Raw genomic sequence first — 55,781 nt, forward strand, 5'->3', positions numbered from 1 at the left:
ATGCGCAGTGGCTCAGTCATGGGTGACGTCTCTTGAAAAGAAAAAGGCTTGCCGCAGCAAGCCTTTGAAGATGGGCATCAGGCGTTCTGGCGATGGAGCTTTTCCAGTTTCTTCTTGATGCGGTCGCGTTTGAGCGTGGACAGGTAATCAACGAACAATTTGCCGTTGAGGTGGTCGCATTCGTGCTGGATGCACACGGCGAGCAAATCTTCGGCGATCAGTTCGTAAGGCTGGCCGTCGCGGTCCAGTGCCTTGACCTTGACCCGTTGTGGGCGATCGACGTTTTCGTAGAAACCCGGCACCGACAGGCAGCCTTCCTGATACTGGCCCATCTCGTCGGTCAGGGGTTCGAACTCAGGGTTGATGAACACTCGCGGTTCGGTGCGGTCTTCGGAGAGGTCCATCACGACGATACGTTTGTGCACGTTGACCTGGGTAGCGGCGAGGCCGATGCCAGGCGCTTCATACATTGTTTCAAACATGTCGTCGACCAACTGACGCACTTCGGCGTCCACTACAGCCACTGGCTTGGCGATAGTGCGCAGGCGCGGATCAGGGAATTCGAGGATGTTCAAAATGGCCATAAGCTTGATCAGTGCACGTGTGAAGTAAGGTCGGGTCAATGGCCTGGCGAATCCGAAGAAATGCAGGCTACCGTTGTAAAACGTAGCTCCCTTCTGTTGACAAGCAAGTTTTGACAAGCATGCCGGGAGCGAGCCACTGAGGGCTCTGGCGTTTCACGCGAACGTACATAATAAAGGGATTCACCGCATGAGGAAATCACTACTCGCCCTGCTGCTCCTGGTCTCGGCAGGTTGGGCGCATGGGCAAATGCAACTTCGGGAAGACATTCCCACCATTAAGCTCTCGCCTCAGGTGCGCAGCAGCCCGGTGAGCGAGGTTATCCCCAGCATTGCGCTGAAATCGATCAACAGCTTTCTGCTGAACAACCGCATCGTCGACAAGGTCGAGGATTTCGACCAGGCGCCCTACATCGTTGCCGGCGATGCCGAGCGCGTACTCAGCGGCGCGGGTGACCGCATCTTTGCCCGCGGCCATTTCGATCCGACGCAACCGGCGTACGGCATCTTCCGCCAGGGCAAGGTCTACACCGATCCGCAGAGCAAGGAAATCCTGGGGATCAACGCCGACGACATCGGCGGCGGTGAAGTCGTGGCCATCGAAGGAGACGTCGCTACCCTGGCGTTGCAACGTACGACCCAGGAAGTGCGCATCGGCGATCGCTTGTTCAGCGGTGAAGGGCGCGCGATCGACTCGACCTTCACGCCCAGCGCACCGAGCCTCGAAATCAACGGTTTGATCATCGATGTGCCGCGCGGGGTCACGCAGATCGGCGAATTGGACGTGGTTACGCTGAACAAGGGGCAGCGCGACGGTCTGGCCGAAGGCAATCTTCTTGCGGTGATGAAGACCGGCGAAACCGTGCGCGACCGGATCACCGGCCAGCCGTTGAAAATTCCCGATGAGCGCGCTGGTCTGCTGATGGTTTTCCGTACCTACGACAAACTCAGTTATGGGCTGGTGCTCAGCGCATCGCGCTCGTTGTCGGTGATGGACAAGGTGCGAAATCCGTAAGAGTGCTTCACAAGTTACCAACAGAGTTATCCACAGCTTATTCCCGTTTGTACGGGGGCTTATTACGATCAAGGATGATCCATGTCGCTGTCTACTGTTACACCGGTTTCCCCCGCGGAACTGGAAGCCCGATTACGTCTGCATCGTTTGCCGGAACTCGGTCCTGCGCGTTTCAAGAAATTGCTCGAAGCCTTCGGTTCGGCATCCAAAGCCCTCAGCGCACCAGCCAGTGCCTGGCGTTCGCTGGGGTTGCCACTGGCCTGCTCCGAGGCCAGGCGTAGCACCGGGATTCGTGACGGCGCCAGCCACGCATTGGCCTGGTTAGAGCGTCCGGCCCAGCATTTACTGATGTGGGACCAGCCGGACTACCCGGCACTGCTGGCACAAATCAGCGATGCACCACCACTGTTATTTGTCGCGGGCAATCCGGGCATTCTGGAAAAACCACAGCTGGCGATGGTCGGCAGCCGGCGCGCGTCTCGGCCGGGGATGGACACCGCTGCGGCGTTTTCCCGCAGCCTGGCCGGTGCCGGTTTTGTCATCACCAGCGGCCTGGCCCTGGGTATTGACGCTGCCGCGCACCAGGCCGCGCTCGACGTCGGCGGGCAAACGGTCGGTGTGCTCGGTACGGGGCTCGAGAAGTTTTATCCACAGCGAAATAGACGCCTGGCGGACGCCATGGTCGCTTCTGGCAGCGCAGTGCTTTCGGAGTTCCCGCTGGATGCAGGCCCCAGCGCCGGCAACTTCCCTCGACGCAACCGGATCATCAGTGGTTTGTCGCTCGGGGTGCTGGTGGTCGAAGCCAGTGTCGCCAGCGGTTCACTGATCACCGCGAGGCTGGCGGCGGAACAGGGGCGCGAGGTGTTTGCGATGCCCGGGTCGATCCATCACCCCGGCGCCCGCGGGTGTCACCAGTTGATCCGTGACGGTGCGGTGCTGGTGGAAACTATCGAACATATCCTCGAAGCCTTGCGCGGCTGGCAACGGCTGTCGTTATCCACGCAAACCTGCACCCCTGCAACGACTCATCCACTGCTGAAACTGCTGCATGCCGCCCCTCACACCAGTGAAGCGCTGGCCGACGCAAGTGGCTGGACCTTGCCGAAAGTGCTGGCGGCGTTGACGGAACTGGAAATGGATGGCCGCGCCGTGTGCGAAAGCGGGCGCTGGTTTGCGCGGGTGAGCTAGGTTTTATAAACAAGATCGGTAAACTGCGCAGAGCCTTATTCTGGAGAGTTTTTCATGGTCAACAGTTGGCGTGTGCAACAAGCCGCGCAAGCAATTCGCGCCGGGGCGGTGATTGCCTACCCAACCGAAGCAGTCTGGGGCCTGGGGTGCGACCCGTGGGACGAGGAAGCGGTGGAACGTTTGCTGCTGATCAAGGGCCGGCCTGTGGATAAGGGGCTGATTCTGGTCGCCGACAACATCCGTCAGTTCGATTTCCTCTTCGAGGACTTCCCGGAATTGTGGATGGACCGCATGGCCAGTACCTGGCCGGGACCGAACACCTGGCTGGTGCCGCACCAGAACCTGCTGCCGCAGTGGATTACCGGGGTGCATGAGACGGTAGCGCTACGCGTCAGCGATCACCCGCTGGTGCGGGATTTGTGCGCACTGGTCGGGCCGCTGGTGTCGACATCGGCCAACCCGCAGGGGCGCCCGGCGGCGCGTACGCGGCTTCGAGTCGAACAGTATTTCCGTGGCCAGGTGGATCTGGTGCTGGGCGGAAATCTGGGGGGGCGCAAGAACCCGAGCGTGATTCGCGATCTGGCGACCGGCAAGGTTGTGCGTCCGGGCTGATATCGCGTCATCGTTCTTCGCTGGCAAGCCAGCTCCTACAGGTTCATTGCGAAACTTGTAGGAGCTGGCTTGCCAGCGAAGGCGTCCTCAAGGCAACAAAACAACCGAACCGGTCGTGCGCCGCGCCGACAATTCGGTCTGCGCCTTCGCCGCTTCAGCCAGTGGATAACGCTGGCTGATGTTCACGGTCAGCTTGCCGCTGCTGATCATCTCGAACAGTTCGTCGGCCATGCGTTGCAGGTTTTCGGCGTTGTTCGCATAAGTGCCAAGCGTTGGCCGGGTCACGTACAGCGAGCCTTTGCCTGCCAGGATCCCCAGGTTCACGCCGTCGACCGCGCCGGACGCATTGCCGAAGCTCACCACCAGTCCACGCGGCGCGGCGCAGTCGAGTGAAGTCAGCCAGGTGTCCTTGCCGACGCCGTCGTACACCACCGGGACTTTTTTGCCGTCAGTCAATTCCAGCACGCGTTGGGCGACGTTTTCATGGCTGTAGTCGATGGTCGCCCAGGCTCCGTTGGCCTTGGCCAGTGCGGCTTTCTCTGCCGAGCTGACCGTGCCGATCAGCTTCACGCCCAAGGCCCGGGCCCATTGGCAAGCCAGGGAGCCGACACCACCGGCCGCGGCGTGGAACAGGATGGTTTCGCCACCCTTGAGTTCATAAGTCTGACGCAGCAGGTACTGCACGGTCAGGCCCTTGAGCATCACCCCGGCGGCTTGTTCGAAGCTGATGGCATCCGGCAGTTTCACCAGATTGGCCTCGGGCAAGACGTGAACTTCGCTGTAGGCGCCCAAAGGGCCGCTGCCATAGGCCACTCGATCGCCGATCTTGAAGCGGGTCACTTCGCTGCCCACCGCCTCGACCACGCCCGCCCCTTCAGAGCCGACTCCCGATGGCAGGGATGGCGGCGGATACAGACCGCTGCGGTAATAGGTGTCGATAAAGTTCAGGCCGATGGCCTTGTTGGTCACGCGCACTTCCTTCGGACCTGGCTCGGCGGGTTGGTAATCCACATACTCGAGTACCTCAGGGCCGCCGTGGGCGCGGAATTGGATACGCTTTGCCATCTGAACTCTCCATAGGTCGTTTTACCAAGCTCCCTATCGGACTCCTAAGCTTGATCTTCGTCAACTGCGAAGGGCTAACGTGCGATGTTATGCTACGGACCCATTTGCGCAGGCTGAGCTCCAATGGAGCACCGCGTAGTTTTGCCCGATTCAAGGTGATGACATGACGACCCGCACCGAGGCCGTAAAAGCCTACCTGCTCGACCTGCAAGAGCGCATTTGCGCTGCCCTGGAAGCCGAAGACGGCGGCACGCAATTCGTCGAAGACGCCTGGACCCGGCCTGCCGGCGGTGGTGGTCGCACCCGCGTGATCGAAAACGGCGCGGTGATTGAAAAGGGCGGCGTCAACTTTTCCCATGTCTTCGGCAGCGGTCTTCCACCGTCTGCCAGCGCTCATCGACCGGAACTGGCGGGCCGTGGTTTTGAAGCCCTGGGCGTGTCGCTGGTGATTCACCCGCACAACCCCCATGTGCCGACTTCCCACGCCAACGTGCGCTTTTTCATCGCTGAAAAAGAAGGTGAAGAACCGGTCTGGTGGTTTGGCGGCGGCTTCGACCTGACCCCGTATTACGGCAACGAAGAAGACTGCATTCACTGGCACCGCGTCGCCGAGCAGGCCTGTGCGCCGTTCGGCCCGGACGTTTACCCGCGCTACAAGGCCTGGTGCGACAGCTACTTCCACATCAAGCATCGTCACGAGCCGCGTGGCATCGGCGGGCTGTTTTTCGACGACCTGAACGAGTGGGACTTCGACACCAGCTTCGCCTTCATGCGTGCCATCGGCGATGCGTACATCGACGCCTATCTGCCGATCGTGCAGCGCCGCAAGAACGATGCGTTCACAGCCAAGCAGCGCGAGTTCCAGGAATTCCGCCGTGGCCGCTACGTTGAATTCAATCTGGTCTACGACCGTGGCACGTTGTTCGGCCTGCAATCGGGTGGGCGGACCGAGTCGATTTTGATGTCGCTGCCACCGCAAGTACGTTGGGGTTACGACTGGAAGGCCGAGCCTGGCAGCGAAGAAGCGCGCCTGACCGAGTATTTCCTGCAAGACCGCGATTGGTTGGCCGACGCCTGAACGAGGAAACCTGATGGACCGTTATGTCGTATTCGGAAACCCGATTGGCCACAGCAAGTCGCCGTTGATCCATCGCCTGTTCGCCGAACAGACCGGGCAAAAGCTCGACTACAACTCGCTGCTGGCGCCACTCGACGACTTTTCCACCTGTGCCCGGACGTTTTTCCTCGAAGGTCGCGGTGCCAATGTGACAGTGCCGTTCAAGGAAGAGGCCTATCGATTGGCCAATAGTCTGACGGCGCGGGCGCAGCGGGCGGGTGCGGTCAATACCTTGAGCAAACTGGCCGATGGCAGTCTGCTGGGCGACAACACCGACGGCGCCGGGCTGGTGCGAGACCTGACGGTCAACGCCGGTTTCAGCCTCAAGGGAAAACGCATCCTGTTGCTCGGTGCCGGCGGTGCGGTGCGCGGTGCTCTGGAGCCGCTACTGGCCGAGCAACCGGCATCGGTGATCATCGCCAACCGCACGGTGGAAAAGGCCGAGCTTCTGGCGGAACTGTTCTGTGATCTGGGCCCGGTCTCGGCCAGTGGCTACGACTGGTTGCAGGAGTCGGTGGACCTGATCATCAATGCGACCTCCGCGAGCCTGACGGGCGATGTGCCGCCGATTGCGCCCAGCCTGGTCGAACCGGGCAGAACGGTGTGCTACGACATGATGTACGGCAAGGAACCGACCTCATTCTGCCGCTGGGCCAGTGAACACGGTGCGGCGGTGGCGATGGATGGCTTGGGGATGCTGGCCGAACAAGCGGCGGAAGCGTTTTTCCTGTGGCGCGGAGTGCGGCCGGATACGGCGCCGGTATTGGCTGAGCTGCGTAGACAGCTGGCCCTATAAACTACTGTAGGAGCGAGCTTGCTCGCGAAAAACCCAAGGGCGCCGCGGGGCATCTGGTTTAGTGCGGTATCGTTCACGACCTTCGAGAGCAAGCTCGCTCCTACAGAGGGCGGTGTTTCAATCCTCAAACCGGATCGGGCATTTCTCCGCTCCTTCCAGCTTTCTCAGTTCTTCCACCACCTGCGGCCGGGCCCGACGCAGGGTCAGGCTGCGATCCTGGCGTAGCAGGCGCCGCGCCTCCTGATGCAGCATTTCCACCCCTGAATAGTCGATGAAGTTGATCTGCTGAGCCTCGATCACCACGCGTGCGCCGTGCATGCGTTGCAGGCGCACTTGCAGGTAATGGCTGGCACCGAAAAAGATCGAACCGCCGACCCGCAGAATGTCTTCCTCGCCATCTCGCACATGCTGCACCCGTGGCTGCGAGGTGCGCTTGAGGTAGAAAAAAAGCGAGGCCAGCACGCCGGCGTAGATCGCCGTTTGCAATTCCAGCAGCAGCGTGGCGACGCAGGTCAGCGCCATGACCACGAACTCAGCGCGGCTGACCCGCAACAACGCGCGAATGCCGCGGTGGTCCACCAGCCCCCAGGCGATCAACAGAATGCTCCCGGCCATCGCCGGGATCGGGATGTGCGCGATCAGGCTCGCACCGAAGATCGCGAACAGCGCTACCCACAACGCCGAAAAAATCCCCGCCAGTGGCGAACAGGCCCCTGCTTCATAGCTCAGGCCTGAGCGAGTGAATGAACCGGCCGACAGCGATCCGGAAAAAAACGCCCCGATGATGTTCGACAGGCCTTGGGCACGGACTTCCTGATTGGCATCGAGCAGTTGCTGTGAACGCGCCGAGATCGAGCGGGCAATCGACAGGCTGGTGACCAGCCCGAGCATACCGACTGCTACTGCGCTGGGCAGCAGGCGCAGGATCAGATCGAGATCCAGCGGTAGCGGACTGAAAGGTGGCAGCTTGCCGGTAAACGCGCTGACCAGGTGCACATGGCCGAACATTGATGGCCAAAGCCAAACCACCAAGCCGCCGAGAATAAGGGTGATCAGCAACGTCGGCCAGCGTGGCAGCCACAGCTTGAGGATCACGCCCAGCACCACCGTCGCCAGCCCCAGCGCCAGCGAAGGCTTGTCCATTTCGCCGAGATGGCGCAACAAGGTGATGAAACTATCCAGCGCGGTGGCCTGGCTGGGTAAGTCCAGCCCCAGCAGGTTAGGCAATTGACCGATGGCAATCACCACGGCGGCACCCAGAGTGAAGCCGAGCACCACCGAGTGCGAGACGAAATTCACCAGTGCGCCAAACCGCAACAAACCCAGCAGCCATTGAAAGAGGCCGGCAAGAAACGTCAGCAACAGGATCAACATGACGTAGTCCTGCGACGCTGGAACGGCCAGAGGGCTGACGCTGGCGTACAGGACGATCGAGATGGCCGCCGTAGGGCCGCAGATCAAATGCCACGACGAACCCCAGAGACAAGCGATCAATACCGGGATGATTGCCGCGTAGAGGCCGTATTCCGGTGGGAGGCCGGCAATCAGTGCGTAGGCAATGGATTGCGGCAACGCGAGAATCGCGCCGCTGAGGCCGACGATCAGGTCGCGCCCGACGCTGGCGCGGGTTTGCCGGGGTAGCCAGGAGAGGAAGGGGAAGAGTGAATGGCGGCTTGGCAGGGCCATGGGGCCTCTCGAGTGGGATTTTGCGCAAGGGTATCAGGACGAGATGACGATGTGCCCATGTGGGAGCGAGCTTGCTCGCGATGACGTATTCACATTCAGCAAATTTGCCGACTGTCCCATTGCCATCGCGAGCAAGCTCGCTCCCACAGATATTGGTTACAACTTGGCTTTGACCGCCGGCAAAGCATCCTTGCCATCCACGGTCTTCACCCCATCGAGCCATTTATCCAGCACCGCCGGATTGGCCTTGATCCACGCCTTCACCGCATCAGCATTGCTGATCTTCTTGTTCACCACCTCGGCCATGATGCTGTTTTCCATGTCCTGGGTGAAACTCAGGTTGGTCAGCAGTTTGCCGACGTTCGGGCAGGCCTGTGCATAACCTTTGCGGGTCAGGGTGTGCACGCTGCCGGTGTCACCGAAGTATTTCTCGCCGCCCTTGAGGTAATGCATTTTCAGCTGCACGTTCATCGGGTGCGGGGTCCAGCCGAGGAAGGTCACGAACTTCTGTTTTTTCACCGCACGGGACACTTCCGCCAGCATTGCCTGCTCGCTGGACTCGATCAGTTTCCACTGGCCCATGTCGAAATCGTTTTTCTTGATGATCTCTTGCAGCGATATGTTCGCCGGCGCGCCGGAGCCAATGCCGTAGATCTTGCGGTCGAACTTGTCGGCGTATTTGTTCAGGTCGGCAAAGTCATGCACACCCGCGTCCCACACGTAGTCCGGAACGGCGAGGGTGAATTCGGTGCCGTCGAGGTTCTTCGCCAGTTGCGTGACATCGCCGTTGGCGACGAATTTGTCATAGAAGCCCTGTTGCGCCGGCATCCAGTTACCCAGGAACACATCGACCTGGCCATCCTTGAGCCCGCCAAAGGTGATCGGCACCGCGAGGGTGTCGACCTTGGCCTTGTAGCCCATGCCGTCCAGCAGAAACCCGGCGATGGCATTGGTCGCGGCGATGTCGCTCCAGCCGGGGTCAGCCATTTTCACGGTCTCGCAACTCTGATCGGCAAACGCCGATGCACTGCCCAGAGCCAGGAGCCCGACCGTCAGTACTGTGGATAACCTTTGCATGGACTTCCCCTTGAGATTATTGGTTTTGGCAGGGTTGTGGATAACGTGCTTTACGCTCCAGATCGTCGAGGTCGATGTGGTTGCGCATGTATTGCTGACTGGCGTCCACCAGTGGCTGGTGATCCCAGCTCTTCAGCTTGCCGAGGGTCAGTGCCTCGGCCACGAACCGCCGGCGCCGCTGGCTGGCGAGCACCTGCTGGTGAATCGCCGGAATGTTCCATTTGGCCCGCGCTTCGACGAGAAAATCGTCGAACAGTTGGCGATGTTGCGGCGAATGACTGAGTTCTTCCAGTTCACACGGGTCATTGTGTAGGTCGAAGAGCAGGCAAGGGTCGTCTTCGCTGTAGATGAATTTGTAGGCGCCGCGGCGGATCATCATCAATGGGCTGATGGTGCCTTCGGCCATGTATTCGCCGAACACCTCGTCGTGACCACCCTGCCCTTGCAGGTGTGGGACCAGTGAGCGGCCGTCCAGCGGCAAGCCCGGTTCCAGCGAGCCACCAGCCAGTTCAACGAAGGTCGGCAGCAGATCGGCCGTGGAAACACTGGCGCTGACCCGACCGGTACCGAATTGCCCTGGCGCGCTGATCAGCAGCGGCACCCGTGCGGCCATCTCGAACCAATGCATTTTGTACCAGAGCCCGCGTTCGCCGAGCATGTCGCCGTGGTCACCGGAGAACACGATGATGGTGTCGTCGATCAGCCCGGTATCCTCGAGAGTTTGCAGGAGTTTGCCGACGTTGCTGTCGATATAGCTGCAGGCGCCGAAATAGGCCCGGCGAGCGTCGCGGATCTTATCCACAGGCAGTGGCTTGTCCCACAGATCGTAAACCTTGAGCAAACGCTGCGAGTGTGGATCGAGGTCATGCGGGTCCGGAGTCGTGGGCAACGGGATATCGGCGTCGTCGTACAGATCCCAGAAAGCCTTGGGAATCGTGTACGGGTCGTGTGGGTGAGTCATGGAAACGGTCAGGCAGAACGGCTGCTCGCCGTCCTCGCGAATATGGTCGAACAGGTACTGCTGGGCCTTGAACACCACCTCTTCGTCGAAATCCAGCTGATTGGTGCGCACGCACGGGCCGGCTTGCAGTACCGACGACATGTTGTGGTACCAGGTCGGGCGCACGTCCGGCTCATCCCAGTTCACCGCCCAGCCGTAGTCGGCCGGGTAAATGTCACTGGTCAGGCGTTCTTCGTAGCCATGCAACTGGTCCGGTCCACAGAAATGCATCTTGCCCGACAGGGCGGTGCGGTAGCCGAGGCGGCGCAGATAGTGGGCGTAGGTCGGTACGTCGGCGGGGAAATCGGCGGCGTTGTCATAGGCGCCGATCTTGCTCGGCAACTGGCCGCTGACCAGGGTGAACCGCGACGGCGCGCACAGGGGGCTGTTGCAATAAGCGGAGTCGAACACCACGCCTTGTGCGGCGAGGCGGCTGAGATTGGGCAGCTTGATGGGCGATGGGCCGTAGAACGGCAACATTGGCGCGGCCATTTGATCGGCCATGATGAAAAGAATGTTCTTGCGCTTCATGTGATCGCGGCATTCCATAGTGGATGTTTATGCGAGAGTGCTGGCTTCGAGAATGAAACCCTCGCATCTTGCGGTAAAGCCCATGCGCGGCAATGACTAGGATAAGCACAGCTTATGTATGACGCCCTTGGTGACCTGTCATTGGATCTGCTTCGCGCCTTCGAAGCGGCGGCCCGCCAACGCAGCTTCACCGCCGCGGCGGTTGAGCTGGGCACCACGCAACCGGCCATCAGCCAGCAGATCAAGCGCCTGGAAGAACAACTGGCGACACGCCTGTTCGACCGCATTTATCGCGGCATCGAACTGACCGAGGCCGGGCAGATTCTTTTCGAGCAGGTTCAGCTAGGATTGCAGAATATCGACGCAGGATTGAGCGCAATCAGCGCACAACAACAGCATGAGGTACTGCAGGTCGCCACGGATTTTGCCTTCGCCGCTTATTGGTTGATGCCGCGACTGCACCGCTTTCATGCGGCCAATCCACAGGTGGATGTCAGCCTGGTCACCAGTGAACGCAGCCATAACATGCTACGTACCGATATCGATGTGGCGGTGCTGTTCGGCGATGGCCGCTTCAAGCAGGGTGAAAGCCATTGGCTGTTCAGCGAGGAAGTGTTTCCGGTATGCAGTCCGCAGTTGTTGGGTGAGCGTCCCCTGCCCTTGCCGGCCCAGGCATTGCTGGAGTTTCCGTTGCTGCACCTGCGTGGGGAACACAGCAGCAACTGGTTCGACTGGAGTGGTGTGTTCCGCGAGCTGGGCATCACCTCGCCCCCGGCGCCCGGGCAATTGCGCTTCGACAACTACACGCTGCTGATTCAGGCGGCTATTGGTGGTCAGGGCGTGGCCATCGGCTGGCGCCACCTTGTGGATAACCTGCTGGCCCAGGGATTGTTGTGCCGACCGATTGCCGAAACGGCGATGTCGAGGCTGGGTTATTACGTGGTTCTGCCCCAGCGCAAACGACGCGGAGCGTTAATTCGACAGTTTGTGGATTGGTTGATGGCCGAACAGTCCGGCAGTGCGCAGTCGTTGTCGGGGTTGTCATTGCCTTCGATTGCAGTGTGAAACGTGAAAAGATCGCAACCTGTGCCCCGTGATCTGCTCGACCGGATTTAGAGGATTTCAAATGCAACGCATAACGGGCTACCACGCCCATGTCTATTTCGACGCCAATACCATCGATCAGGCGCGGGCCTTGTGTGAGCAGGCAGCGCAACTGTTCCCACTGAAAATGGGCCGCGTGCACGAGCGCCCGGTCGGTCCGCACCCGGACTGGAGCTGTCAGTTGGCGTTCGAGCCGCAGGTGTTGGGCGACGTGCTGCCGTGGCTGGCGCTCAACCGCAAGGGCCTGGTGGTGTTTCTGCACCCTGATACCGGTGACGATCTGCGTGACCACACCGAGCATGCGATCTGGATGGGTGCAATACGGCCGCTGGATCTGTCTGTTTTTTGATCAGAGTGTTTCTTCAGCCTCGCCGGGCAAGTGTTCGTCCATGTTCAACCTCCTGCCCTGTGTGCAGGGATTGAAACCCAATCCGACGATCGGTTGCACATCCGGTCCTTGCTTTCATTGGCGAAAGCTGGCTGAAAGCTTCCCCGATTAGGATCGCCCCCACTACCGGCAACAGACCGGTTGGCCAATGCCAGCGTTTTATCGCTCGCACAGCCCATTTAACAACAACAATGGTGATTCTGATGTCCTCTGCTACCCGCCGCTTCGCTGCAACTCCGCCCGTACGTCTCGTGCTTCCCGTTCTGCGCTGATCCCGCCCGGTCCGCTCATTCCCCTAGCCGCGCTACGCCTGGAGTATTCCCATGCTGACTTTCCTTGGCTTCGCCATGGTCATCACGTTCATGTTCCTGATCATGACCAAGCGCCTGTCCGCGCTGATCGCCCTGATCCTCATTCCAATCATCTTCGCCCTGTTTGGCGGATTTTCGCCGAAGATCGGCCCGATGATGCTCGAAGGCATCACCAAGCTTGCGCCAACTGGCGTGATGCTGATGTTCGCTATCTTGTACTTCGCCCTGATGATCGACTCCGGCCTGTTCGACCCGGCCGTGCGCAAGATCCTCAAACTGGTCAAGGGCGACCCGTTGAAAGTTTCGGTCGGCACCGCCGTACTGGCGCTCGTCGTTTCCCTCGATGGTGACGGCGCGACCACTTATATGATCTGCGTGGCCGCCATGCTGCCGCTCTACAGCCGTATCGGCATGAGCCCGCGGATCATGGCCGGCCTGATCATCCTCGCCGGTGGCGTGATGAACATGACGCCATGGGGTGGCCCCACCGCTCGCGCTGCCAGTGCGTTGCATGTGGACCCGTCCGACATCTTTGTACCGATGATTCCTGCGATGCTGGCCGGTGTGGTGGCAATCCTGGTCATTGCCTACGTCTACGGCAAGCGTGAGCGTGCACGCCTGGGTGAACTGCACCTGGTGGGCGATGAAATCGACCACAGTGAAATCAGCGTTTCGCAGTTCCCGGATGCCCGTCGTCCGAAGCTGATCTGGTTCAACGGCGCCCTGACCCTGGCCCTGATGGGCACCCTGATCGCCGGCCTGCTGCCGTTGCCGGTACTGTTCATGGTGGCGTTCAGTATCGCCATGATCGTCAACTATCCTTGCCTGCAACAGCAGAAGGATCGCGTTGCGGCTCACGCCGGTAGCGTGCTGGCGGTAGTCGGGTTGATCTTTGCGGCCGGTATCTTCACCGGTATCCTGACCGGCACCGGGATGGTCGACGCCATGTCGAAAAGCCTGCTGGCGGTGATTCCGGATTTCCTCGGCCCGTACCTGGCGGTGATCACGGCGCTGGTGAGCATGCCGTTCACCTTCTTCATGTCGAACGATGCATTTTATTACGGCGTGTTACCGGTACTTGCCGAAGCCGCGAGCCATTACGGTATAACCGCGGTGGAAATGGCACGTGCCTCGATCGTCGGTCAGCCCGTCCACCTGTTGAGCCCGCTGGTTCCATCGACCTATCTGTTGGTGGCCCTGGCCGGTATCGATTTCGGTGACCACCAGCGCTTCACTCTCAAGTGGGCGGTGCTGGTTTGTATCTGCATACTGATTGCTGCAATGCTGTTGGGGACTTTCCCGGTGTTCAGCACTCTATAAGCCCAAGACTCACTACTTCGGGTCCAGGCTTCGCTGTTTGAAGCCCGGGCCCGTTGTGGTTTAACAATCGCTCAAAGGAATACACATGGAATGGCTGACCAACCCTGAAATCTGGGTTGCCTTCTTCACCCTGACCGCCCTGGAAATCGTCCTGGGCATCGATAACATCATCATGATTTCGATCCTGGTCAGCCGCATGCCCAAGCACATGCAGGCGCGCACCCGGATTTTCGGTCTTGGGCTGGCCATGATCACGCGGATCCTCTTGCTGCTGTCGATCACCTGGGTCATGCGCCTGACCGCCGATCTGTTCGAAGTGTTCGGCCAGGGTATTTCCGGACGTGACCTGATCCTGTTCTTCGGTGGTCTGTTCCTGCTGTGGAAAAGCTCGCAAGAGATGTACCACGCGCTGGAAGGTGAAGATGAAAGCAACGACGAGCCTTCGGGCAAGGGCGGCAACTTCCTCTACACCATCATCCAGATCGCGATCATCGACATCGTGTTCTCCCTGGACTCGGTGATCACCGCAGTCGGCATGGTCTCCCACGTTCCTGTCATGATCGCAGCGATCATCGTGGCCGTGCTGGTGATGATGTGGGCATCTGGCACCATCAGTGAGTTCATCGACAAGCACCCATCGCTGAAGATGCTGGCGCTGTCGTTCCTGTTGATCGTCGGTACGGTGCTCATTGCCGAATCCTTCGACGTGCACGTGCCAAAAGGCTACGTCTACTTCGCCATGGCGTTCTCGCTGGCAGTGGAAGCGATCAACATCAGGATGCGCACCGCCATCGCGAAAAAGAAGAAGCAGCAGGAGCCGGAGCCGGTAAAGCTGCGCAAGGATATTCCGGGCCAGTAACCCGAAAGCGCTAAATACGCAAAGCCTGTGGGAGCGGACTTGCTCACGAAGAGGGTGTGTCAGTCGACATTAATGTTGCTAGATACACCGCCTTCGCGAGCAAGCTCGTTCCCACAGTGTTTTGTGTGACTGGAAGATCGCTGTTTTCATGACGGTTTTATTTCAATCCCTTCTTTGGCTATGCGATGCTGGCGCGCAGGCCGTTAGCCAACTACAGCTTAAGTACAGAACGTAGAAAATCGCGCGGCATCGTCAACTTGCTCCTTTGGGGCGCTACACCACAGGGGGCCGGTATGCTTACCCTGCTCAATTTGCTTTCTGCAGTGGCCCTGTTGATCTGGGGCACGCATATCGTCCGAACCGGCATCCTGCGGGTCTACGGCACCAATCTGCGCCATGTCATTGGCCATAACATGGCCAACCGCTGGTTGGCTTTCCTCTCCGGGATCGCCGTCACGGCGATGGTCCAGAGCAGCAACGCTACCGCCATGCTGGTTACGTCCTTTGTCGGCCAGGGCCTGATGGCCCTTACACCGGCGCTGGTCACCATGCTCGGCGCCGATGTCGGTACGGCGCTGATGGCGCGGGTGCTGACGTTCGATCTGTCGTGGCTGTCGCCGCTGCTGATTTTTGCCGGGGTGATTTTCTTTCTGTCACGCAAGCAGACCCGACTCGGGCAGATGGGCCGTGTCGCCATCGGCTTGGGCTTGATTATTCTGGCGCTGCAACTGATTGTCGAAGCTGCGCACCCGATTACCCATGCCAAAGGAGTGAAGGTGATTTTCGCCTCACTCACTGGCGACCTCCTGCTCGACGCCTTGGTCGGCGCGTTGTTCGCGATGGTTTCCTATTCCAGCCTGGCCGCTGTGCTGCTCACCGCGACCCTGGCGGGTGCCAACGTGATCAGCCTGCCGGTGGCTATCGGGCTGGTGATCGGCGCCAATATCGGCAGCGGCGTACTCGCCTTCCTCAGCACCAGCATGCAGAACCCCGCCGGGCGCCAAGTGGCGCTGGGCAGCCTGCTGTACAAACTGATTGGTCTTTTATTGATCATTCCGGTACTCGATCCGCTGGTGCACTGGCTCGATAGCCTCGATTTCAGCCCTCAGGAAATGGTCATTGGCTTTCATTTGCTCTACAACACCGCGCGCTGTCTGATCCTGCTGCCCAGTGTCGGGCCGATGGCCAGGTTTTGTGCCTGGGTGCTGCCTGAACGCCAGCAGGCAAATGGCACGGCCAAGCCCCGGCACCTTGACCCCACGGCGTTGGTCACCCCCGGTTTGGCGCTGGCCAACGCAGCCCGGGAAACGCTGCGCATGGGCGACCTGATCGACAACATGCTCGAAGCCATGCTCGATGTTTTACGCGGCAAGCAAACCGCCGTCACCCAGGAAATACGGCGCCTGACCGACGATGTCGAAGCGCTCTACAGCGCGATCAAATTGTATCTGGCGCAAATGCCCCGGGAAGATCTCAGCGATCAGGACAGCCGGCGCTGGGCGGAAATCATCGAGCTGGCGATCAACCTGAAACTCGCCAGCGACTTGATCGAACGCATGCTGCGCAAAGTGCAGCAGCAGAAAACCTCGCAGCGCCGGTCGTTTTCCGAAGTCGGGCTGGGCGAATTGACCGGGCTGCATACTCAATTGATTTCCAGCCTGCGGCTCGGGATGTCGGTGTTTCTCAGTGGCGACCCGGAAAGCGCTCGTCAGCTGGTGCGTGAAAAACGTCGTTTCCGCGCACAGGAGCGGCGCCTGGCCCATGCTCATGTCAGTCGCTTGCATCGTAAAATCGTGCAGAGTATCGAAACCAGTTCGTTGCACCTGGAGCTGATCGCCGACATGAAGCGTCTGAATTCGCTGTTTTGCAGCAGTGCCTACGTGGTGCTGGAAACATCCGACACCGGCGCATTGGTCGTCGATGATTTGACTGACATTACTCATTCACCCTGAACGTCCACAGTTGCCTGAAGTCTGTTGAACTTACGCCAGTCGTACGGAAGCTCGTTATGCGTTGTCTGTTGTTCGCCTGTCTGTTGCTTGGTTCTTTTCCGTCGCTGGCCCTGGATCGCTTCCAGGTCGAGGGCTACACCCTGCGCAACGGTTTGCAGATGCTGCTCAAACCCGGCACTGACCGCGGGCATGTGGCGATCCGGCTGGTGGTCGGCGTTGGCCTGGACGATTTCAATTGCGCAGAAAAGGAACTGCCGCATCTGCTGGAACATCTGCTGTTCAGCGGCATCGACGCCAGTGGCGAAGGTGGCCTGGAAGAACGCATGCAAGCCCTGGGGGGTGAGTGGAACGCCTTCACCAGCAATGCCGATACGACTTTCGTCATCGAAGCCCCGGCCCAAAACCAGCGCAAGGTGCTCGACCTGTTGTTGGCGCTGCTGACCCAGACCCGTTTCGACGACAACGCCATCAACGCCGCCAAGCAAGTGGTCGAGCGTGAAGACGGCGGTCACTACTCGCACCTGCAGCGCTGGCTCGATCGGCAGGACCTGGGCCACACGGCCAGCAACCAGCTGGCCGTGGAGCTGGGCCTCAAATGCCCGGAGCGTGCGCAAGTCGATGACCTGACCCGTAAGCAACTGGAGCGGGTGCGCAAGGACTGGTATGCGCCGAACAACATGACCCTGATCGTGGTCGGCGATCTCGACAAGTTGCTGCCGGCCTATCTGGAGCGGGCGTATGGCGCGCTGGAAGCGATTACTCCTGGCGAGCATCCGCCGCTGCCGCAAATCCAGGCCAGCGCCGCCCACGAGCGCACGCTGCCCCACGGTCTGGTCGGTAACGGCGCCAAATTGCACTGGCTGGTGCCGGAGCCGGTGCTGGACGACGGGCACGACCAAACCTTCGATTTGCTCAAGGATTATCTGGATTGGGCGCTCTATCGCCAGATGCGCCTGGCTCACGGTTTGTCCTACGGCCCGTGGGCGGAGCGTGAGGTGTTCGGCGGCGTGGGTTTCATGAGCCTCAATGCCGACCTTGAACGCGACGACGTGCTTGCGGCCGAACAAGTGCTCGACGACTTGAAGGCCGGACTGCTCAAGGACGGCCTCAATGCCGACACGTTCAACCGGCTCAAGCAGGCCGCGATTGCCCGTCAGGCCTGGGCCGTGCAAGGCAACAGCGCGTTGGCCGACTACTACTGGAGCGCCATCGGTGATTACGAGGACGGCCGCTTCACCAACCCGGCCCGGGAGCTGCAAGGGGTGACGCTGGAGGAGGCAAACAAGGCCGTGCGTGAACTGTTGTTGCAGCCGGGGTATTTGCGAATCGAGAAGCCGCTGTTCAGTTATGACCAGTTGATGTGGTTGGTGGTCGGGGGGGCGGGCTTGATCGTGTTGATGTTGGTGGGCTGGCGTTTGCACCGCAGGAAGTGACCATTCCATGTGACAACGGACTGAGAGACCCTGCCGGTTCCCTGTGGGAGCGAGCTTGCTCGCGATAGCGGATTGTCAGCCGACAAAAATGTTGGATGTGCCGGCCTCATCGTCGGATCGCCGCCCGGAGCAAGCTTGCTCCCACAGGTTGCGCGGCGTAACTGACCGCAAATTCTCGCCATAGCGCCGCGGCAACAGGTACCCTGTCGAGGTTTTTTCCTACGACTACTGTGAACCTGCCGAATGCAAAACCTGACCCTTTTCGTACAGCGCATCCTCGAATTGATGAAGCGCTACCCTGGGGTTATTGCACTCTGTGGTTTCATCTCCGGGGTGGGCAGTTTCATTCTGGTCGATCGCCAGCAAGGCCTGGCGAGCTGGATCACCACTATCATGCTGATCAGCTGGATCTGGCTGATGCTGGAAAACAGCCTGACCAAGCTGTTCACGCGCATTTTCAAGCGCGAAATTCCGGAACCGTTGCTGCGTTACGCAACGCAGATGATCCATCAGGAAAGCCTGTTTTTTGTCCTGCCGTTCTTCTTCATCACCACGACGTGGAACAGCGGCCAGTTGGTTTTCACCGGGCTGCTGGGCGTCGCGGCGCTGATTTCGATCGTCGACCCGCTCTACTACAAATGGTTGGCGCCACGGCGCTGGGCGTTTCTGGCCCTGCACACCCTGACTCTGTTCGCCGCCCTGCTCACCGCATTGCCGGTGATCATGCATCTGACCACCGCGCAAAGTTTCAAATGGGCGCTGGGCATCTCGGTGCTGTTGTCGTTCCCGAGCCTGGCGTCGATCTTCCCGATTCGAACCGTACGCAGTGCGTTGGCGATTTTGAGTATCACCCTGGGCATTGGCGTCGTCGGTTGGGAGCTGCGCTCGTGGGTGCCGCCGGCGACGCTGTGGATGACTGACGTGGCCATCAGCACGCAAATGCAGGACCGCACGCCTGGCGCCAGCCTCGACGAAGTCAGCGCCGAGCAGATTCGCAATGGCGGGCTCTACGCGTACACCGCGATCAACGCCCCGCGTGGCCTGGACGAGCGGATTTATCACGTCTGGCAGTTCAACGGCAAAGAGGTCGACCGCATTCCTCTGGATATTCGCGGCGGGCGCAAGGAAGGTTACCGGGCCTGGACCCACAAGCAGAACTTCCCGGGCAACCCGGCCGGCAAATGGCAGGTTCGGGTGCTGACCGAAGATGGCCAGGTCATCGGCGTGCTGCGCTTCAAAGTCACAGACAGCACAGCGATCAAAGAAAAGTAGTGAGGTTCGTGCTATTACGTAAAGCTGCGTAATCACTGAACAAGCTCGGAGCTTATGATCAGCAGCACGATGGCCGGCAACGCCCGATTAGACACGTCGATAAGCCCTGCGCGGTTGCGGGTGACGGGCGACTGGACGCTTGCCCATTACGCGGACCTCAAGCTGTTGAGCGAAAAACTCCACGGCCAGTACGACGCCAACACCCCCATCGATCTCAACGGTCTGGGCGCCCTCGACACCGCCGGTGCCTCGCTATTGGTAGAGCTGCTCGGCTCCGAGCGCCTCGGCCGCTCCGCCGAGCATCCTGATTGCACACTCAGCGCCGCCGATCGGGCATTGCTGCAAACCGTCTACTGCTCGTTGACCGATTTCTGCGTACCGATCAAGGAACCGGAGGTCAGCGTTTCCATTCAGTTGCTGACCCGTATTGGCCGTGCGGTGGACGCTGTCTGGCAGGACACCTTGCAGCTGCTGGGTTTCGTTGGCCTGATCATCGAAACCATTGCCCGCAGCCTGTTCCGGCCCAAACGCTGGCGCGCTACGTCGATGATTGCGCACATCGAGCAGACTGGCCTCGACGCCGCGCCGATTGTCGCGCTGCTGACCTTTCTGGTGGGTGCCGTGGTGGCGTTTCTCGGGTCGACGGTACTGGCCACTTTCGGTGCCACCGTCTTCACCGTGGACCTGGTGGGGTTTGCCTTTTTGCGCGAATTCGGTGTGCTGCTGACTGCGATCCTGATGGCCGGGCGCACCGCCAGTGCGTTCACGGCGCAAATCGGTTCGATGAAGGCCAACGAAGAAATTGACGCCATCCGCACCCTGGGCCTGGATCCCGTGGAGTTGTTGGTGGTGCCGAGGGTCCTGGCATTGCTGGTCGCTTTGCCGATGCTGACCTTTCTGGCGATGCTGTCGGGGATTATCGGCGGTGCCGTGGTCTGCGCAGTGGCGTTGGGTATCTCGCCGGCAATGTTCATATCTCTGCTGCAATCGGACATCGGCGTTCAGCACTTTCTGGTGGGTATCGTCAAAGCGCCGGTCTTCGCTTTCCTGATCGCCGCGATTGGTTGCCTCGAAGGCTTCAAGGTCAGTGGCAGTGCCGAGTCTGTTGGCGCACACACCACGTCGAGCGTGGTGCAGTCGATTTTCGTAGTGATCGTGATGGATGCGATAGCCGCGATGTTTTTCATGGAGATGGGTTGGTGAGTCGTGTTCCCCGAGCGCCCTGCGAGGCGGTGATTGAAGTCCGTGGACTGTGCAACCGTTTTGGTCGCCAGAGCGTGCATGAGAACCTCGACCTGGATTTGTACAAAGGCGAAATCCTCGCCGTGGTCGGCGGCTCCGGCAGCGGCAAATCAGTGCTGCTGCGCAGCATTGTCGGGTTACGCCAGCCCAGCGAAGGCGTGGTGAAAGTCTTCGGGAAAAACCTGCCGACCTTGTCCGAACACGAGCGTTCGCTGGTGGAGCGGCGATTCGGCGTGCTGTTCCAGAAGGGCGCGCTGTTCTCTTCGCTGACCGTGACCGAGAACGTCGCCCTGCCGCTGATCGAACACGCCGGCTTGAGCCGCAACGACGCCGAGCACCTGGCGGCCGTGAAAATGGCCCTGGCCGGGTTGCCCCTGTCGGCGGCAGAGAAGTACCCCGCGTCGCTCTCCGGCGGCATGATCAAGCGTGCCGCATTGGCCCGGGCGCTGGCACTGGACCCGGACATCCTGTTTCTCGACGAGCCCACCGCCGGCCTCGACCCGATCGGCGCCGCCGCGTTCGACCAATTGATCCTGACCCTGCGCGACTCCTTGGGTCTGAGCGTTTTCCTGGTGACCCACGACCTCGACACGCTCTACACCATCACTGACCGGGTGGCGGTGCTGGCGCAGAAAAAAGTGCTGGTGGCGGACGCCATCGACAAGGTCTCGGAAACCAACGATGCGTGGATTCACGAATACTTCCATGGCCCTCGCGGCCGCGCGGCACTGACAGCCGCCCAACAGCTCAAAGAGGTCTGACATGGAAACCCGAGCCCATCATGTATTGATCGGCCTGTTCACCGTGATTGTGGTGACGGCCGCGCTGCTGTTCGGTCTGTGGCTGGCCAAGTCCAGTGTCGACACGGAGTTCAAGGACTACGAAGTCGTGTTCAACGAGGCGGTCAGCGGTTTGTCCAAGGGCAGTTCGGTGCAGTACAGCGGGATCAAGGTCGGCGACGTGATCTCGCTGCGCCTGGACCCGAAAGACCCGCGTCGGGTGCTGGCGCGAATTCGCCTGGCCGGTGATACCCCGGTCAAGGAAGACACCAATGCCAAGTTGGCCCTGACCGGCGTCACCGGGACCTCGATCATCCAGCTCAGCGGCGGCACGCCACAGAGCCCGACGCTCAAGGGCAAGGATGGCAACTTGCCGACTATCGTCGCCTCGCCCTCGCCCATCGCCCGCCTGCTCAATGACAGCGAAGACCTGATGGCCGGGGTGACCACGCTGATGCATAACGCCAACCTGATGTTCTCCACGCAAAACATCGAGCGCATCAGCAACACCCTGGAGCACCTGGAGCAGACCACCGGGACCATTGCCGAGCAGCGCGGCGATATTCGCCAGGCCATGCAGCAACTGGCGTCGGTGGGCAAGCAGGCCAACACCATGCTGGAGCAGACCACGGCGCTGATGCGCAATGCCAATGGGCTGCTCAATGATCATGGCAAGGAGGCGCTCGGCAGTGCCGAGCAGGCGATGAAGTCGCTGCAGGAGAGCAGCTCCACCCTCAACAAATTGATCACCGCCAATCAGGATTCGCTCAACAGCGGCATGCAAGGCCTCAATGGCCTGGGCCCGGCGGTGCGCGAGATGCGTGAAACCCTGAGTTCGTTGCGCACCATTACCACACGCCTGGAAGCCAACCCCAGCGGTTACCTGCTGGGCAGTGAAAAGACCAAGGAATTCACGCCATGAAGCTGATTCGGATTGCCCTCCTCGCTGGCTTAACGCTGATCAGTTCGTGCTCGATCCTGCCCAAGCCCGAGCCCTTCGAAGTCTATCGATTGCCTTCCGCCCAGAACGCATCGGCCAGCCATGGCACGCCGCAACGCTGGTCGTTGCGCCTGAGCAAACTCCAGTCCAGCGAAGCGTTGAACAGTCCGAACATTGCCGTGATTCCTCAGGGCGATGTGATCAGCCACTACCAGGGCTCGCGCTGGAGCGACCCGGCGCCGGTGCTGGTGCGCGATCGCCTGCTGGAAGGTTTCCTGCATGATGGACGGGTGCCGTTGTTGAGCACGGATGACAGCATTTTCCAGACCGACCTTGAATTGGGCGGCAGGCTGCAGGCGTTCCAGACTGAATACCAGGGCACGACGGCCAGCGTGGTCGTGCGCCTGGATGCGTTGCTGGTGCGCAGTTACGACCAGCGCATCCTCGCCAGCCGCCGCTTTGAAGTGCGCCAGCCTTTGAGCGATGTGCAGGTCCCTGCGGTGGTGGTCGGGTTCGGTCAGGCGAACGATCAGTTGACCGGGCAAGTGGTGAATTGGGCGGTTGAGCAAGGGCAGAGGCTGGCGCCGTCGTCCAGACCTTGAAGGCCTGCGCAATCTTCTGTAGGAGCGGGCTTGCCCGCGAAGGCGGCGCAATGTTCAACATAAACGTTGAAAGTGCTGGCCTCTTCGCCGGCAAGCCGGCTCCTACAGCTGATTTGTGTCGATTTTTTCAGCGCTGCAAAAACGCCTGATGCAGTTCAGCCAGCGTTTCAAAGTGATACGCCGGAGTCTCGGCGCTCAATTCTTCGTGGCTGCCGAACCCGTAACCCACCGCTGCTGCGTCCAGCCCGTTGCTGCGTGCGCCGATCAGATCGTGCTTGCGGTCGCCGATCATCAGGGTGTTGGCCGGGTCGAGATTTTCTTCGGCCATCAGGTGAGCGATCAGTTCAACCTTGTTAGTCCGGGTGCCATCCAGTTCGCTGCCGTAAATCACCTTGAAGTGTTTGGCAAAATCGAAATGCCGGGCGATTTCCCGAGCGAACACCCACGGCTTCGAGGTTGCGATGTACAGTTGCCGGCCTTGTCCGCTCAGGGTTTCCAGCAGCGGCGTGACACCCTCGAACACCCGGTTTTCGTAGAGGCCGGTGACCTTGAAGCGCTCACGGTAGAAATTCACCGCCTCCCACGCCTTGGCTTCGTCGAGGTCGTAGAACTGCATGAACGCCTGCAACAGCGGCGGGCCAATGAAGTGTTCGAGTTTGGCCAGGTCCGGCTCATCGATACCCAGTTTGCCCAGGGCGAACTGGATCGAACGGGTGATGCCTTCGCGCGGATCGGTGAGGGTGCCATCGAGGTCGAACAAAACGGTTTGGTAATGCATGTCGAATCCTGAATAAGAGGCCCGGGTCAAAGCTGGTCGTAACCTTCGGCCAGATGCAGGTCCTTGAGCTTCACGTAGTTCGCGGCGCTGTAGGTGAAAAAGGCGCGCTCCTTGTCGGTCAGCGGGCGGATCTGCTTCACCGGGCTGCCCACATACAGGAAGCCGCTTTGCAGATGCTTGCCCGGCGGCACCAGGCTGCCGGCACCAATGATCACATCATCGTCGACCAGCGCACCGTCCATGACGATGCTGCCCATGCCGATCAATACCCGGCTGCCCACCGAACAGCCATGCAACATGACTTTGTGGGCGATGGTCACGTCATTGCCGATCAGCAATGGAAAACCATCGGGGTTGAACGGACCGGCGTGGGTGATGTGCAACACGCAGCCGTCCTGCACGCTGGTGCGCGCGCCGATGCGGATGCGGTGCATGTCGCCACGGATCACCGTCAGCGGCCAGACCGAGCTGTCTTCACCGATTTCAACGTCGCCGATCACCACCGCCGAGCGGTCTACAAAAGCGTCTTTGCCGAGCAGCGGTGTGTGGTTCTGATACTTGCGAAGGTTCACGATAGGGTTTCTCTCTGTCGCTGATAGCTGCGGTGAGTGCCGATTGTAATTAAGATGGCTGCATGTTTCTCCAGCCAAGGTATCAACCGTGAGCGTGAACAACCCTCTTTTGCAGTCCTATGACCTGCCGCCGTTCTCCGCCATCCGCGCCGAACACGTACAACCGGCCATTGAACAGATCCTGGCTGACAACCGTGCCGCCATCGTCGAGATCCTCAAGACCCAGGTCAAACAGCCAACGTGGGCCGGCCTGGTGCTGGCGATGGACGAGCTCAACGACCGCCTGGGCGCCGCCTGGAGCCCGGTCAGCCACCTCAACGCGGTGTGCAACAGCGCCGAACTGCGTGAAGCCTACGAGTCGTGCCTGCCGGCCTTGAGCGCCTACTCCACCGAGCTGGGCCAGAACCGCGAACTGTTCCAGGCCTTCGAAGCCTTGGCCAGCAGCCCGGAAGCGGCCGGTTTCGAGGTGGCGCAGAAAACTATCCTGGAACACTCCCTGCGTGACTTCCGTCTGTCGGGTATCGACCTGCCGGAAGCCGAGCAGAAGCGTTACGCCGAAGTGCAAAGCAAGCTGTCGGAGCTTGGCAGCCGTTTCTCCAACCAGTTGCTCGACGCCACTCAGGCGTGGACCAAACACATCACCGATGAAGCAGCCCTCGCCGGCCTGACGGATTCCGCCAAGGCGCAAATGGCCGCCGCGGCCCAAGCGAAGGACCTGGATGGCTGGCTGATCACGCTGGAATTCCCGAGCTATTACGCGGTGATGACTTACGCCCAGGACCGCGCACTGCGTGAAGAAGTCTACGCGGCTTACTGCACCCGTGCGTCGGACCAGGGACCGAATGCCGGTCAGAACGACAACGGCCCGGTCATGGAAGAAATCCTCGACCTGCGTCAGGAGCTGGCCAGGCTGTTGGGATTCAGCAGTTTCTCCGAGCTGAGCCTGGCGACCAAAATGGCTGAATCCAGCGATCAGGTGCTGAGTTTCCTGCGTGATCTGGCCAAGCGCAGCAAGCCGTTCGCCGCCCGGGATCTGGAGCAGCTCAAGGCTTACGCCGCCGAACAAGGCTGCCCGGATCTGCAGAGTTGGGACAGCGGTTTCTACGCTGAAAAACTCCGTGAACAACGCTACAGCGTGGCCCAGGAAGCCCTACGCGCCTACTTCCCGATCGACAAGGTGTTGAGTGGTCTGTTTGCCATTGTTCAGCGCCTGTACGGCATCGAAATCGCCGAGCTCAAAGGCTTCGACGCCTGGCACCCGGATGTCCGTCTGTTCGAAATCAAGGAACACGGCCAGCACGTCGGCCGCTTCTTCTTCGATCTGTATGCTCGTGCCAACAAGCGTGGCGGGGCCTGGATGGACGGAGCCCGGGACCGTCGTCGCACCGCTGGCGGCGTGCTGCAAAGCCCGGTGGCGAACCTGGTGTGCAACTTTACCCCGGCCGACAGCGGCAAGCCTGCGCTGCTGACCCACGATGAAGTCACCACCCTGTTCCATGAATTCGGTCACGGCCTGCATCACTTGCTGACCCGCGTCGAGCATGCTGGCGTGTCCGGCATCAACGGCGTGGCGTGGGATGCCGTCGAACTGCCAAGTCAGTTCATGGAAAACTGGTGCTGGGAGCCGGAAGGCCTGGCGCTGATTTCCGGTCATTATGAAACCGGCGAACCTCTGCCTCAGGACCTGCTCGGGAAAATGCTCGCGGCGAAAAACTTCCAGTCCGGCCTGATGATGGTCCGCCAACTGGAGTTCTCTCTGTTCGACTTCGAATTGCACGCGACCCACGGCGACGGCCGCAGCGTGCTGCAAGTGCTTGAAAGCGTGCGTGACGAGGTCTCGGTGATGCGCCCGCCGGCCTACAACCGCTTCCCCAACAGCTTTGCGCATATCTTCGCCGGTGGTTATGCCGCAGGTTATTACAGCTACAAATGGGCTGAAGTGCTGTCGGCCGATGCGTTCTCGAAGTTCGAAGAAGAAGGCGTGCTCAATGCCGACACCGGTCGCGCCTTCCGTGAAGCGATCCTGGCACGCGGCGGTTCCCAGGAGCCTATGGTGTTGTTCGTCGACTTCCGTGGCCGTGAGCCGTCGATTGACGCACTCTTGCGCCACAGCGGCCTGAGTGAGGGCGCAGCAGCATGAGTGAGGGACCTGTGATTACGAAAAAACGCTTTATCGCCGGGGCGGTCTGCCCGGCATGCAGCGAGCCGGACAAGTTGATGATGTGGAACGAAGACCAGGTCCCGCACCGAGAGTGCGTGGCTTGCGGTTACTCCGACACACTCAATGAGCAAGGGTTGTCGGTACCCAGGGAGTTGGGGACGCGGGTTAATACCAGCGCCCCCAAACCAGCCGACACCAAGGTTCAGACGGTTCAGTTCTTCCCGAACCCGAAACTGCAGAAAAAGCCGGACGAACAACACTGAGTGAAAAAAAGCCCCCGTTGCGCAATGCCGCGGGGGCTTTTTTTATTCGATATGAGCGGACTTGAACCAGCTCTTCATCGAGCACGCGGCGAACGGGCTGGTGCTGCAATCGCCATTGGCCAGCGCCGTGCGCAGGTTGTCCACGTCGGCCTGCATCATGTAGCGAATGCCGTCCTTGAAATGGGTGCTGTCACCAAAGCCGCCCTGGGTCATTTCGTTCAGTGCCTCTTCCTTGCTCCAGCCCTGGATGACAACCCGGTACATGGCTGCCATCAGGCCAGTACGGTCTGAGCCGTGTTTACAATGCATCAACACCGGGCCTTTGGCTTCGGCAGACTTGATGGCGCGCAAGGCCTTGAGCACATCGGCGTCATCCACATGGTTGGTGCGATAAGGCAGCTGTACTTGCGTGATGCCTGGCGTGGACAACCAACTGGAGTCTGCTTCAGGCAGGAAGTTGATCACCGTGCCGACCTTGAGCTTCTCCAGCAGATGCACCGCAGCCTTGTCCGGCAAGGCGCTGCGATAGAGCGTCGGCGACATCTGGAAGAGGTTGTATTGCTTCTCGACTGGTTGGGCCCAGTCTGCCGGACGCTGCATCGCACTGTCGTCAGCAAGTGCCAGTGTCAGGTTAGCGAGCGCAACCAACGACAGGCATATTGCAGATAAAATTCGCGATAGAGGCATACTTGAGCGACCGTTCAGAAAGGGACGGGAAGATGCTGACAAGGGTCAGCCATGCACGGTCAAAGGTCTGTGAGCTGTTCGTCAAAGAATCGTGAAGCAGATAGCTTGTCGATTGTTTTCACTAAATATGATGGAACCGTAAAATATTGATGAGCCAATACTTGCAGTAAAAGTACTCTGGTCGAGTGTTAAGTTCGACCAGGGCTGATTAGCTGTGTCTGAATTTTCTATGAGTACTGATCAAGGCCTGGCAATACTGACATAGGCTTTAGCCAGGGCCAGAAGTTTAGCCTTGTCATCGGCGTCAATATCGCCGTCACCATCGATATCCTTGTTGATATTACCGAGGCTGAACGATCGGCCACCGTCATGGGACGATGCAATGAGGATGGTAGAGTCCAGTAAAGCTGTGGTCTCCACGTTATTTTCGGCGTCCCAATCTTCTTCTTTCAATGCGAACTGCATTGAGACAAGCACTTCGTCTGGATTGACTATTGTTGGGCCAAGCTTTTGCAGAAAAATACCGCGATGATTGAAACGTGACATCATTAAATCCTTTTAAAAATATCCAGGTTTATGTTTGTTGCGGAAAAGACAATAGCGATATTTCTTATGAGCTGACCAGTCACAATATGTATCTCTTGGTTACCCTTCAACAACTTCTCGATATATGAGTGCTGAAAAAGTGCCGAATGGCACTGGTCGGCTGGTCGGCTGATCGCTGCCGATGTACTGTATGGACATACAGCAATCAGGGTTCCCCCATGCACACGCCATTGCCCCCACGCGGCCGCGGCACCGCGACCAATCCGCACAACCGATTCGCCCCGAACCGGTCGGTGGCTGAAGACGACGGTTGGTACCAGGAAGTGCCGATCACTCAAGGCACTGAGGTGCAGATCGAAACGGCGAAAACCATCATTACGCGCAATACCTCGCCGGACTTGCCCTTCGATCGCTCGATCAATCCCTATCGCGGCTGCGAGCACGGTTGCATTTATTGCTATGCGCGCCCCAGTCACGCCTATTGGGACATGTCGCCAGGGCTGGACTTCGAGACAAAGCTGATCGCCAAGACCAATGCCGTGGATGTTCTGGAGGAGCAGCTGTCCAAACGTGGCTATCAATGTGCACCCATCAACCTCGGCTCCAACACCGACCCGTATCAACCGATTGAGCGTGAATACAAGATCACCCGCCGAACCCTCGAAGTATTGCTGCGCTACCGCCATCCGGTGACCATCGTCACCAAGGGCTCACTGATTCTTCGCGACCTGGATCTGCTGACCGAGCTTGCCAGCCAAAGACTGGTAGCGGTAATGATCAGCCTGACCACCCTGGACGACGAACTCAAACGCATCCTTGAGCCCCGCGCAGCAGCACCCAAGGCCCGGTTGCGAGCGATCAGGGTCATGCGCGAGGCGGGCGTTCCGGTGGGTGTGCTGTGCTCACCGATGATTCCTATGATCAACGACAGCGAACTCGAAAGCCTGCTCGCCGAGGCCCACGGCGCCGGAGCACAGAGCGCTGCTTACATGATGCTGCGCTTGCCACTTGAGGTGGCGCCGCTGTTCGAAGAATGGCTGGGCACCCACTATCCGCAACGGGCGGCGCATGTGCTGAGCCTGATTCGCCAGAGCCGTGGTGGCGAACTTTATGACAGTCGCTTTGGTGCGCGGATGCGCGGTGAAGGTCCGTTTGCGGACCTGCTGGCGCAGCGCTTTGCCAAAGCGATCAAACGGCAGGGGCTCAATCACCGGGAAGGCTTTGATCTGGACTGCAATGCCTTTTGTCCGCCCGGTCGCCAAATGTCGTTGATTTGAGGACAATTGGCCTATGGTTGAGTATCGAAGATCGTGCTCACGCCTTGGGTTGGTCACGTTTTTGTGACCTGGAACATGCGTTCTAGAGCGTTTTATTCAGTTTCAATTAAGATTCGGCCGCTAACTTGTTCATCGAGTGACTGATGGGTCGAGATGTTTGGCCTGGATGTTTTTTAACCAGCCACTGGCTTCAGACCGGACCATACGGGATGACTCCCTGAGCCCGCCAATGAGGATGAATTGATGAGTGACAAGGATAAACAGCCGTTGGCTGCGTCGGCCTCGCCCGAACCCGAGGCGGAAACCGCCGATGCAGCGTTGCAGCATATCGTTGACGGTTTTTTGCATTTTCATCATGAGATCTTTCCTCAGCAGGAAGAACTCTTCAAGAAACTCGCCACGGCCCAGCGGCCACGAGCGATGTTCATTGCCTGCGCCGATTCGCGCATCGTTCCCGAGTTGATCACTCAGAGCTCCCCCGGAGACCTGTTCGTGACCCGTAACGTCGGCAACGTCGTACCGCCTTACGGGCAAATGAACGGCGGTGTTTCCACGGCGATCGAGTACGCCGTACTGGCTCTCGGGGTGCATCACATCATCATTTGCGGGCATTCCGACTGCGGTGCCATGCGTGCGGTGCTCCACCCGGACAGTCTGGAAAAAATGCCCACGGTCAAAGCCTGGTTGCGTCATGCCGAAGTGGCCAAGACCATGGTGCAGGAGAACTGCAACTGCTCTAGCGAAAGCGAAAGCATGCACATTCTCACCGAAGAGAATGTGATCGCCCAGTTGCAGCATCTGCGTACCCATCCGTCGGTGGCCTCGCGCATGGCCAACGGTCAGCTGTTTATCCACGGCTGGGTCTACAACATCGAAACCAGCGAAATCAAAGCGTACGACGCTGATCAAGGCTGTTTCCTGCCGCTAAATGGCAGCCTGCCGATTCCTGTGGCGACGCCAAAAGCGCGCTTCTAAATCCTCCTAAATCGTTGTGTGGTTTAGCTGAGGCTGCCGTTCAGGCAGCCTGGCTTTGCCATGCCTGAAGAAAACTTCGGGAGACTCACCATGCGTGCTGCTCGACTCAAAGCTGTTCTGCCACGGGAGCTGCTGGCTTCGGTGGTTGTGTTTCTGGTCGCCCTGCCTCTGTGCATGGGCATCGCGATTGCCTCTGGGCTGCCGCCGGCGAAAGGGCTGATCACCGGCATCATCGGTGGTCTGGTGGTTGGCTGGTTGGCCGGCTCGCCGTTGCAAGTCAGCGGCCCGGCAGCGGGCCTGGCCGTTCTGGTATTCGAACTGGTTCGTGAGCACGGCATCGCCATGCTTGGACCCATACTGTTGCTGGCAGGTTTTCTACAACTGGTAGCTGGCCGTTTGAAGCTGGGCTGCTGGTTTCGGGTGACGGCGCCTGCTGTGGTGTACGGCATGCTGGCCGGAATTGGCGTGCTGATTGTGCTGTCTCAGGTGCATGTAATGCTGGATGCCGTGCCAAAACCCTCAGGCCTGGGTAACCTGGCAGCCTTCCCGGCGGCGCTGGCTCAGGCGTTGCCCACGTTTGGCTGGCAAGCCGGTTTGCTCGGTTTGTCGACGATTGCCGTCATGTGGCTGTGGGACAAACTCCGTCCGCAATCCCTGCGCTTCATACCTGGCGCGCTACTTGGCGTCGGTCTGTCCACGCTTGCCAGCCTTGTGCTGGCATTGCAGGTCAAGCGGGTCGAGGTACCGGCCAACCTGACGGAGGCCATCGACTGGCTGAAGCCGGCGGATCTGCTCAACCTGGCTGATCCGACCTTGCTGATCGCTGCGTTTGCCGTGGCCTTCATCGCCAGCGCCGAAACCTTGCTTTCAGCCGCCGCGGTTGATCGCATGCACAGTGGTCAGCGCTCGGACTTCGACCGGGAACTGTCGGCGCAAGGTATTGGCAACATGCTGTGTGGCCTGCTTGGGGCGTTGCCGATGACGGGCGTTATCGTGCGCAGTTCGGCGAATGTTCAGGCCGGAGCAACCACACGTTTTTCGACCATTTTCCACGGTCTGTGGCTGCTGGCGTTCGTGCTGTTGCTGTCCAGTGTCCTGCAACGCATTCCGGTGGCAAGCCTGGCAGGCGTGCTGGTGTACACCGGTTTCAAACTGGTGGACCTCAAGGTCTTTCGTGGTTTGGGCCGGTATGGTCGGGCGCCGATGTTCACCTATGTGGCAACCGCGCTCGCCATCGTTTTTACGGACTTGCTGACTGGCGTGTTGATTGGCTTCGGTCTGACGCTGGTGAAGCTGGCGCTTAAAGCCTCGCGCTTGAAAATCAGCCTGATCGACCTGCCGCAGGAAGGGCAAGTGGAATTGCGCCTGACAGGCGCTGCAACCTTCCTCAAAGTGCCGGCGCTGACCCAGGTGCTGGGTAGCATTGCGCCAGGCGCGACGGTGCATGTGCCGCTCAATAACTTGAGCTACATCGACCACGCGTGTCTGGAGTTGCTGGAGGAATGGGGTCGGGCGAACGCGGCCAAGGGTTCGAAGCTGCTGATTGAATCGCGTGGGTTGAAGCGCAGGCTTGAAGGGCGGGTTCGTACCAACACGGGCATAGGTGCGGCTGGCTGAGGACCAATGTGGGAGCGAGCTTGCTCGCGATGGCGGCGGATCAGTCAACTTTGATGTTGAATGACATGACCTCATCGCGAGCAAGCTCGCTCCTACAGGGGATTGTGTTTAGCGATGGATCAAGCTGCCGGCTGATCCAGCTCCAGGCCCACGCCCAAACGGCGCGACATGCACGGCCAGCGCTTCCACGCGGCACCGGTGTCCGGGCTGCTCAGCTTGTCGCGGTAGGCTTCCACCGACTCCAGCGCAAAGCTCTCTTCGGTCAACATTTGATCGAACGCGTGATGCACCACTTCGTCCAGTTGGTTGGCAAATTCCTCACCGATCAATTGGTGAGCAATCAGGTTGGCGACAGTCATGTCCAAGGGGATCAGTGGCTGGCCGAAATGCTTGATGTACAGGTCATTGACCTCTTCGACAAACCGGTGCGACAGGTAGGCTTCGTCCAGCAGGCTGTCGAGCCCGACATGGCCGGCCATGATGGCTGGCGGCTGGAGGAAGTACTGCTCGGCGATAGTCAGCACCGGTGTGATCTGTGACTCAATGCCCGCTTCCCTGGCGACTTCATTGGCTGCATCCAGCAGATCGGGGACTTCTTCGATGTAGGCGGTGACAAATCGCGTCAGTACGCCGTTGGTATCGGTCTCCGGCAATTGGATCGTCGGGTGTAGATGAGGCAGTTTACTTTCCAGCTGACGCGTCAGCAGGCCGGTCTCGGCTTCATGTTGTTGGGCTTTTTGGATCTGCTCGCGCAATGCGGCGGTGTTCATGAAAACTCCAGGAAACAAGGCAATGAAATAGGGAAGACATAACTTAGCTGGCTTACGAAAAATGCTAAGACGCATTTGTCATAATTATTTCATCCTTGATGCATCTGCGTTATATCGATTTGCCACCACTCGTCTGCATCCTTCTCCAATCGTGCCCTTGAACGCAAGTCCCCGCTGTTTCAGATCATTTACGTCATCGCGTTGCGAGGTCGGAGTCGCTGTCTATACTCGCCATTGAATGGAGTTAGCTGATAACGCCCGACTGCATGTGCAGCAAGGCCCGGCGATTCAAGTTCGTAGTCTGATGCAGCCGCTCCCTTGCCGCAGGTGAAAGCCGGCGGGATAACAAGAACGATAAGGGGAACCCGCAATGATGCGACATCCACATGTCTGGATGGGCCTCCTGTTGTGGTCGATTTTCAGTCAGGCGCAAGCGGCCTGGACTGTGAATATGGCGCCTGGAGCGACTGAAATCAGTCACGCAGTATTCGACCTGCACATGACCATTTTCTGGATCTGTGTGGTGATCGGCATCATCGTTTTTGGTGCCATGTTCTGGTCGATGATTCTCCACCGCCGCTCGACCGGGCAGGTGGCCGCCAAATTTCATGAAAGCACCACCGTCGAAATCCTCTGGACCATCGTACCCTTCCTGATCCTGGTGGCCATGGCGGTTCCCGCTACCGCAACCCTGATCAAGATGTACGACGCCAGCGAGCCGGAGATCGATATCCAGATCACCGGCTACCAGTGGAAGTGGCATTACAAATACCTGGGCCAGGACGTCGAGTTCTTCAGCAACCTGACCACCCCCCAGGATCAAATCCACAACAAGGAAGCCAAGAGCGAGCACTACCTGCTCGAAGTCGACAAGCCATTGGTGCTGCCGGTCGGCACCAAGGTGCGCTTCCTGGTGACCTCTGCCGACGTGATCCACTCCTGGTGGGTGCCGGCTTTCGCGGTCAAGCGCGATGCGATTCCCGGGTTCGTCAATGAGGCCTGGACCCGCATCGACAAGCCCGGCATCTACCGTGGCCAGTGCGCCGAGTTGTGCGGCAAGGATCACGGCTTCATGCCGACGGTGGTCGAGGTCAAGGAAAAGGCCGATTACGAAAAATGGCTGGCCGATCGCAAGGTCGAGGCCGCGCAGCTCAAAGAGCTGACCAGCAAGGAATGGACGCTCGACGAACTCAAGGATCGCGGCGACAAGGTCTATCACACCACCTGCGTGGCCTGTCACCAGGCCGAAGGCCAGGGCCTGCCGCCGATGTTCCCGGCGCTCAAGGGCTCGAAAATTGCCACCGGACCGAAAGATGCTCACCTGAGCATTGTCTTCCACGGCAAGCCCGGTACCGCCATGGCGGCGTTCGGCAAGCAACTATCTGAAGTCGATATCGCGGCGGTCGTGACCTATGAACGTAATGCCTGGGGCAACAACAAAGGCGACATGGTCACGCCTAAGGAAGTACTGGAGCTGAAACAGGCGGAAAGCAAATGACCCGGTCTATTGCGCACGTACGGAACCGGTCGGGGGTATGCACCCCGGCCTGCCCAGCCCATCTGTTTGCAGGAGACAGGACATGACTGCTGTAGTCGATGAACATGTTCATACCGCCACCGACCACGCCCACGGCCCCGCCAAAGGCTTGATGCGCTGGGTGCTGACCACCAACCACAAGGACATTGGCACGCTGTACCTGTGGTTTGCATTCTCCATGTTCCTGCTTGGCGGCTCGTTCGCCATGGTGATCCGTGCCGAACTGTTCCAGCCGGGGCTGCAAATCGTCCAGCCGGAGTTTTTCAACCAGATGACCACCATGCACGGTCTGGTGATGGTCTTCGGTGCAGTGATGCCGGCTTTCGTCGGCCTTGCCAACTGGATGATTCCGCTGATGATCGGTGCGCCGGACATGGCCCTGCCGCGGATGAACAACTTCAGCTTCTGGCTGTTGCCGGCAGCGTTCCTGCTGCTGGTATCGACCCTGTTCACCGCCGGCGGCGGGCCGAACTTCGGCTGGACCTTCTATGCACCGCTGTCGACGACCTACGCGCCGGAAAGCGTGACCTTCTTCATCTTCGCCATTCACTTGATGGGGATCAGTTCGATCATGGGGGCGATCAACGTGATCGCGACGATCCTCAACCTGCGCGCCCCCGGCATGACGTTGATGAAAATGCCGCTGTTCGTCTGGACCTGGCTGATCACCGCGTTCCTGTTGATTGCGGTGATGCCGGTACTGGCGGGCTGCGTGACCATGATGCTGATGGACATTCATTTCGGCACCAGCTTCTTCAGCGCCGCCGGTGGCGGTGACCCGGTGCTGTTCCAGCATGTGTTCTGGTTTTTCGGTCACCCGGAGGTGTACATCATGATCCTGCCGGCCTTTGGTGCCGTCAGCTCGATCATTCCGGCTTTTTCGCGCAAGCCATTGTTCGGCTACACCTCGATGGTCTACGCCACGGCGAGTATCGCGTTCCTGTCGTTCATCGTCTGGGCGCACCACATGTTCGTGGTTGGCATTCCGCTGGTGGGCGAGCTGTTCTTCATGTACGCCACACTGCTGATTGCGGTGCCAACCGGCGTGAAGGTGTTCAACTGGGCGAGCACCATGTGGCAAGGCTCGCTGACGTTCGAGACGCCGATGCTGTTTGCCGTGGCGTTCGTGATCCTGTTCTCCATCGGCGGGTTCTCCGGGTTGATGCTGGCCATCGCCCCGGCGGATTTCCAGTACCAGGACACCTACTTCGTGGTTGCGCACTTCCACTACGTACTGGTGCCGGGTGCGATCTTCGGGATCTTCGCTTCGGCCTACTACTGGCTGCCGAAATGGACTGGCCACATGTACGACGAAACCCTCGGCAAGCTGCATTTCTGGCTGTCGTTCATCGGCATGAACATGGCCTTCTTCCCGATGCACTTCGTGGGGCTGGCGGGGATGCCGCGACGGATTCCGGACTACAACCTGCAATTCGCCGACTTCAACATGGTGTCGTCGATCGGTGCATTCATGTTCGGCGCTACGCAGATCTTCTTCCTGTTCATCGTGATCAAGACCATTCGCGGCGGCCCCCCAGCACCGGCCAAACCGTGGGACGGGGCTGAAGGCCTGGAGTGGAGCATCCCGTCACCGGCGCCGTATCACACTTTCACCACGCCGCCGGAAGTGAAATGAACGCGCGCCCTGTAGGAGCTGGCTTGCCAGCGAAAGCCGCGGCTCGGTGTGTCAGACATTGCGCTTTCGCTGGCAAGCCAGCTCCTACAAGGTTTGGTGTAGGGGTTCGAAACCATGGCTGACTCAATTTCAATGAAGAAGCTGGTCACGCGCCTGCTGACCGTGGTGGTGGCGATGTTTGTGTTCGGGTTTGCACTGGTGCCGATCTACGACGTGATGTGCAAGGCCTTCGGCATTAACGGCAAAACCGCCGGGCAGTACGAGGGCGAGCAGACGGTCGACACCTCGCGGCAGGTGCGTGTGCAGTTTCTGTCGACCAACACTGCCGATATGCCCTGGGACTTCTATCCCAAGGGCGAGGAACTGGTGGCTCATCCGGGGGCGGTGAACGAAATGATCTTCATCGCCCACAACCCCACCGATAAGCCGATGAGCGCCCAAGCAGTGCCGAGCATTGCGCCGAGCACCGCGGCGGCGTACTTCCACAAGACCGAATGTTTCTGCTTTACCCAGCAAGTGCTGCAGCCCGGTCAACGGATCGAGATGCCGGTACGTTTCATCGTTGACCGTGACATGCCCAAGGAAGTGAAGCACCTGACGCTGTCTTACACGCTGTTCGATATCACCGCCCGACATCCACCGGTAGCTGTAAACACTGGCGGCTGAGCGTGCCCGATAAGGAGAACAATAAATGGCAACTCATGAACATTATTACGTTCCCGCCCAGAGCAAATGGCCGATCATCGCCACGCTCGGCATGGTCACCACCGTGTACGGCCTGGCTACCTGGTTCAACGATCTGAAAGCGGCGCGTCCGGAATCCCACGGGCCGCTGATCTTTTTCATCGGTGGCCTGTTGGTGGCTTACATGCTGTTCGGCTGGTTCGGCACGGTGATCAAGGAAAGTCGCAGTGGTTTGTACAGCGCACAGATGGATCGCTCGTTCCGCTGGGGCATGAGCTGGTTCATTTTCTCGGAGGTGATGTTCTTCATCGCGTTTTTTGGCGCGCTGTTTTATGTCCGCCATATCTCCGGGCCGGCGCTCGGCGGTGAAGGCGCCAAAGGCATTGCGCACATGCTATGGCCGAACTTCCAGTTCACCTGGCCGCTGCTGAGCAACCCAGACTCCAAACTGTTTCCACCGCCCAAGGAGGTCATCAGCCCCTGGGGCCTGCCGTTGCTCAATACCGTGTTGCTGGTGAGTTCCAGCGTGACCGTGACCATCGCCCACCATGCCCTGAAAAAGGGCGATCGCGGCGCACTGAAACTCTGGCTGTTGCTCACCGTATTGCTCGGCTGTGCGTTCCTCACCTTCCAGGCCGAAGAGTACATTCACGCCTACCACGAACTGGGTCTGACCCTGGGCTCGGGCATCTACGGCGCGACATTCTTCATGCTCACCGGGTTCCACGGCGCCCACGTGACCATCGGCACCATCATCCTGTTCGTGATGCTGATGCGGATCATGCGCGGGCACTTCGACAGCGAGCATCAGTTCGGCTTCGAAGCGGCGAGCTGGTACTGGCACTTCGTGGATGTGGTGTGGATCGGGCTGTTCGTTTTCGTCTATGTGCTATAGGCGCGAGCTTGCTCGCTCCTATAGCTACCACGGAACGTGGGAGGCCAACTGGCCGCTGAAAAAGCCCCAGATAATCAAACCAAGGGTAATGACGGCCAGGGTTACACGAACACTCAAGGCAATGACGAGGCGGTTTGAGCGGCTGTCGTCCTTGACCAGAAAGAACAGGCCGCTGAACAGGCTGACGACCGTGGCAATCAGCATCAGGACGATGGCTGCTTTGAGCATGGTGAGACTCCGGGGGGAGAGGCGATGCATTTGAGTATAGCTATCGCGATGACCAATTTTCTGGCGACGCCATGAAGCGCTTTCGGCCGGGAATCGTGCCAACGCTGGTGGTGGCGCTGTTGCTGCCGCTGTTGGTGTCTTTGGGGTTCTGGCAATTAAGCCGGGGCGCGGAGAAAAGCGCGCTGCTGCAAACCTACGCAGAGCGCCGGGCCGCCGAGCCGATGGCCAGCACCGAACTGCAACACACGACAGATCCGGCCTTCCGTCGGGTTCACCTGTACGGTCAGTTCGATGCTGAACACAGCCTGCTGCTGGACAACAGTCAACGCAACGGCAAGGTTGGTGTCGAGCTGTTGCAACCGTTTCACGATCAGGCCACCGGGCTTTGGCTGCTGGTCAATCGCGGCTGGCTGCCGTGGCCGGAGCGCCGCACACCACCCCAATTCAAGACACCCACTGAAGTGGTCAGCCTCGACGCGTGGGTCTACGTCTCCCCTGGTGCGACGTTCCAATTGCACGCAGATCCCACAACGTTGACATGGCCAAAGCTGATTACGGCCGTTGAACCAACCAGACTCTGGACTGCACTGAACCGCGAAGGCTTTGCCTACGAAGTGCGCGCCGAAACCGGCCCCGCCACTTATCAGGCCGACTGGCCGGTGGTGGTCATGGGGCCGGAAAAACACATCGCTTATGCCGTGCAGTGGTTCGCCATGACGATCGCCCTGTTCGGCCTTTATCTCTATCTCGGCTGGCACAACGCAAAGGAGAAACACCATGGGAGCGGCCATGAATCCACCCAGCATGTCTGAGGCGAAACCGTCGGTGAACCGGCGCAAGGGCCGCTTGCAACTATTGCTGATCCTGCTCGGGGTGATCGGTCCGATGATCCTCGCCACCGGCATGTACAAGCTGAATTTCTGGGTGCCCGAGGGCCGCAGCTATCACGGCGAACTGATCGGTAACGGCCAGACCCGTGCCGACATCGGCGTGCAGGCTCAGGAGGATCGCTGGCAGATACTGGTAACGGCGCCCAAGGATTGTGCGGTGGACTGCCAGCAACTGGTGTATCTGGCGCGGCAGATCCAGATCGGCCTTGGCCGCGATGCGTCCCGCGCCAGCCATGCGTTGGCCGCCGCGCAGACGCTGAACAGCGATTACGAGACTAAACTTCAACGCGAGTACCCGCAGTTGCAACGCTATTTGCTGGACTTGCCGACCTACACTAAAGGGGCTCAGAGCAATGACGCACCGCACCTGTGGATCATCGACCCTCATGGCAACCTGGTGCTGCGCTATGACCCGTCGGTGAAGGGTAAGGACCTGCTCAACGACCTGCGTCACCTGCTGAAACTGTCGAATATCGGATAAGGGCATCGTCATGGCCAAACCTGGATTTCGCCTCGCGTTGTTTGCCACCTTGCTGGCACTGATTGTGGTGTTGCTCGGCGCCTACACCCGCCTGACCCACGCGGGCCTCGGCTGCCCGGACTGGCCCGGCTGCTACGGCTTCATCAGCGTGCCGAAAAGCGAAGTCCAGCTGGCCCATGCCCAATTGCATTTCCCGGACACTCCAGTCGAGGCCCATAAGGGCTGGAACGAGATGATCCACCGTTACTTCGCCGGCACGCTGGGGATATTGATCACGGTGTTGGCCGGCCGCGCGTGGTTGCATCGCCGTCATCCGGGACAACCGGTGAAGTTGCCGTTGTTTTTGTTGGCGGTGGTTTTTGGCCAAGCCGCGTTCGGCATGTGGACAGTAACGCTCAGGCTCTGGCCGCAGGTGGTTACCGGGCATTTGCTGGGCGGTTTCGCGACCTTGAGCCTGTTGTTTCTGCTGACCTTGCGCCTGTCCGGCGTACTGCCGGCGCTGACCGTGCCGCGACGCCTGCAGCACTGGGCGACGGCCGGACTGCTGCTGGTGATCGGGCAAATCGCCCTCGGTGGCTGGGTCAGTTCCAATTACGCCGCCGTGGCCTGTATCGACTTTCCTACTTGCCACGGCCAATGGCTGCCGCCTGCCGACTTCGCCAATGGCTTTCACCTGACCCAACACATCGGTCCGAACTATCTCGGCGGGCAACTGGACAGCGATGCCCGTACGGCCATTCACCTGACTCATCGCATCGGTGCGTTGCTGGTCACCCTGGTGTTGCTCGGTCTGGCCTGGCAATTGAAGGTTGTCGGCATGACGCGCCTGGCAGGCCTGGTGCTGATCGCCCTTGGCGCACAAATCACCCTGGGCATCAGCAACGTGCTGTTCCATCTGCCGCTGGCAGTGGCCGTCGCGCATAACGCGGGCGGCGCGGCGCTGTTGCTGACCATGGTGCTGGTCAATTACCACGCCCGAACCAGTCTGGTCCGGGTCAAGCAGCCAACGCGCTGGCACTTCAGCCCGCGTAAACACTCAGCCGGGCCCATAACAATAAAAGGAGAGATGCCGTGGCGATTCTGATCGGCGAACGTCCCAGTCAGGCGATCTGGCGTGACTATCTGGAGTTGACCAAACCCAAAGTCGTGGTGCTGATGCTCATCACTTCACTGGTGGGGATGTTCCTGGCGACCCGTGCCGGCGTGCCATGGACGGTGCTGATTTTCGGCAACCTGGGCATCGCTTTATGTGCCGGTGGCGCAGCGGCGGTCAATCATGTGGTTGACCGGCGCATCGATGCAATCATGGCGCGCACCCACAAACGGCCGCTTGCCGAAGGCCGGGTTTCGCCGACCGCCGCGCTGACGTTCGCGCTGGTATTGGCGGCCCTCGGGCAAGTCATGTTGCTGACGTTTACCAACCCGCTGACTGCGTGGCTGACCCTCGCCTCGTTGCTCGGCTACGCGGTGATCTACACCGGATTTCTCAAGCGCGCGACCCCGCAGAACATTGTCATCGGAGGTCTGGCCGGTGCGGCGCCGCCGTTGCTTGGCTGGACCGCCGCCACCGGTCACGTCAGCGCCGAACCGTTGCTGCTGGTGCTGATCATCTTCGCCTGGACCCCGCCGCACTTCTGGGCACTGGCGATCCATCGCAAGGAGGAGTACGCCAAGGCCGACATCCCGATGCTGCCGGTCACCCATGGCGTGCACTACACCAAGGTTCATATCCTGCTGTATACCTTCGTGCTGCTCGCCGTCAGCCTGATGCCTTACGTCATCCACATGAGCGGCACGCTCTACCTGGCGTGTGCGCTCGGGCTGGGCGCGCGGTTTCTGCATTGGGCCGTAGTGCTGTACCGTGGCACTCGGCCGCACGCGGCGATCAACACGTTCAAGTACTCTATTTACTACTTGTTCTTGCTGTTTATCGCCCTGCTCGTAGACCACTACTTACTGTTGAACCTATGACTCGAACCCAGAAAACCGTCTTCATTCTCGTCGCCCTGGTCGCACTGATCCTGGGCCTGACCGTCAACAAGGTGCTGTCCGGGAAGAGTCAGGGCGATCCGACAGCGTTGATCGACGCCGGAATCATCTTGCTGCCGCAGAGCCGTAATCTGCCGGACGTGACGATGACCAATCAGGACGGCCAGCCGGTCGCGATCAATGAATTGAAAGGCAAGTGGAGCTTGCTGTTCTTCGGTTACACCTTCTGCCCGGACATCTGCCCGACCACCCTCGCCCAGCTGCGACAGATCAAAAGTGAACTGCCGCCTGAGGCTGTGGATAAATTGCAGATCGTGCTGGTCAGCATCGACCCCAATCGCGATACGCCCAAGCAGCTCAAGCAGTACCTGGGTTACTTTGATCCGCAGTTCATCGGCCTGACCCCGGCGTCGGCCGAAGAGCTGCAGACGATCGCCAACGCGGTAAGCATTCCATACATTCCGGCGGACACCAGCAAGCCGAACTACACCGTCGACCATAGCGGCAACCTCGCGGTGATCGGCCCGGATGGCACCCAGCGCGGCTTCATCCGCGCGCCGTTGAATAATGCGAAGCTGGTGGCGCAATTGCCGGTGATGCTCAAACGCAACTAAGCGCCACAAACCCTCTGTAGGAGCGAGCTTGCTCGCGATGGAGTGTCAGTCGACATCACAGTGGCTGACACACTTTCGCGAGCAAGCTCGCTCCTACAAGGGGCGGACATCCGGCACAAAAAAGGGGCGCATTGAATGCGCCCCTTTTTTGTTGCATTTTGTCGATCAGAACGCCGGCACTACCGCACCTTTGTACTTCTCGAGAATGAAGGCCTTCACTTCCGGGCTGTGCAGGGCAGTCACCAGCTTCTTCATCGCTTCGCTGTCCTTGTCCTCCGGACGAGCCACCAGGATGTTCACGTACGGCGAGTCGCTGCCTTCGATGAACAGCGCGTCCTTGGACGGATCGAGCTTGGCTTCCAGCGCGTAGTTGGTGTTGATCAGCGCCAGATCGACCTGGGTCAGCACGCGCGGGATGGTGGCGGCTTCCAGTTCGCGGATTTTCAGGTCCTTGGTGTTATCAGTGATGTCCTTGACGGTCGACAGGATGTTGTTCGAATCCTTCAGCTTGATCAGCCCGGCCTTGGCCATCAGCAATAGCGCACGGCCGCCGTTGGTGGCATCGTTCGGGATCACGACGTTGGCGCCGCCAGGCAGTTCGGCAATGGTCTTGTACTTGCTGGAGTAAGCGCCCAGGGGCTCAAGGTGCACGCCGGCCACGGAAACCAGGTGGGTGCCCTTGGCCTTGTTGAACTCATCCAGGTACGGCTGGTGCTGGAAGAAGTTGGCATCCAGGCGTTTTTCCGCGACCTGCACGTTCGGCTGGATGTAGTCGGTGAATACCTTGACCTTCAGGTCCACGCCTTCTTTGGCCAGGGCCGGCTTCACGAATTCGAGGATCTCGGCGTGTGGTACCGGGGTGGCCGCGACGGTCAGGGTTTGCGCATGGGCAGAGAACGCGGCAACGGCCGCGAAGGCCACGAGTAGTTTTTTCATTCAGCTAACTCCTTGTGCGGCGCCGGTTTCCGGCGCCTGCCAGCGAATGGCCGGCTCATGTCTTATTTACGGGAGAAATGCACAACCAGTTTGTCGCCAACGGTTTGCAGTACCTGGACCAGTATCAGCAGCAACACCACCGTCACCACCATCACATCGGTCTGGAAGCGCTGGTAACCGAAGCGGATCGCCAGGTCACCCAGGCCACCGGCGCCCACGACACCGGCCATTGCCGTGTAGGACACCAGTGTAATGGCCGTCACCGTAATCGCCGCGAAGATGCCCGGACGAGCCTCTGGCAACAACGCATTGGTGATGATCTGCCGCGTGGTCGCGCCCATGGCCTGGGTCGCCTCGATGATGCCGCGATCCACTTCACGCAGGGCAGTTTCCACCAGACGGGCGAAGAACGGCGTGGCACCTACCACCAGCGGCGGGATCGCACCGGCAACACCCAGGGATGTGCCGGTGATCAACACGGTGAACGGAATCATCACGATCAACAGGATGATGAACGGCAGCGAACGCAGAACGTTCACCACCAGTGACAACATCGCGTAGACGCCTTTGGCTTCCAGCAACTGGCGCGGACTGCACAGGAACAGCAGCACACCCAATGGCAGGCCGAGCAGCACGGTGAACAACAGCGAACCGCCGAGCATCAGCAGGGTGTCGCAGGTGGCCAGCCAGATTTCGAACCAGTCGATATTGGCAAAGAAACTTGTCAGGGCTTCCATTAGCGCAGCACCTCCATGTGAACGTCGGCCGCGGTGAAGCAGGCGAAGGCCGCTTCCATGTCACCGCCGGTCACGGCCAGGGTCAGTTGCCCGTATGGGACTTCTTTGATGCGGTCGATACGACCGGCCAGGATGCTGTAGTCCACACCGGTTTCCCGGGCGACGGTGCCCAACAATGGCGCGTAGGTCGCTTCGCCCTGGAAGGTCAGACGCACGATGCGACCCGGCACGTGAGCGAAGTCATCACGCTGTTCGCTTTCGTCGATCTGCTCGTCTTCCTGCACAAAACGCTTGGTGGTCGGGTGCTTCGGATGCAGGAACACCTCGGCCACCGAGCCTTGCTCGACAATCACGCCAGCGTCCATCACTGCCACCTGGTCGCAGACCCGGCGGATCACGTCCATCTCGTGGGTGATCAACACGATGGTCAGTTTCAGCTCGCGATTGATCTCGGCCAGCAACTGCAACACCGATGCGGTGGTTTGCGGGTCAAGGGCGCTGGTGGCTTCATCGCACAGCAGGATTTTTGGCTTGGTCGCCAGGGCGCGGGCAATGCCGACACGCTGCTTTTGTCCGCCGGACAATTGCGCCGGGTACTTTTTCGCGTGGTCGGACAAGCCGACCCGCGCCAGCAACTCGGCCACGCGCGACTCGATCTCGCTGCGCGACAGCTCGCCGGCCAGGGTCAGTGGCAGCGCGACGTTGTCGGCGACAGTCTTGGAGGCCAGCAGGTTGAAGTGCTGGAAAATCATCCCGACCTGCTGACGGAAGCGGCGCAGGCCATTGGCGTCGAGCGCGGTGACTTCTTCACCGTCGACGGTGATCTTGCCGCCACTGGCGTTTTCCAGGCGATTGATCAGACGCAGCAGGGTACTTTTTCCTGCACCGGAATGACCGATCAAGCCGAAAACCTGCCCGTTCTCAATCGTCAGACTGGTCGGATGCAGAGCGGGGATTTCCTTACCGGCGACGCGGTAGGTTTTATGGACGTTTTGAAACTCGATCACGTAGCGAACCTTGTGGGGCGCGTTAGAAAAGGATCAGCGGTTAGCCGGGCGCGCATTTTAGCCTGTCCGTATAGAGGTTCTTAGCATTTATTTCGCATTTGTCCTGTCATTTGGCAATAACGCGATCAAAGGTCTGAAAAAAGGAACGGCTAAAGAGGCTCACTCAAGGCCGAAGGCAAATCCGATCTGGTGGGCAGCATCGGGTTTGGGGCCGGTAGGCGAAGGCCAAGGCGATTCTGGCCTGAAGATCTGCGGAGCTAGAGCGACCGCCATCGCGAGCAAGCTCGCTCCCACAGTAGAGAAGTGTTGGTCACAAAATGTGTGGGCAACCCGAAACCCTGTGGGAGCGAGCTTGCTCCGGGAGGCGTTCCGACGATGCTTTTAAGATTTGCGAGGACTCAGAACCATCTGCGCCGGAACACTGCGTAAAATCTGCCGCTCAAGCTTCAGATCAAACTCGGGATCGAGCTTCTTCACCCGTTTGGTCAGCAAATTTGCCAGCCAAGGGTAATCATTGGTGCGCGGTGCCTGAATGCTCACGTCGCATTGAAAGTTCACCACATCGGCGGCAATGGCATCCAGTTGGCGACGCAGTTTGCCCATATCGTTGATATTCAGCACGACCGTGGTGCTTTCAGCCGTCAGGTCGATAACCTTGGCTTTTGGCCTGGCTTCGGCAGCCTTGAGGGCGGCTTCGGCTTTTTCCAGTTCGGCCTTGCGCGCCTGGGCAATCGAGCCGTTGACTCCGCCGGTCAGTGCCGGAGCCTTGGGCATCAACGCGCGGGCACGGCTCAAGGCGGTCGCGGCGGCATCCACATCACCCTTTTGCAGCACGATCTGGCTGCGGCGCAGATAGGCTTCGGCCAGTTGCCGCTGGTATTGCTCAAGGGAAGCATCGTTGGGCGATTCGGCCTGCAGGGCTGCCAATTGGTCTTCGGCAATAGCCAGTTCATCGCTGGCGATGTTTTGTTCCAGCTGTACGATGGCCGTGGCCCGCGCATCGGCGGCCTCGGTGGCCGCCGGTGGCGTGCTTTGGCAGGCGCCCAGCAGCAAAGAAAATGCGACAAGGAGCAGATAACGGGAGGCGAACGACTTCATTCCTGCGACTCTCTATTTGCGCAAAAAACGAGCAAGTCTACACCCCTCGACGGGGCAGAACAAAACTCAGCAGAAACAGCGCGGCGGCCGTCACTACAATCGACGGGCCGGCCGGGGTGTCCTTGAACCAGGACAGCGCCAGCCCGCCACACACGGCGAGTATGCCCAGCAGGCTCGCGCCCAGTGCCATCTGCTCCGGCGAGCGGGCGTGACGTTGCGCCGCAGCCGCGGGGATGATCAGCAACGAAGTGATCAACAACACGCCGACGATTTTCATCGCCACGGCGATCACCACGGCGATCAACAGCATAAGGGCCAGGCGCAATCCCGCCACCGGCAGGCCTTCGACCCTGGCCAGTTCTTCATGCACCGTGATCGCCAGCAATGGGCGCCACAACGTCACCAGCAAGACCAGTACCGCAGCGCTACCGCCAAGAATCCACGCCAGATCGGTTGGACTGATCGCCAGCAAGTCGCCGAACAGATAGGCCATCAGGTCGATCCGCACTTCGTGCATGAAGCTTAGTACCACCAGGCCCAGAGACAGCGTGCTGGGTGCGAGAATTCCCAAAAGTGTGTCGGATGCCAGCGGCTGGCGTTGTTGCAATGTCACCAGCAACACTGCCAACAGCAAGCAGCCGACGGTGACGGCAACGGTCGGGCTGACATCCAGCAGAAAGCCCAGGGCCACACCGAGCAATGCTGCGTGGGACAGGGTGTCGCCAAAATAGGCCATGCGCCGCCAGACCACGAAAGACCCCAGCGGGCCTGCAACGACGGCCAGGGCCAGGCCTGCAAGCAGGGCGTAGAGCAGAAAATCAGCCATGCTTGCAGCTATCTCCGTGAACATGGGGTTGGCCCGACGCGGGCGCCTTGACTACCGAGCCATGCAAGTCGTGGGCGTGGTCGTGATGGTGGTGATAAATCGCCAGGCTTTGTGCGTTTTTTCCGAACAGCTCGACGAAAGCCGGATCGCCGCTGACCTGTTCGGGATGGCCGGAACAGCAGACGTGACGATTGAGGCAAACCACCTGATCGGTGGTGCTCATCACCAGATGCAAATCGTGGGAGACCATCAGCACGCCGCAACCGTGACGGTCGCGCAGTCGGGTAATCAGGCTGTACAACTCAGCCTGGCCGGCCACATCGACACCCTGCACCGGTTCGTCCAGCACCAGCAGTTGCGGTTCGCGCAACAAGGCCCGGGCCAGCAATACGCGTTGCATTTCGCCACCGGAAACGCTTTGCACCGGGCTGTCGATCACCTGTTCGGCACCGACTTCCTTGAGTGCCGCCAAAACCATCGCACGGTCCACACCCGGCACCAGGCGCAAGAATCGCAGGACCGATAGCGGGAGGGTTGGATCGACGTGAAGTTTTTGCGGCATGTAACCGACCCGCAGTTTCGGCTTGCGCCATACGCTGCCGCTGTCCGGTTTCAACAGGCCGAGCACGGCACGCACCAGTGTGGTCTTGCCGGCGCCGTTGGGGCCGATCAGGGTAACGATCTGCCCCGGTTCGACGCTCAGTTCGATGTTGTCCAGCACCGGTTGCCCGGCGAACGTGACAGCAACCTGCTCAAGACGGATCAGCGCGTTGCTCATCAAGCCCCCTGGCAACCCGAGCAGAGACCGATCACTTCGACGGTCTGGCCTTCGACGATAAACCCGACATCCCCGGCGCTGGCGATGATCGCGTCGCTGATGGATTTTTGTTCGAGCTCGATGGCGGCGTGGCACCCACGACAGATCAGGAACTGCCCCTGGTGAGCATGTTCCGGGTGATTGCAGCCGATGAAGGCGTTGAGCGAGGAGATCCGATGGACCAGGCCGTTTTCCAGCAGGAAATCCAGCGCGCGGTACACCGTCGGCGGCGCGGCGCGGCGACCGTCCTGCTCGCTGAGGACCGCGAGAATGTCGTAGGCCCCCAGGGGCTTGTGGCTTTGCCACACCAGTTCCAGCACCCGTCGGCGCAATGCGGTCAGGCGCAGGCCTTGACGTGCGCACAGGGCATCGGCCTCGGACAAAGCGCTGTGAACGCAATGTGAGTGGTCGTGGGGGCGGCTGGCAATCGGTGTTTTTAGCATGAGCGGCGACGAGTTTTGTGAGAGACGTTATTATGTTACCCGTTCTCGCCTCTTCGAGTGGTCATCGTGTCCCGACTTTTTTCTATCTTTGTCGCATTTGTCGCAAGTTTTCTGCTGATCGGTTCGGCGCAGGCCGAGGTCAAGGTCCTTACCAGCATCAAGCCTCTGCAATTGATCGCCGCGGCGGTGCAGGACGGTGTGGCGATTCCCGAGGTTCTGCTGCCACCTGGAGCATCACCGCATAACTATGCGTTGCGCCCTTCCGACGTGCGCAAGGTGCAATCGGTGGACCTGCTGTACTGGATCGGCCCGGACATGGAAGGTTTCCTGCCACGGGTGCTCAATGGTCGTACGCTGCCCAGCGTCGCCGTGCAGGATTTGCCGGGCATGAAACTGCGCCGCTTCGCCGAAGATAGCCACTCCCACGCCGAAGAAGCCGACGAGCATGACCACGATCACCGCCCGGGCAGCCTGGATGCGCACCTGTGGCTGTCGCCGGTCAACGCCCGGGTCATCGCCACGAAAATGGCGGCTGATCTGAGCGCCGCTGATCCTGACAATGCCGCGCGCTATCAGAGCAACTTGAAGGCCTTCGACGAGCGCCTCGATGCGTTGGACGCGCGCCTGAAAAAACGCCTGGCCGATGTTCAGGGCAAGCCCTACTTCGTGTTCCACGAAGCTTTCGACTACTTCGAAGACGCCTACGGCCTCAAGCACGTGGGTGTGTTCAGCGTCGCGGCCGAAGTGCAACCCGGTGCCCAGCATGTCGCGGCGATGCGCGCGCGGTTGCAAGAAGTCGGCAAGACTTGCGTGTTCAGCGAACCGCCGTTGCGCCCGCGTCTGGCGGAAACTTTGGTGGCGGGTTTGCCAGTGAAACTGGCTGAGCTGGATGCGTTGGGCGGATACACGCCGGCGACTGCCCAGGGGTATGAGCAGGTGCTGGAGAAGTTGGGGAATGATCTGGCGGGGTGTCTGGAGTCGTTGTAGCCGCTGAAACAAAAAGATCGCAGCCTTCGGCAGCTCCTACATCATCGGTCCGTAGGAGCTGCCGAAGGCTGCGATCTTTTGCTTTAAAGGGCGAAAGGCAGAGGCGTATTGACTGTCTGCCGCTGCGCCAGGCGCAACTGGAATTCCATCGGATCGTGAATCAACACATCCTGCCCGGCGAACGATTCCGCGGCGATCAAACGTGACAACCAGAACCGTACGCAAGCCACCCGCAGCATGGTCGGCCACAACTCGGCTTCGGCAGCGGTGAACGGTCGCAAGGCCGCGTAAGCGCCCAGCAAGGCCCGCGCTCGCGGTCCATCGAGCACGCCATCGTCGTCCGAGCACCAGTCGTTCAAGGCAATCGCCACGTCGTAGAGCATCGGTCCGGAGCAGGCGTTGTAGAAGTCGATCAGCCCGGTCAGGTGCGTGCCTTCGAACATCGCGTTGTCGCGGAACAGGTCGGCGTGAATATTTGCCCGCGGCAGTGCCAGGATTTTTTCCTTTTGCCGGGTGATTTCTTCCAGCGCCCGTTGCAGCAGGTCTTTCTGCTCGGTGCCGAGGTGCGAGAGGAACTGCGTGCCTTCTTCCAGCATCCAGTCCAGGCCGCGATCGGTTTTGCGCTTGATCATGTTGGCCTGGGTTGCCAGGTGCAGATGGCCGAGCAACTCACCGACCTGCGCACAATGCTGCGCGTTGGCTTGCTTGATGTGCTTGCCGGCCAGGCGCGGTTGCAGCAACGCCGGTTTACCCGCCAGTTCGCGCAAGGCCACACCGTCGGTGGTGCGCAAGGCGTAAGGCACCGGCAGGTCAGCGCCGTGCAGCACGTCGAGCAGTTCGATGAAGAACGGCATTTCCTGAACCGGACCGCGCTCGACCAGGGTCAGGACAAACTCGCCCTGCTCCAGGCTGATAAAGAAATTGGTGTTTTCGCTACCGGCGGCAATCCCCTGGAAATCAAGCAGGCGGCCGAGGCCATAAGGGGCGAGAAAAGCTTCCAGCTCGGGCCGAGCCAGGGGAGTGAACACAGACATGTTTAAGCTGCCAGTACGGGCGCCGCTGTTGAGCCAGCGCCGATTAAAGTTAGGGACGACTTACCACTTAAAAATTTCCCACGCCGGAATCAGCATATCCGGGTAGTCGGAGCGGATGAAGTTTCCCTCCGAGCCATCCGCGCGCACCAGGAAATACGGCTTGCCGACTTTGGGCGTGACTTTGATCGCATACAGGAAGCCGTTTTGGCGATATTCCTGAATGAGCTTGTCCCCTTCCGTGCGGATCGTGACTTCCGGCTCCGGTGTCGGCGCATCGTCCGCTGCCATGACGGCCAATGGTGCGATTGCAAACAATCCAGCCAGCAACAGGCGATTTAGTGTGCGCATGATAACCTTGTCCCTTTGTCGTCAACGGTCCCGCTATTCTAGCGCCGGACCCGCCGAAAAGGTTGATCCTGCTCATGAGCCAAGCCCCCCTCGTCCTGGTGGACGGTTCTTCTTACCTGTACCGCGCCTTTCACGCGCTGCCGCCGCTGACCACGTCCAAAGGCCTGCCGACCGGCGCGGTCAAGGGCGTCTTGAACATGCTCAAGAGCCTGCGCAAGCAGTATCCGGACAGTCCGTTCGCCGTGGTGTTCGACGCCAAGGGTGGGACTTTTCGCGATGACATGTACGCCCAATACAAGGCCAACCGTCCGAGCATGCCTGACGACATGCGCGTGCAGATCGAGCCGCTGCACCAGAGCGTGATCGCCCTGGGCTTCCCGCTGCTGTGCGTCGAAGGCGTCGAGGCCGATGACGTGATCGGCACTCTGGCCCGCAGCAGCGCGGCGGCGGATCGTCCGGTGATCATCTCCACCGGTGACAAGGACATGGCGCAACTGGTCGACGGTCACATTACCTTGGTCAATACCATGACCGGTAGCAGCATGGATGTGGAGGGCGTGAAGGAGAAATTCGGCGTCGCTCCCGAGCAGATCATCGATTATCTGGCGCTCATGGGCGATTCGTCCGATAACATTCCGGGTGTTCCGGGTATCGGTCCCAAGACCGCGTCCGGCCTGCTGGTGGGTGTGAACGGCGGCCTGACCGAACTCTATGCGCAACTCGACATCGTGCCTACCCTGCCGATTCGTGGCGCCAAGAACCTGCCGGCCAAGCTTGAAGAGCACAAGGAGATGGCATTCCTTTCCTATCAGCTGGCGACCATCAAGATCGATGTGCCGCTGGACGTTGGGCTTGACGACTTGCAAATGGGTCCTGAAGATCCGGCCAAACTCTACGAGCTGTACACCCTGCTGGAATTCAAGAGCTGGCTGAACGACCTTGATCGCGACGCCAAACGGCTGGAACTGAGCGCTGCCGCCGAGCCTGCACCGGCCGGCGATCTGTTCAGCGAACCAGAGCCCGAAGCACCGGCCGCTGCTGCTGAAGCTGCCTATGAAACCATCCTCGATCAGACGCGGTTCGATGCCTGGCTGGAAAAACTGAAAAACGCCAAACTGTTTGCCTTCGACACCGAAACCACCGGCATCGATGCGCAGCAGGCACGACTGGTGGGCCTGTCATTCGCGGTTCAGGCCAACGAAGCAGCCTACATCCCGTTGACCCATTCCTACATCGGCGTGCCGCAACAGCTGGACCGCGACACTGTCCTGCGTGCGCTCAAGCCGATTCTGGAGGACCCGAACAAACTCAAGGTCGGCCAGCACGCCAAGTTCGACATGAACATCCTGGCCAACTGCGCCATCGGCGGCGATCAGGACAATGGCATTACCGTACGCGGCATCGCCTTCGACACCATGCTCGAGTCCTACGTGCTCAACTCCACGGCCACGCGCCATGACATGGACAGCCTGGCGCAGAAGTATCTGGACCACACCACGGTGAGTTTCCAGGACATCGCCGGCAAAGGCGTGAAACAGCTGACGTTCGATCAGATCGCCCTGGAGCAGGCCGGGCCTTACGCCGCTGAAGATGCGGATATCACCTTGCGTCTGCACCAGACCCTGTTCGAAAAACTGTCGGCCATTCCAAGTCTGGCCAGCGTGCTGACCGACATCGAAATGCCGCTGGTGCCGGTGCTGGCGCGTATCGAGCGCCAGGGCGCTTTTGTCGACGCCACCCTGCTGGGTGTGCAAAGCATCGAGCTGGGCGACAAGATGGTGGCGCTGGAGCGTGAAGCCTTCGAAATTGCCGGCGAGGAATTCAACCTCGGTTCGCCCAAGCAACTGGGCGTGATCCTTTACGAAAAGCTTGGCTTGCCGGTATTGAAGAAAACCGCCAAGGGCCAGCCGTCCACCGCCGAAGAGGTGCTGGCCAAACTGGCTGAAGACGACTATCGATTGCCCAAAGTGCTCATGGAATACCGCACCATGAGTAAGCTGAAAAGCACTTACACAGACCGTCTGCCGGAGCAGATCAACCCGCGTACCGGGCGGATCCATACCTCGTACCACCAGGCAGTGGCGTCCACCGGGCGGCTGTCCTCCAGCGATCCGAACCTGCAGAACATTCCGGTACGCACCGCCGAAGGGCGTCGCATTCGCCAGGCCTTCGTGGCCCCGGCAGGTTACAAGCTGCTGGCGGCGGACTATTCGCAGATCGAACTGCGGATCATGGCGCACCTTTCCCGGGACGAAGGGCTGATGAACGCCTTCCGCCACAATCTGGACGTGCACACCGCGACCGCCGCCGAAGTGTTCAAGGTCGAACTGGCGGACGTTACCTCCGACCAGCGCCGCAGCGCCAAGGCGATCAACTTCGGCCTGATCTACGGCATGGGCGCGCAGAAGCTCGGTAAGGACATCGGTGTCGACACCAAGACCGCCAAGGCCTACATCGATACCTACTTCACCCGATATCCCGGCGTTCGCCAGTACATGGAGCGCACCCGTGCGCAGGCGGCGGAACAAGGTTACGTGGAGACACTCTTCGGCCGTCGCCTGTACCTGCCGGATATCAACTCCAACAAGCCGCAAGAGCGCGCCGCCGCGGAACGCACGGCGATCAACGCACCGATGCAAGGCACCGCTGCGGACATCATCAAGAAAGCCATGGTTGCAGTGGATAACTGGCTGACCGCGTCTGGCCTCGACGCCAAAGTCATTTTGCAGGTGCACGATGAACTGGTGCTTGAGGTGCGTGAAGACCTGGTCGACCAGGTTCGCGATGAAATTCGCGTGCACATGAGCGAGGCCGCGAAACTGGATGTCCCGTTGCTGGTCGAAGTGGGGGTCGGAAATAACTGGGATGAGGCTCACTGAGCCTTCTTGTAGGAGCGAGCTCGCTCGCGATGGAGTGTCAGACACATCGATTTCGACTGAAATTCCATCGTCGGAACGCCGCCCGGAGCAAGCTCGCTCCTACAGAGAATTGTCGTGTTCTGCTGCGGCATAGTGCCGCGGCAGAAGGGCGCAAATCGCTTAGTCCGGAAGGCGCTTATAGTTATTTCAAAGCTATTTGAAAAAAATCTGAACTAATCTTGTGAGCCACCACTCAGAGTTACTGAATGGCTGGTGAAGCCCTTCGATGCTCCTATGTTGTGTTAAGTGTTGGCAGATATCTGGACCCCGCCCTAGCGGTCTAGAGCTTGAACCCCGGAACTTCTCCCTCCCCATATGAAGTCCGGGGTTTTTTTTGCCTCGAGAAAACTGCCTGTGGCGCACGCAGGCAGTTTTCCCGGCACTTACTGGGCCTCTACTTCGGCACCCTTGTCCGCCAGCTCCATCCATCCAGCCAGTACGGTGTAGGCATCCTCCAGGCCCATGCGTTTCGGGGCCGAAAACAGCTGGATTGTCACCAGATCACCCCAGCCCTTGCGGATTTCTGCCTGAACCTTGAGCAGCGTGTTCTTGGCCGCGCCATAGGTCAGTTTGTCCGCTTTGGTCAGCAGAATGTGCATCGGCATGCCGGCAGCCACGGCCCAGTCGAGCATCAGCAGGTCGAAATCGGTCATCGGATGGCGGATGTCCATCATCAGGATCAGACCTTTCAAACTCTCGCGACCACCCAGGTACGCCTCCAGGTGACGCTGCCAGTGTTGCTTGAGCGGGATCGGTACTTTTGCATAACCGTAGCCTGGCAGGTCGACCAGACGGCGTTCATCGTCTAGCTTGAAGAAATTCAACAGTTGCGTGCGTCCCGGGGTTTTCGAGGTGCGCGCCAGGCTGGCGTGGGTCAGGGTGTTCAGGGCACTCGACTTGCCGGCGTTGGAACGCCCGGCGAAGGCGACTTCGAAGCCCTCGTCATCCGGACATTGGTCGACTTTGGCGGCGCTGAGCATGAAGGTGGACTGTTGGCACAGACCGAGGATGGGATTCTTGAGTTGCATGGGATTTCCGATGTGGGCGGCGCCAGGAATGGGTGCGGCAAGCAGTGTCGCTTCCGTTTCAGTGACGTCAGTATATAATGCCGCAGATTTTGTGTGCGCTTTGTCCCAGCGTAGGATGAAGTTCACGAGAGCGACAGGCCTTGATTGCGCACTAGAACGCAGCACGCTCTCAACCCTGAAAAGGTCGTTTTATGACGAAATGGCTGCTAGCTGCCGGTGTCTTGATGCCGCTTTACAGCGCTCAGGCTACACAGGATCCGCAAGCTGTGTACAACCGTGTTTGTGGTGCCTGTCATTCCGGCCAACTCCCCATGGCGCCGAAAAAAGGCGATCAGGAAGCCTGGACGCCGAGGTTGGCGAAAGGTATGGAGACGCTGGTGCAACACGTGACCCAGGGTTTCAAGGCGATGCCGCCGCGTGGTTTGTGCATGGACTGCAGTGCCGAGGATTACCAAGCCATCATCCTTTGGATGAGCGAGTAAGCCCGGTCCATAACTCTTAACCCTTAGCCGTAGTTGGATTAGCTGATGAAGAAATTGATCGTGAGTCTGCTGTTGACCGTGGGCATCTCCGGCATGGCCCATGCTGCAGGTGAGGCAGTACAACCGGGTGATGCAAAAGCCGGCCAGGCCAAAGCCGCCGTCTGTGGCGCCTGCCACGGCCCGGATGGCAACAGCATGGCGCCAAACTTTCCAAAACTGGCGGGTCAGGGCGAACGTTACCTGACCAAGCAATTGCACGACATCAAGTCGGGCAAACGCACCGTTCTGGAAATGACCGGTCTGCTGACCAACCTGAGCGATCAGGACCTGGCGGATATCGCCGCTTACTTCGCCAGCCAGAAAGGCAGCGTCGGTGCCGCCGATCCGAAAGTTGTCGCTCGCGGTGAAGCCCTGTTCCGTGGCGGCGACCTGGCCAAGGGGATGCCAGCCTGCACCGGGTGTCATTCGCCAAATGGCGCAGGTAACACGGCTGCCGGTTTCCCGCACCTCGGCGGCCAGCACGCTCAATACATCGCCAAGCAACTGACCGACTTCCGCAAGGAAGAAGGCGGCCGCACCAACGACGGCGATGCCAAAACCATGCAGACCATTGCCAAGAAACTGAGCGACGAAGACATCGCCGCGGTGTCCAGCTACATTCAAGGCCTGCACTAAGGCCGACGGATCGGGCGTTGAACAGGGTGCTTGTCGCCTGCAACGTTAACGCTCGATTAATCCGCGACAGCAAGTATAAAAAGGGTGGCCTTGGCCGCCCTTTTTTGTGGCTGCTGCCGTTACACTACAGAACTCAAGCCCGCCAGGATCTGTCCGATAACAAGTCGCGCGAGGCGATAAAATTTGTCCAGGAGTGAAGCATGCGTAATCTGATCATCAGCGCCGTTTTTGCCGCTGCCAGCCTGTTCGGCATGACTGCCCAGGCCGCTGACGCCCCCGCCGCACCTTATGTCGAACTGACCAACCCTGTTCCGGTCGCCGTGCCTGGCAAGATCGAAGTGGTAGAGCTGTTCTGGTACGGCTGCCCGCATTGCTTCGCCTTCGAGCCAGTGATCAATCCGTGGGTCGAGAAGCTGCCTTCGGACGTGAACTTCGTGCGCATTCCAGCCATGTTCGGTGGCCCGTGGGACGCTCACGGTCAGATGTTCCTGACCCTTGAAGCCATGGGTGTCGAGCACAATGTTCACGCCGCGGTATTCAATGCCATTCAGAAAGAACACAAGAAACTGACCGACAAGAACGACATGGCCGACTTCCTCGCTACCCAAGGCGTGGACAAGGACAAGTTCCTTGCGACTTTCGACTCTTTCGCTATCAAGGGGCAGATCGTCAAGGCTCGTGAGCTGGCCAAGAAGTACGAAATCTCCGGCGTTCCAACCATGATCGTCAATGGCAAGTACCGCTTTGACGTGGGTTCCGCCGGCGGTGCCGAACAGGCCCTGCAACTGGCCGACAAACTGATCGACAAAGAGCGAGCGGCTAACAAGGCTGCCGCCAACTAAGGGCAGTCGCTGCCATGCGCCGATGGGGTACCGAACGCGTCGTTGGCCGGCATGATCCGCGGGTCAACGAGCATCATCTGGAGTCTACGGGCCTGCCCGTAGACAGTCGTCTGCGCTTGCTCAGCTTCAATAT

The 55,781-nt window shown here is 59.7% G+C and carries 57 protein-coding genes and 1 pseudogene (2 of these 58 running past the window's edge); 36 read left to right on the forward strand and 22 right to left on the reverse strand.

What is annotated here, in order from left to right; genetic code table 11:
* Both fmt and def read right to left on the reverse strand, forming a co-directional pair.
* Window positions 1–20: the start of a methionyl-tRNA formyltransferase gene (gene fmt / locus KGA81_RS05175; protein WP_223544831.1), read on the reverse strand. 940 nt of this gene lie to the left of the window's left edge; only the first 20 of its 960 coding nucleotides appear in the window; the start codon lies at window positions 18–20; its stop codon lies beyond the left edge, outside the window.
* A gap of 57 nt (window positions 21–77) precedes the next feature.
* Window positions 78–584, reverse strand: a complete 507-nt coding sequence (gene def, locus KGA81_RS05180; protein ID WP_108218782.1) for a peptide deformylase — start codon at window positions 582–584, stop codon at window positions 78–80.
* Window positions 585–804: 220 nt separating this feature from the next.
* Here def and KGA81_RS05185 point away from each other — a divergent pair.
* The 3 genes and pseudogenes from KGA81_RS05185 to KGA81_RS05195 form a co-directional block, all read left to right on the forward strand.
* Window positions 805–1,596, forward strand: a pseudogene (locus tag KGA81_RS05185) (peptidoglycan-binding protein); the annotation flags it as partial.
* Between the two features lie 81 nt (window positions 1,597–1,677).
* Complete coding sequence (gene dprA, locus KGA81_RS05190; RefSeq protein WP_223544833.1) at window positions 1,678–2,784, forward strand: DNA-processing protein DprA; 1,107 nt, start codon at window positions 1,678–1,680, stop codon at window positions 2,782–2,784.
* Between the two features lie 54 nt (window positions 2,785–2,838).
* Window positions 2,839–3,396, forward strand: coding sequence for an L-threonylcarbamoyladenylate synthase (locus KGA81_RS05195; RefSeq protein WP_223544834.1), 558 nt, complete (start codon window positions 2,839–2,841; stop codon window positions 3,394–3,396).
* A gap of 87 nt (window positions 3,397–3,483) precedes the next feature.
* Here KGA81_RS05195 and KGA81_RS05200 read toward each other — a convergent pair whose 3' ends face one another.
* On the reverse strand, window positions 3,484–4,461 hold the full coding sequence (locus tag KGA81_RS05200) for an NADPH:quinone reductase (RefSeq protein WP_223544835.1): 978 nt from the start codon (window positions 4,459–4,461) through the stop codon (window positions 3,484–3,486).
* 163 nt (window positions 4,462–4,624) lie between these two features.
* Here KGA81_RS05200 and hemF point away from each other — a divergent pair, with 163 nt between their 5' ends.
* Together hemF and aroE are read left to right on the forward strand one after the other, a co-directional pair.
* Complete coding sequence (gene hemF, locus KGA81_RS05205; protein WP_223544836.1) at window positions 4,625–5,539, forward strand: oxygen-dependent coproporphyrinogen oxidase; 915 nt, start codon at window positions 4,625–4,627, stop codon at window positions 5,537–5,539.
* A gap of 13 nt (window positions 5,540–5,552) precedes the next feature.
* Complete coding sequence (gene aroE, locus KGA81_RS05210; RefSeq protein WP_223544837.1) at window positions 5,553–6,374, forward strand: shikimate dehydrogenase; 822 nt, start codon at window positions 5,553–5,555, stop codon at window positions 6,372–6,374.
* Window positions 6,375–6,491: 117 nt separating this feature from the next.
* Here aroE and KGA81_RS05215 read toward each other — a convergent pair whose 3' ends face one another.
* The 3 genes from KGA81_RS05215 to betC form a co-directional block, all read right to left on the reverse strand.
* Complete coding sequence (locus KGA81_RS05215; RefSeq protein WP_223544838.1) at window positions 6,492–8,060, reverse strand: SulP family inorganic anion transporter; 1,569 nt, start codon at window positions 8,058–8,060, stop codon at window positions 6,492–6,494.
* 156 nt (window positions 8,061–8,216) lie between these two features.
* Window positions 8,217–9,137 carry a choline ABC transporter substrate-binding protein gene (gene choX / locus KGA81_RS05220; protein ID WP_223544839.1) on the reverse strand — a complete coding sequence of 307 codons (921 nt, stop codon included), beginning with the start codon at window positions 9,135–9,137 and terminating at the stop codon, window positions 8,217–8,219.
* 16 nt (window positions 9,138–9,153) lie between these two features.
* Window positions 9,154–10,668, reverse strand: a complete 1,515-nt coding sequence (betC, locus tag KGA81_RS05225; RefSeq protein WP_223544840.1) for a choline-sulfatase — start codon at window positions 10,666–10,668, stop codon at window positions 9,154–9,156.
* A 114-nt stretch (window positions 10,669–10,782) separates the two neighbouring features.
* On the opposite strand from betC, the gene KGA81_RS05230 reads away from it, so the two are divergent.
* The 11 genes from KGA81_RS05230 to KGA81_RS05280 all read left to right on the forward strand — a co-directional run bounded on the left by KGA81_RS05230 (window position 10,783) and on the right by KGA81_RS05280 (window position 22,870).
* Window positions 10,783–11,733 (forward strand): choline sulfate utilization transcriptional regulator, encoded by a 951-nt coding sequence (locus KGA81_RS05230; protein ID WP_223544841.1) that lies wholly within the window; start codon window positions 10,783–10,785, stop codon window positions 11,731–11,733.
* 61 nt (window positions 11,734–11,794) lie between these two features.
* Window positions 11,795–12,121, forward strand: coding sequence for a DOPA 4,5-dioxygenase family protein (locus KGA81_RS05235; protein ID WP_223544842.1), 327 nt, complete (start codon window positions 11,795–11,797; stop codon window positions 12,119–12,121).
* 362 nt (window positions 12,122–12,483) lie between these two features.
* The gene (locus KGA81_RS05240; RefSeq protein WP_223544843.1) at window positions 12,484–13,791 is read left to right on the forward strand and encodes a CitMHS family transporter; all 1,308 of its coding nucleotides are present in this window, start codon (window positions 12,484–12,486) and stop codon (window positions 13,789–13,791) included.
* A gap of 85 nt (window positions 13,792–13,876) precedes the next feature.
* A complete protein-coding gene (locus KGA81_RS05245) occupies window positions 13,877–14,650 on the forward strand; it encodes a TerC family protein (protein WP_223544844.1) in 774 nt (257 codons plus the stop codon).
* Window positions 14,651–14,943: 293 nt separating this feature from the next.
* Complete coding sequence (locus tag KGA81_RS05250) at window positions 14,944–16,602, forward strand: Na/Pi cotransporter family protein (protein WP_223544845.1); 1,659 nt, start codon at window positions 14,944–14,946, stop codon at window positions 16,600–16,602.
* Between the two features lie 56 nt (window positions 16,603–16,658).
* Entirely contained in the window at window positions 16,659–18,035 is a 1,377-nt protein-coding gene (locus tag KGA81_RS05255; protein WP_223544846.1) for a M16 family metallopeptidase, read from the forward strand.
* Between the two features lie 243 nt (window positions 18,036–18,278).
* On the forward strand, window positions 18,279–19,307 hold the full coding sequence (locus KGA81_RS05260; RefSeq protein WP_223544847.1) for a DUF5924 family protein: 1,029 nt from the start codon (window positions 18,279–18,281) through the stop codon (window positions 19,305–19,307).
* Between the two features lie 54 nt (window positions 19,308–19,361).
* Entirely contained in the window at window positions 19,362–20,510 is a 1,149-nt protein-coding gene (locus KGA81_RS05265; RefSeq protein WP_223544848.1) for an ABC transporter permease, read from the forward strand.
* Window positions 20,507–21,310: an ABC transporter ATP-binding protein gene (locus tag KGA81_RS05270; RefSeq protein WP_223544849.1), complete on the forward strand. Its 804-nt coding sequence runs from the start codon at window positions 20,507–20,509 to the stop codon at window positions 21,308–21,310. Before KGA81_RS05265 ends, KGA81_RS05270 begins: the two co-directional genes overlap by 4 nt.
* Window position 21,311: 1 nt before the next feature.
* Window positions 21,312–22,250: an MlaD family protein gene (locus KGA81_RS05275; RefSeq protein ID WP_223544850.1), complete on the forward strand. Its 939-nt coding sequence runs from the start codon at window positions 21,312–21,314 to the stop codon at window positions 22,248–22,250.
* Window positions 22,247–22,870, forward strand: a complete 624-nt coding sequence (locus tag KGA81_RS05280; RefSeq protein ID WP_223544851.1) for an ABC-type transport auxiliary lipoprotein family protein — start codon at window positions 22,247–22,249, stop codon at window positions 22,868–22,870. The genes KGA81_RS05275 and KGA81_RS05280 overlap by 4 nt, the downstream gene beginning before the upstream one ends.
* A gap of 127 nt (window positions 22,871–22,997) precedes the next feature.
* On the opposite strand, the gene KGA81_RS05285 is transcribed toward KGA81_RS05280, so the two are convergent.
* Window positions 22,998–23,648 carry an HAD family hydrolase gene (locus tag KGA81_RS05285; RefSeq protein ID WP_223544852.1) on the reverse strand — a complete coding sequence of 217 codons (651 nt, stop codon included), beginning with the start codon at window positions 23,646–23,648 and terminating at the stop codon, window positions 22,998–23,000.
* Between the two features lie 26 nt (window positions 23,649–23,674).
* Window positions 23,675–24,220: a gamma carbonic anhydrase family protein gene (locus KGA81_RS05290; RefSeq protein ID WP_223544853.1), complete on the reverse strand. Its 546-nt coding sequence runs from the start codon at window positions 24,218–24,220 to the stop codon at window positions 23,675–23,677.
* Window positions 24,221–24,308: 88 nt separating this feature from the next.
* Between KGA81_RS05290 and prlC the strand changes: the two genes are divergently transcribed.
* Both prlC and KGA81_RS05300 read left to right on the forward strand, forming a co-directional pair.
* Window positions 24,309–26,360: an oligopeptidase A gene (prlC, locus tag KGA81_RS05295; protein WP_223544854.1), complete on the forward strand. Its 2,052-nt coding sequence runs from the start codon at window positions 24,309–24,311 to the stop codon at window positions 26,358–26,360.
* A complete protein-coding gene (locus KGA81_RS05300) occupies window positions 26,357–26,644 on the forward strand; it encodes a YheV family putative zinc ribbon protein (RefSeq protein WP_223544855.1) in 288 nt (95 codons plus the stop codon). The genes prlC and KGA81_RS05300 overlap by 4 nt, the downstream gene beginning before the upstream one ends.
* Window positions 26,645–26,686: 42 nt before the next feature.
* Here the strand turns inward: KGA81_RS05300 and KGA81_RS05305 are convergent, their stop codons facing one another.
* Both KGA81_RS05305 and KGA81_RS05310 read right to left on the reverse strand, forming a co-directional pair.
* Window positions 26,687–27,331: a dual specificity protein phosphatase family protein gene (locus tag KGA81_RS05305; protein ID WP_223544856.1), complete on the reverse strand. Its 645-nt coding sequence runs from the start codon at window positions 27,329–27,331 to the stop codon at window positions 26,687–26,689.
* 240 nt (window positions 27,332–27,571) lie between these two features.
* Window positions 27,572–27,877, reverse strand: coding sequence for a hypothetical protein (locus KGA81_RS05310; protein ID WP_223544857.1), 306 nt, complete (start codon window positions 27,875–27,877; stop codon window positions 27,572–27,574).
* Between the two features lie 218 nt (window positions 27,878–28,095).
* Here KGA81_RS05310 and KGA81_RS05315 point away from each other — a divergent pair, with 218 nt between their 5' ends.
* The 3 genes from KGA81_RS05315 (at window position 28,096) to KGA81_RS05325 (ending at window position 31,746) form a co-directional block, all read left to right on the forward strand.
* A complete protein-coding gene (locus tag KGA81_RS05315) occupies window positions 28,096–29,154 on the forward strand; it encodes a PA0069 family radical SAM protein (RefSeq protein WP_223544858.1) in 1,059 nt (352 codons plus the stop codon).
* Window positions 29,155–29,397: 243 nt separating this feature from the next.
* Window positions 29,398–30,129 (forward strand): carbonic anhydrase, encoded by a 732-nt coding sequence (locus KGA81_RS05320; RefSeq protein WP_223544859.1) that lies wholly within the window; start codon window positions 29,398–29,400, stop codon window positions 30,127–30,129.
* A 90-nt stretch (window positions 30,130–30,219) separates the two neighbouring features.
* Window positions 30,220–31,746 carry a SulP family inorganic anion transporter gene (locus KGA81_RS05325; RefSeq protein ID WP_223544860.1) on the forward strand — a complete coding sequence of 509 codons (1,527 nt, stop codon included), beginning with the start codon at window positions 30,220–30,222 and terminating at the stop codon, window positions 31,744–31,746.
* A gap of 119 nt (window positions 31,747–31,865) precedes the next feature.
* Here KGA81_RS05325 and KGA81_RS05330 read toward each other — a convergent pair whose 3' ends face one another.
* On the reverse strand, window positions 31,866–32,516 hold the full coding sequence (locus KGA81_RS05330) for a hypothetical protein (RefSeq protein ID WP_223544861.1): 651 nt from the start codon (window positions 32,514–32,516) through the stop codon (window positions 31,866–31,868).
* Between the two features lie 370 nt (window positions 32,517–32,886).
* Between KGA81_RS05330 and coxB the strand changes: the two genes are divergently transcribed.
* The 4 genes from coxB to KGA81_RS05350 all read left to right on the forward strand — a co-directional run bounded on the left by coxB (window position 32,887) and on the right by KGA81_RS05350 (window position 37,268).
* The gene (gene coxB, locus KGA81_RS05335; protein WP_223544862.1) at window positions 32,887–34,014 is read left to right on the forward strand and encodes a cytochrome c oxidase subunit II; all 1,128 of its coding nucleotides are present in this window, start codon (window positions 32,887–32,889) and stop codon (window positions 34,012–34,014) included.
* 82 nt (window positions 34,015–34,096) lie between these two features.
* A complete protein-coding gene (ctaD, locus tag KGA81_RS05340) occupies window positions 34,097–35,689 on the forward strand; it encodes a cytochrome c oxidase subunit I (RefSeq protein WP_223544863.1) in 1,593 nt (530 codons plus the stop codon).
* A gap of 114 nt (window positions 35,690–35,803) precedes the next feature.
* Entirely contained in the window at window positions 35,804–36,355 is a 552-nt protein-coding gene (locus KGA81_RS05345) for a cytochrome c oxidase assembly protein (RefSeq protein ID WP_223544864.1), read from the forward strand.
* A 25-nt stretch (window positions 36,356–36,380) separates the two neighbouring features.
* Window positions 36,381–37,268, forward strand: a complete 888-nt coding sequence (locus KGA81_RS05350; RefSeq protein WP_223544865.1) for a cytochrome c oxidase subunit 3 — start codon at window positions 36,381–36,383, stop codon at window positions 37,266–37,268.
* A gap of 24 nt (window positions 37,269–37,292) precedes the next feature.
* Here the strand turns inward: KGA81_RS05350 and KGA81_RS05355 are convergent, their stop codons facing one another.
* Window positions 37,293–37,496, reverse strand: coding sequence for a twin transmembrane helix small protein (locus KGA81_RS05355; protein WP_223544866.1), 204 nt, complete (start codon window positions 37,494–37,496; stop codon window positions 37,293–37,295).
* Between the two features lie 71 nt (window positions 37,497–37,567).
* On the opposite strand from KGA81_RS05355, the gene KGA81_RS05360 reads away from it, so the two are divergent.
* Genes KGA81_RS05360 through KGA81_RS05380 form a run of 5 tightly spaced genes read left to right on the forward strand, consistent with a single transcriptional unit; the run spans window position 37,568 to window position 41,470 of the window.
* Entirely contained in the window at window positions 37,568–38,308 is a 741-nt protein-coding gene (locus KGA81_RS05360; RefSeq protein ID WP_223544867.1) for an SURF1 family protein, read from the forward strand.
* A complete protein-coding gene (locus tag KGA81_RS05365; protein WP_223544868.1) occupies window positions 38,274–38,867 on the forward strand; it encodes a hypothetical protein in 594 nt (197 codons plus the stop codon). Before KGA81_RS05360 ends, KGA81_RS05365 begins: the two co-directional genes overlap by 35 nt.
* A 10-nt stretch (window positions 38,868–38,877) precedes the next feature.
* The gene (locus KGA81_RS05370) at window positions 38,878–39,951 is read left to right on the forward strand and encodes a COX15/CtaA family protein (protein WP_223544869.1); all 1,074 of its coding nucleotides are present in this window, start codon (window positions 38,878–38,880) and stop codon (window positions 39,949–39,951) included.
* Window positions 39,939–40,838, forward strand: coding sequence for a heme o synthase (gene cyoE, locus KGA81_RS05375; RefSeq protein ID WP_223544870.1), 900 nt, complete (start codon window positions 39,939–39,941; stop codon window positions 40,836–40,838). The genes KGA81_RS05370 and cyoE overlap by 13 nt, the downstream gene beginning before the upstream one ends.
* Window positions 40,835–41,470, forward strand: coding sequence for an SCO family protein (locus KGA81_RS05380; RefSeq protein ID WP_223544871.1), 636 nt, complete (start codon window positions 40,835–40,837; stop codon window positions 41,468–41,470). The genes cyoE and KGA81_RS05380 overlap by 4 nt, the downstream gene beginning before the upstream one ends.
* A gap of 165 nt (window positions 41,471–41,635) precedes the next feature.
* On the opposite strand, the gene KGA81_RS05385 is transcribed toward KGA81_RS05380, so the two are convergent.
* The 7 genes from KGA81_RS05385 to zur all read right to left on the reverse strand — a co-directional run bounded on the left by KGA81_RS05385 (window position 41,636) and on the right by zur (window position 47,334).
* Window positions 41,636–42,406, reverse strand: coding sequence for a MetQ/NlpA family ABC transporter substrate-binding protein (locus tag KGA81_RS05385; RefSeq protein WP_223544872.1), 771 nt, complete (start codon window positions 42,404–42,406; stop codon window positions 41,636–41,638).
* Window positions 42,407–42,468: 62 nt separating this feature from the next.
* Complete coding sequence (locus tag KGA81_RS05390; protein WP_218431445.1) at window positions 42,469–43,143, reverse strand: methionine ABC transporter permease; 675 nt, start codon at window positions 43,141–43,143, stop codon at window positions 42,469–42,471.
* Entirely contained in the window at window positions 43,143–44,150 is a 1,008-nt protein-coding gene (locus tag KGA81_RS05395; protein ID WP_223544873.1) for a methionine ABC transporter ATP-binding protein, read from the reverse strand. Before KGA81_RS05395 ends, KGA81_RS05390 begins: the two co-directional genes overlap by 1 nt.
* A 381-nt stretch (window positions 44,151–44,531) precedes the next feature.
* The gene (locus KGA81_RS05400) at window positions 44,532–45,248 is read right to left on the reverse strand and encodes a PA5502 family lipoprotein (RefSeq protein WP_223544874.1); all 717 of its coding nucleotides are present in this window, start codon (window positions 45,246–45,248) and stop codon (window positions 44,532–44,534) included.
* A gap of 37 nt (window positions 45,249–45,285) precedes the next feature.
* The gene (znuB, locus tag KGA81_RS05405; RefSeq protein ID WP_223544875.1) at window positions 45,286–46,074 is read right to left on the reverse strand and encodes a zinc ABC transporter permease subunit ZnuB; all 789 of its coding nucleotides are present in this window, start codon (window positions 46,072–46,074) and stop codon (window positions 45,286–45,288) included.
* Complete coding sequence (gene znuC, locus KGA81_RS05410; RefSeq protein ID WP_223544876.1) at window positions 46,067–46,852, reverse strand: zinc ABC transporter ATP-binding protein ZnuC; 786 nt, start codon at window positions 46,850–46,852, stop codon at window positions 46,067–46,069. The genes znuB and znuC overlap by 8 nt, the downstream gene beginning before the upstream one ends.
* Window positions 46,852–47,334 carry a zinc uptake transcriptional repressor Zur gene (gene zur, locus KGA81_RS05415; RefSeq protein ID WP_223544877.1) on the reverse strand — a complete coding sequence of 161 codons (483 nt, stop codon included), beginning with the start codon at window positions 47,332–47,334 and terminating at the stop codon, window positions 46,852–46,854. Before zur ends, znuC begins: the two co-directional genes overlap by 1 nt.
* A gap of 57 nt (window positions 47,335–47,391) precedes the next feature.
* On the opposite strand from zur, the gene znuA reads away from it, so the two are divergent.
* Window positions 47,392–48,321: a zinc ABC transporter substrate-binding protein ZnuA gene (znuA, locus tag KGA81_RS05420; RefSeq protein WP_223544878.1), complete on the forward strand. Its 930-nt coding sequence runs from the start codon at window positions 47,392–47,394 to the stop codon at window positions 48,319–48,321.
* A gap of 83 nt (window positions 48,322–48,404) precedes the next feature.
* On the opposite strand, the gene KGA81_RS05425 is transcribed toward znuA, so the two are convergent.
* Window positions 48,405–49,355, reverse strand: coding sequence for a homoserine kinase (locus KGA81_RS05425; RefSeq protein ID WP_223544879.1), 951 nt, complete (start codon window positions 49,353–49,355; stop codon window positions 48,405–48,407).
* A gap of 60 nt (window positions 49,356–49,415) precedes the next feature.
* Window positions 49,416–49,703 carry a DUF2782 domain-containing protein gene (locus KGA81_RS05430; protein WP_223544880.1) on the reverse strand — a complete coding sequence of 96 codons (288 nt, stop codon included), beginning with the start codon at window positions 49,701–49,703 and terminating at the stop codon, window positions 49,416–49,418.
* Between the two features lie 74 nt (window positions 49,704–49,777).
* Between KGA81_RS05430 and polA the strand changes: the two genes are divergently transcribed.
* On the forward strand, window positions 49,778–52,582 hold the full coding sequence (gene polA, locus KGA81_RS05435; RefSeq protein WP_223544881.1) for a DNA polymerase I: 2,805 nt from the start codon (window positions 49,778–49,780) through the stop codon (window positions 52,580–52,582).
* Window positions 52,583–53,004: 422 nt separating this feature from the next.
* Here the strand turns inward: polA and yihA are convergent, their stop codons facing one another.
* On the reverse strand, window positions 53,005–53,649 hold the full coding sequence (yihA, locus tag KGA81_RS05440) for a ribosome biogenesis GTP-binding protein YihA/YsxC (RefSeq protein WP_008002192.1): 645 nt from the start codon (window positions 53,647–53,649) through the stop codon (window positions 53,005–53,007).
* A gap of 191 nt (window positions 53,650–53,840) precedes the next feature.
* On the opposite strand from yihA, the gene KGA81_RS05445 reads away from it, so the two are divergent.
* The 4 genes from KGA81_RS05445 to KGA81_RS05460 form a co-directional block, all read left to right on the forward strand.
* Entirely contained in the window at window positions 53,841–54,131 is a 291-nt protein-coding gene (locus tag KGA81_RS05445; RefSeq protein WP_095942973.1) for a c-type cytochrome, read from the forward strand.
* A 45-nt stretch (window positions 54,132–54,176) separates the two neighbouring features.
* The gene (locus KGA81_RS05450; RefSeq protein WP_223544882.1) at window positions 54,177–54,806 is read left to right on the forward strand and encodes a c-type cytochrome; all 630 of its coding nucleotides are present in this window, start codon (window positions 54,177–54,179) and stop codon (window positions 54,804–54,806) included.
* 200 nt (window positions 54,807–55,006) lie between these two features.
* Window positions 55,007–55,648 carry a thiol:disulfide interchange protein DsbA/DsbL gene (locus KGA81_RS05455; protein WP_056726708.1) on the forward strand — a complete coding sequence of 214 codons (642 nt, stop codon included), beginning with the start codon at window positions 55,007–55,009 and terminating at the stop codon, window positions 55,646–55,648.
* 14 nt (window positions 55,649–55,662) lie between these two features.
* On the forward strand, window positions 55,663–55,781 hold the 5' end (the start) of the coding sequence (locus tag KGA81_RS05460; protein ID WP_223544883.1) for an endonuclease/exonuclease/phosphatase family protein. 760 nt of this gene lie beyond the right edge of the window; the window shows 119 of its 879 coding nt (coding positions 1–119); it begins with the start codon at window positions 55,663–55,665; the stop codon falls past the right edge of the window.

It is taken from the genome of Pseudomonas sp. A-B-19 (assembly GCF_019947515.1).
Classification (GTDB): Bacteria; Pseudomonadota; Gammaproteobacteria; order Pseudomonadales; family Pseudomonadaceae; genus Aquipseudomonas.

Coding starts and splice junctions, on each gene's coding strand:
- def (WP_108218782.1), bottom strand. CDS start 584: ATGGCCATTTTGAACATCCTCGAATTCCCTGATCCGCGCCTGCGCACT.
- dprA (WP_223544833.1), top strand. CDS start 1,678: ATGTCGCTGTCTACTGTTACACCGGTTTCCCCCGCGGAACTGGAAGCC.
- KGA81_RS05195 (WP_223544834.1), top strand. CDS start 2,839: ATGGTCAACAGTTGGCGTGTGCAACAAGCCGCGCAAGCAATTCGCGCC.
- KGA81_RS05200 (WP_223544835.1), bottom strand. CDS start 4,461: ATGGCAAAGCGTATCCAATTCCGCGCCCACGGCGGCCCTGAGGTACTC.
- hemF (WP_223544836.1), top strand. CDS start 4,625: ATGACGACCCGCACCGAGGCCGTAAAAGCCTACCTGCTCGACCTGCAA.
- aroE (WP_223544837.1), top strand. CDS start 5,553: ATGGACCGTTATGTCGTATTCGGAAACCCGATTGGCCACAGCAAGTCG.
- KGA81_RS05215 (WP_223544838.1), bottom strand. CDS start 8,060: ATGGCCCTGCCAAGCCGCCATTCACTCTTCCCCTTCCTCTCCTGGCTA.
- choX (WP_223544839.1), bottom strand. CDS start 9,137: ATGCAAAGGTTATCCACAGTACTGACGGTCGGGCTCCTGGCTCTGGGC.
- betC (WP_223544840.1), bottom strand. CDS start 10,668: ATGAAGCGCAAGAACATTCTTTTCATCATGGCCGATCAAATGGCCGCG.
- KGA81_RS05230 (WP_223544841.1), top strand. CDS start 10,783: ATGTATGACGCCCTTGGTGACCTGTCATTGGATCTGCTTCGCGCCTTC.
- KGA81_RS05235 (WP_223544842.1), top strand. CDS start 11,795: ATGCAACGCATAACGGGCTACCACGCCCATGTCTATTTCGACGCCAAT.
- KGA81_RS05240 (WP_223544843.1), top strand. CDS start 12,484: ATGCTGACTTTCCTTGGCTTCGCCATGGTCATCACGTTCATGTTCCTG.
- KGA81_RS05245 (WP_223544844.1), top strand. CDS start 13,877: ATGGAATGGCTGACCAACCCTGAAATCTGGGTTGCCTTCTTCACCCTG.
- KGA81_RS05250 (WP_223544845.1), top strand. CDS start 14,944: ATGCTTACCCTGCTCAATTTGCTTTCTGCAGTGGCCCTGTTGATCTGG.
- KGA81_RS05255 (WP_223544846.1), top strand. CDS start 16,659: ATGCGTTGTCTGTTGTTCGCCTGTCTGTTGCTTGGTTCTTTTCCGTCG.
- KGA81_RS05260 (WP_223544847.1), top strand. CDS start 18,279: ATGCAAAACCTGACCCTTTTCGTACAGCGCATCCTCGAATTGATGAAG.
- KGA81_RS05265 (WP_223544848.1), top strand. CDS start 19,362: ATGATCAGCAGCACGATGGCCGGCAACGCCCGATTAGACACGTCGATA.
- KGA81_RS05275 (WP_223544850.1), top strand. CDS start 21,312: ATGGAAACCCGAGCCCATCATGTATTGATCGGCCTGTTCACCGTGATT.
- KGA81_RS05280 (WP_223544851.1), top strand. CDS start 22,247: ATGAAGCTGATTCGGATTGCCCTCCTCGCTGGCTTAACGCTGATCAGT.
- KGA81_RS05285 (WP_223544852.1), bottom strand. CDS start 23,648: ATGCATTACCAAACCGTTTTGTTCGACCTCGATGGCACCCTCACCGAT.
- KGA81_RS05300 (WP_223544855.1), top strand. CDS start 26,357: ATGAGTGAGGGACCTGTGATTACGAAAAAACGCTTTATCGCCGGGGCG.
- KGA81_RS05305 (WP_223544856.1), bottom strand. CDS start 27,331: ATGCCTCTATCGCGAATTTTATCTGCAATATGCCTGTCGTTGGTTGCG.
- KGA81_RS05310 (WP_223544857.1), bottom strand. CDS start 27,877: ATGTCACGTTTCAATCATCGCGGTATTTTTCTGCAAAAGCTTGGCCCA.
- KGA81_RS05315 (WP_223544858.1), top strand. CDS start 28,096: ATGCACACGCCATTGCCCCCACGCGGCCGCGGCACCGCGACCAATCCG.
- KGA81_RS05320 (WP_223544859.1), top strand. CDS start 29,398: ATGAGTGACAAGGATAAACAGCCGTTGGCTGCGTCGGCCTCGCCCGAA.
- KGA81_RS05325 (WP_223544860.1), top strand. CDS start 30,220: ATGCGTGCTGCTCGACTCAAAGCTGTTCTGCCACGGGAGCTGCTGGCT.
- KGA81_RS05330 (WP_223544861.1), bottom strand. CDS start 32,516: ATGAACACCGCCGCATTGCGCGAGCAGATCCAAAAAGCCCAACAACAT.
- coxB (WP_223544862.1), top strand. CDS start 32,887: ATGATGCGACATCCACATGTCTGGATGGGCCTCCTGTTGTGGTCGATT.
- ctaD (WP_223544863.1), top strand. CDS start 34,097: ATGACTGCTGTAGTCGATGAACATGTTCATACCGCCACCGACCACGCC.
- KGA81_RS05345 (WP_223544864.1), top strand. CDS start 35,804: ATGGCTGACTCAATTTCAATGAAGAAGCTGGTCACGCGCCTGCTGACC.
- KGA81_RS05350 (WP_223544865.1), top strand. CDS start 36,381: ATGGCAACTCATGAACATTATTACGTTCCCGCCCAGAGCAAATGGCCG.
- KGA81_RS05355 (WP_223544866.1), bottom strand. CDS start 37,496: ATGCTCAAAGCAGCCATCGTCCTGATGCTGATTGCCACGGTCGTCAGC.
- KGA81_RS05360 (WP_223544867.1), top strand. CDS start 37,568: ATGAAGCGCTTTCGGCCGGGAATCGTGCCAACGCTGGTGGTGGCGCTG.
- KGA81_RS05365 (WP_223544868.1), top strand. CDS start 38,274: ATGGGAGCGGCCATGAATCCACCCAGCATGTCTGAGGCGAAACCGTCG.
- KGA81_RS05370 (WP_223544869.1), top strand. CDS start 38,878: ATGGCCAAACCTGGATTTCGCCTCGCGTTGTTTGCCACCTTGCTGGCA.
- KGA81_RS05380 (WP_223544871.1), top strand. CDS start 40,835: ATGACTCGAACCCAGAAAACCGTCTTCATTCTCGTCGCCCTGGTCGCA.
- KGA81_RS05385 (WP_223544872.1), bottom strand. CDS start 42,406: ATGAAAAAACTACTCGTGGCCTTCGCGGCCGTTGCCGCGTTCTCTGCC.
- KGA81_RS05390 (WP_218431445.1), bottom strand. CDS start 43,143: ATGGAAGCCCTGACAAGTTTCTTTGCCAATATCGACTGGTTCGAAATC.
- KGA81_RS05400 (WP_223544874.1), bottom strand. CDS start 45,248: ATGAAGTCGTTCGCCTCCCGTTATCTGCTCCTTGTCGCATTTTCTTTG.
- znuB (WP_223544875.1), bottom strand. CDS start 46,074: ATGGCTGATTTTCTGCTCTACGCCCTGCTTGCAGGCCTGGCCCTGGCC.
- znuC (WP_223544876.1), bottom strand. CDS start 46,852: ATGAGCAACGCGCTGATCCGTCTTGAGCAGGTTGCTGTCACGTTCGCC.
- zur (WP_223544877.1), bottom strand. CDS start 47,334: ATGCTAAAAACACCGATTGCCAGCCGCCCCCACGACCACTCACATTGC.
- KGA81_RS05425 (WP_223544879.1), bottom strand. CDS start 49,355: ATGTCTGTGTTCACTCCCCTGGCTCGGCCCGAGCTGGAAGCTTTTCTC.
- KGA81_RS05430 (WP_223544880.1), bottom strand. CDS start 49,703: ATGCGCACACTAAATCGCCTGTTGCTGGCTGGATTGTTTGCAATCGCA.
- polA (WP_223544881.1), top strand. CDS start 49,778: ATGAGCCAAGCCCCCCTCGTCCTGGTGGACGGTTCTTCTTACCTGTAC.
- yihA (WP_008002192.1), bottom strand. CDS start 53,649: ATGCAACTCAAGAATCCCATCCTCGGTCTGTGCCAACAGTCCACCTTC.
- KGA81_RS05445 (WP_095942973.1), top strand. CDS start 53,841: ATGACGAAATGGCTGCTAGCTGCCGGTGTCTTGATGCCGCTTTACAGC.
- KGA81_RS05450 (WP_223544882.1), top strand. CDS start 54,177: ATGAAGAAATTGATCGTGAGTCTGCTGTTGACCGTGGGCATCTCCGGC.
- KGA81_RS05455 (WP_056726708.1), top strand. CDS start 55,007: ATGCGTAATCTGATCATCAGCGCCGTTTTTGCCGCTGCCAGCCTGTTC.